This is a genomic window from Streptomyces sp. NPDC030183 (genome assembly GCF_055573455.1).
The window spans coordinates 1-57,671 of record NZ_JBVIBK010000031.1 but is presented as its reverse complement, the minus strand read 5'-3'; the positions used below and the strand labels follow the sequence as shown (position 1 = coordinate 57,671).

Annotated in this window: 36 protein-coding genes and 1 pseudogene (1 of these 37 running past the window's edge); 23 read left to right on the top strand and 14 right to left on the bottom strand. The window is 71.1% G+C overall.

The features are described 5' to 3' along the window. Nucleotides 1-367, bottom strand: partial view of a hypothetical protein gene (locus ACZ4Z2_RS31195; protein ID WP_468080574.1) — the start only. Its footprint begins 908 nt before the window's first position; 367 of the gene's 1,275 nt are visible here — the first part of the coding sequence; its start codon is at nt 365-367; the stop codon falls past the left edge of the window. Nucleotides 368-427: 60 nt separating this feature from the next. Then, nucleotides 428-2,113 carry an eCIS core domain-containing protein gene (locus ACZ4Z2_RS31190; RefSeq protein ID WP_468080573.1) on the bottom strand — a complete coding sequence of 562 codons (1,686 nt, stop codon included), beginning with the start codon at nt 2,111-2,113 and terminating at the stop codon, nt 428-430. 255 nt (nt 2,114-2,368) lie between these two features. Here ACZ4Z2_RS31190 and ACZ4Z2_RS31185 point away from each other — a divergent pair, with 255 nt between their 5' ends. The 4 genes from ACZ4Z2_RS31185 to ACZ4Z2_RS31170 all read left to right on the top strand — a co-directional run bounded on the left by ACZ4Z2_RS31185 (nt 2,369) and on the right by ACZ4Z2_RS31170 (nt 5,152). Then, a complete protein-coding gene (locus ACZ4Z2_RS31185) occupies nt 2,369-3,949 on the top strand; it encodes a phage tail sheath family protein (RefSeq protein WP_468080571.1) in 1,581 nt (526 codons plus the stop codon). Nucleotides 3,950-4,017: 68 nt separating this feature from the next. Then, nucleotides 4,018-4,461 (top strand): phage tail protein, encoded by a 444-nt coding sequence (locus ACZ4Z2_RS31180; protein WP_055522741.1) that lies wholly within the window; start codon nt 4,018-4,020, stop codon nt 4,459-4,461. Next, the gene (locus tag ACZ4Z2_RS31175) at nt 4,461-4,997 is read left to right on the top strand and encodes a hypothetical protein (RefSeq protein ID WP_468080569.1); all 537 of its coding nucleotides are present in this window, start codon (nt 4,461-4,463) and stop codon (nt 4,995-4,997) included. Before ACZ4Z2_RS31180 ends, ACZ4Z2_RS31175 begins: the two co-directional genes overlap by 1 nt. After that, nucleotides 4,994-5,152 carry a DUF6760 family protein gene (locus ACZ4Z2_RS31170; protein WP_099970623.1) on the top strand — a complete coding sequence of 53 codons (159 nt, stop codon included), beginning with the start codon at nt 4,994-4,996 and terminating at the stop codon, nt 5,150-5,152. The genes ACZ4Z2_RS31175 and ACZ4Z2_RS31170 overlap by 4 nt, the downstream gene beginning before the upstream one ends. Before the next feature lie 2,105 nt (nt 5,153-7,257). On the opposite strand, the gene ACZ4Z2_RS31165 is transcribed toward ACZ4Z2_RS31170, so the two are convergent. Further along, entirely contained in the window at nt 7,258-7,449 is a 192-nt protein-coding gene (locus ACZ4Z2_RS31165) for a hypothetical protein (RefSeq protein ID WP_468080567.1), read from the bottom strand. Nucleotides 7,450-8,818: 1,369 nt separating this feature from the next. Between ACZ4Z2_RS31165 and ACZ4Z2_RS31160 the strand changes: the two genes are divergently transcribed. The 8 genes from ACZ4Z2_RS31160 to ACZ4Z2_RS31125 all read left to right on the top strand — a co-directional run bounded on the left by ACZ4Z2_RS31160 (nt 8,819) and on the right by ACZ4Z2_RS31125 (nt 17,594). Then, nucleotides 8,819-9,244 carry a phage tail protein gene (locus ACZ4Z2_RS31160; protein ID WP_055521704.1) on the top strand — a complete coding sequence of 142 codons (426 nt, stop codon included), beginning with the start codon at nt 8,819-8,821 and terminating at the stop codon, nt 9,242-9,244. Between the two features lie 16 nt (nt 9,245-9,260). Next, nucleotides 9,261-9,986, top strand: a complete 726-nt coding sequence (locus tag ACZ4Z2_RS31155; protein ID WP_468080565.1) for a CIS tube protein — start codon at nt 9,261-9,263, stop codon at nt 9,984-9,986. Next, nucleotides 9,986-11,815 carry a VgrG-related protein gene (locus tag ACZ4Z2_RS31150; RefSeq protein WP_468080563.1) on the top strand — a complete coding sequence of 610 codons (1,830 nt, stop codon included), beginning with the start codon at nt 9,986-9,988 and terminating at the stop codon, nt 11,813-11,815. Before ACZ4Z2_RS31155 ends, ACZ4Z2_RS31150 begins: the two co-directional genes overlap by 1 nt. A 90-nt stretch (nt 11,816-11,905) precedes the next feature. Next, on the top strand, nt 11,906-12,340 hold the full coding sequence (locus ACZ4Z2_RS31145) for a GPW/gp25 family protein (protein WP_055539368.1): 435 nt from the start codon (nt 11,906-11,908) through the stop codon (nt 12,338-12,340). Further along, nucleotides 12,340-14,298, top strand: a complete 1,959-nt coding sequence (locus tag ACZ4Z2_RS31140; protein WP_468080562.1) for a putative baseplate assembly protein — start codon at nt 12,340-12,342, stop codon at nt 14,296-14,298. Before ACZ4Z2_RS31145 ends, ACZ4Z2_RS31140 begins: the two co-directional genes overlap by 1 nt. Nucleotides 14,299-14,560: 262 nt before the next feature. Further along, complete coding sequence (locus tag ACZ4Z2_RS31135; RefSeq protein WP_107464668.1) at nt 14,561-15,118, top strand: phage tail protein; 558 nt, start codon at nt 14,561-14,563, stop codon at nt 15,116-15,118. After that, nucleotides 15,115-16,746 carry an NADase-type glycan-binding domain-containing protein gene (locus ACZ4Z2_RS31130; protein WP_468080560.1) on the top strand — a complete coding sequence of 544 codons (1,632 nt, stop codon included), beginning with the start codon at nt 15,115-15,117 and terminating at the stop codon, nt 16,744-16,746. Before ACZ4Z2_RS31135 ends, ACZ4Z2_RS31130 begins: the two co-directional genes overlap by 4 nt. A gap of 290 nt (nt 16,747-17,036) precedes the next feature. Next, nucleotides 17,037-17,594 carry a glycoside hydrolase family 25 protein gene (locus tag ACZ4Z2_RS31125; protein ID WP_468080558.1) on the top strand — a complete coding sequence of 186 codons (558 nt, stop codon included), beginning with the start codon at nt 17,037-17,039 and terminating at the stop codon, nt 17,592-17,594. A 67-nt stretch (nt 17,595-17,661) separates the two neighbouring features. On the opposite strand, the gene ACZ4Z2_RS31120 is transcribed toward ACZ4Z2_RS31125, so the two are convergent. After that, entirely contained in the window at nt 17,662-17,874 is a 213-nt protein-coding gene (locus ACZ4Z2_RS31120) for an EF-hand domain-containing protein (RefSeq protein WP_468080557.1), read from the bottom strand. Between the two features lie 165 nt (nt 17,875-18,039). Between ACZ4Z2_RS31120 and ACZ4Z2_RS31115 the strand changes: the two genes are divergently transcribed. Beyond that, entirely contained in the window at nt 18,040-18,675 is a 636-nt protein-coding gene (locus ACZ4Z2_RS31115) for a GNAT family N-acetyltransferase (protein ID WP_468080555.1), read from the top strand. A 53-nt stretch (nt 18,676-18,728) separates the two neighbouring features. On the opposite strand, the gene ACZ4Z2_RS31110 is transcribed toward ACZ4Z2_RS31115, so the two are convergent. The 6 genes from ACZ4Z2_RS31110 to ACZ4Z2_RS31085 form a co-directional block, all read right to left on the bottom strand. After that, nucleotides 18,729-19,349, bottom strand: coding sequence for an ADP-ribosyltransferase (locus ACZ4Z2_RS31110; protein WP_468080553.1), 621 nt, complete (start codon nt 19,347-19,349; stop codon nt 18,729-18,731). A 75-nt stretch (nt 19,350-19,424) separates the two neighbouring features. Next, nucleotides 19,425-20,657, bottom strand: coding sequence for a YVTN family beta-propeller repeat protein (locus ACZ4Z2_RS31105; RefSeq protein ID WP_468080551.1), 1,233 nt, complete (start codon nt 20,655-20,657; stop codon nt 19,425-19,427). A gap of 96 nt (nt 20,658-20,753) precedes the next feature. Continuing rightward, entirely contained in the window at nt 20,754-21,257 is a 504-nt protein-coding gene (locus ACZ4Z2_RS31100) for an ATP-binding protein (RefSeq protein WP_468080550.1), read from the bottom strand. Nucleotides 21,258-21,552: 295 nt separating this feature from the next. Next, nucleotides 21,553-22,320: an enoyl-CoA hydratase/isomerase family protein gene (locus tag ACZ4Z2_RS31095; protein ID WP_468080548.1), complete on the bottom strand. Its 768-nt coding sequence runs from the start codon at nt 22,318-22,320 to the stop codon at nt 21,553-21,555. An 84-nt stretch (nt 22,321-22,404) separates the two neighbouring features. Beyond that, the gene (locus ACZ4Z2_RS31090) at nt 22,405-23,664 is read right to left on the bottom strand and encodes a L,D-transpeptidase (protein WP_468080547.1); all 1,260 of its coding nucleotides are present in this window, start codon (nt 23,662-23,664) and stop codon (nt 22,405-22,407) included. A 204-nt stretch (nt 23,665-23,868) separates the two neighbouring features. Beyond that, nucleotides 23,869-25,095, bottom strand: a complete 1,227-nt coding sequence (locus ACZ4Z2_RS31085) for a L,D-transpeptidase (protein WP_468080545.1) — start codon at nt 25,093-25,095, stop codon at nt 23,869-23,871. A gap of 184 nt (nt 25,096-25,279) precedes the next feature. Here ACZ4Z2_RS31085 and glgX point away from each other — a divergent pair, with 184 nt between their 5' ends. From glgX to ACZ4Z2_RS31045, 8 genes and pseudogenes are all read left to right on the top strand, one after another. Continuing rightward, on the top strand, nt 25,280-27,538 hold the full coding sequence (gene glgX / locus ACZ4Z2_RS31080) for a glycogen debranching protein GlgX (RefSeq protein WP_468080543.1): 2,259 nt from the start codon (nt 25,280-25,282) through the stop codon (nt 27,536-27,538). A 90-nt stretch (nt 27,539-27,628) separates the two neighbouring features. Beyond that, the gene (locus tag ACZ4Z2_RS31075) at nt 27,629-29,479 is read left to right on the top strand and encodes an ABC transporter ATP-binding protein (protein ID WP_468080541.1); all 1,851 of its coding nucleotides are present in this window, start codon (nt 27,629-27,631) and stop codon (nt 29,477-29,479) included. After that, nucleotides 29,476-31,338 carry an ABC transporter ATP-binding protein gene (locus tag ACZ4Z2_RS31070; RefSeq protein ID WP_468080539.1) on the top strand — a complete coding sequence of 621 codons (1,863 nt, stop codon included), beginning with the start codon at nt 29,476-29,478 and terminating at the stop codon, nt 31,336-31,338. The genes ACZ4Z2_RS31075 and ACZ4Z2_RS31070 overlap by 4 nt, the downstream gene beginning before the upstream one ends. A 106-nt stretch (nt 31,339-31,444) precedes the next feature. After that, nucleotides 31,445-33,285, top strand: a pseudogene (locus tag ACZ4Z2_RS31065) (ABC transporter ATP-binding protein). 179 nt (nt 33,286-33,464) lie between these two features. Next, the gene (locus ACZ4Z2_RS31060; RefSeq protein WP_468080617.1) at nt 33,465-35,195 is read left to right on the top strand and encodes an ABC transporter ATP-binding protein; all 1,731 of its coding nucleotides are present in this window, start codon (nt 33,465-33,467) and stop codon (nt 35,193-35,195) included. A 284-nt stretch (nt 35,196-35,479) separates the two neighbouring features. Further along, a complete protein-coding gene (locus tag ACZ4Z2_RS31055) occupies nt 35,480-37,549 on the top strand; it encodes a M4 family metallopeptidase (RefSeq protein ID WP_468080538.1) in 2,070 nt (689 codons plus the stop codon). Between the two features lie 307 nt (nt 37,550-37,856). Beyond that, nucleotides 37,857-39,518 (top strand): M4 family metallopeptidase, encoded by a 1,662-nt coding sequence (locus ACZ4Z2_RS31050; protein WP_468080536.1) that lies wholly within the window; start codon nt 37,857-37,859, stop codon nt 39,516-39,518. A gap of 72 nt (nt 39,519-39,590) precedes the next feature. Beyond that, complete coding sequence (locus ACZ4Z2_RS31045; RefSeq protein WP_468080534.1) at nt 39,591-40,127, top strand: DUF1990 family protein; 537 nt, start codon at nt 39,591-39,593, stop codon at nt 40,125-40,127. A 288-nt stretch (nt 40,128-40,415) separates the two neighbouring features. On the opposite strand, the gene ACZ4Z2_RS31040 is transcribed toward ACZ4Z2_RS31045, so the two are convergent. From ACZ4Z2_RS31040 to ACZ4Z2_RS31025, 4 genes are all read right to left on the bottom strand, one after another. Next, entirely contained in the window at nt 40,416-40,841 is a 426-nt protein-coding gene (locus tag ACZ4Z2_RS31040) for a hypothetical protein (protein ID WP_468080533.1), read from the bottom strand. Next, nucleotides 40,838-47,479 carry an RHS repeat-associated core domain-containing protein gene (locus tag ACZ4Z2_RS31035; RefSeq protein WP_468080531.1) on the bottom strand — a complete coding sequence of 2,214 codons (6,642 nt, stop codon included), beginning with the start codon at nt 47,477-47,479 and terminating at the stop codon, nt 40,838-40,840. Before ACZ4Z2_RS31035 ends, ACZ4Z2_RS31040 begins: the two co-directional genes overlap by 4 nt. A 109-nt stretch (nt 47,480-47,588) precedes the next feature. Continuing rightward, nucleotides 47,589-51,269 (bottom strand): laminin G domain-containing protein, encoded by a 3,681-nt coding sequence (locus ACZ4Z2_RS31030; RefSeq protein WP_468080615.1) that lies wholly within the window; start codon nt 51,267-51,269, stop codon nt 47,589-47,591. Between the two features lie 973 nt (nt 51,270-52,242). Further along, nucleotides 52,243-54,864: a glycosyltransferase family 1 protein gene (locus ACZ4Z2_RS31025; protein WP_468080529.1), complete on the bottom strand. Its 2,622-nt coding sequence runs from the start codon at nt 54,862-54,864 to the stop codon at nt 52,243-52,245. A 329-nt stretch (nt 54,865-55,193) separates the two neighbouring features. Here ACZ4Z2_RS31025 and ACZ4Z2_RS31020 point away from each other — a divergent pair, with 329 nt between their 5' ends. Both ACZ4Z2_RS31020 and ACZ4Z2_RS31015 read left to right on the top strand, forming a co-directional pair. After that, complete coding sequence (locus ACZ4Z2_RS31020; RefSeq protein WP_468080527.1) at nt 55,194-56,405, top strand: S8 family peptidase; 1,212 nt, start codon at nt 55,194-55,196, stop codon at nt 56,403-56,405. 239 nt (nt 56,406-56,644) lie between these two features. Continuing rightward, on the top strand, nt 56,645-57,671 hold a 1,027-nt coding region (locus tag ACZ4Z2_RS31015), incomplete at its 3' end, for a maltotransferase domain-containing protein (RefSeq protein ID WP_468080526.1).

Here is a 57,671-nt window from a genome sequence, read left to right as displayed (position 1 = left end):
AGGAGTCCATCTCGGCGAGGGCGCGGATGCCGTTGATCCGGCTCCACAGCTGCTGCTTGTCCTGGATGAACCGGATCTTGCGGGCGTCCGCCGGGGTCATCGACTTCGCGGAGCCGGACGATCTGTCGGAGCCTCGGGAGGACGGCCTGTCGGAGCCCTGGGAGGACGGCCGGGTCGGCGACCCGTCCTTCCCCGCCCGCTGCACCACCGGGCCGGAGGCCCCCTGCCGTAGCGCCTTCACGGTGGCCGCGTTGCCCGCCGACTGCTGGAGGGACGTCACCGACACGGCACGGGGCCCGGTGAGCGGGGCCCGGGGTGAGGGCGTCCGCGGCTGCCGGGCGGGGTCGTGGTCCTGGTGTGCTCGCATACGGCTGTCCCCTGGAGAACTGGAGAGGCGGAAGGGCGGATGAGTGGCCGGCCCGGCGGGTCAGGCGCTGGTGTCCATGCGCTCGGCGGGGTCCGGCTCGCGGTCGCTGGAGCTGGCCGGTGAGTCGGAGTCGGTGTTGTAGTCCCAGGTCGCCCCGACGGGTACCTGCGTCGTCTCCCCGTCGTGTTCCTCGCACCGCAGCAGGAGCGTGGCGAACGTGCCGCTCACGGTGTCGTCGATCCGCTTCGCCAGCTGGGCCGCCTTCTCGACGCTGAAGTCCGCGATGTCGGTGTTGGCGGCGCCGCTCACCCATGCCGGGCCGGGCCGGATCGTCGAGCCCGCGTACAGCTCGATGAAGCAGCTGACGCAGGGGCGTTTCACGCCGGCGATGTGGTCGTCCGAGATGCTGCCCGGCGCGGCGGCCCCGATGATGGTGCGCTCGGCGTGCTTGCCGTCCTTCGTGGGCACCGGCACCGTCATCGGCCCGGTGAGCGCCTGGAGGACGTCCCAGAACTCCGGGGGCGTGGACTCCGCCTCCTTGGCGAGCAGACTCCTCAGCTTCTTCATGTGCCGCGTCTCGCGGTCGGTCTGCCCCACGACCGTCTCCAGCAGCTCGACGATGTACTCCTTGGCGGCCTTCGTGCCCGCGCCCTCGCGCAGCACGTTGTTGACCTTGACGCGGTTGGTGGAGACGAACAGCTTGAACGCGGCCTCCACGTCCGGCGCCTCGGTCACCTCCATGCCCGCCTGCACCTCCTCGGGCCGTTCGTTCTTCTGCAGCATGGCCCGGTTGACGACGGTGGAGATCCAGCGCAGCACCTGCTTGGTGCGTTCACCGGCGTAGCTGCGGGGTGCCACGCCCTGCTCGGAGGGGATGTACATCTGCCCCTTCTTGCTGGTGCCCGCGGCGGCCGCCTTCTGCTCGTCGGTGGCCCGGGAGCGGTCCACCTTGTGCAGGGTCAGGCTCTGGTTCGCGCCGTGGGCCTCCCAGCCGAGGGCGATCAGCGCCTGCTTGACCGCGTCCGACGGGCTGACGGACGCCCCCTTGGCACCGGCCCGGCCCTTGGCCTTGGTGACCCGGCCGCCGCTGGTCCTGGAGGAGGAGCCGGCGGCCGGTGACCGCTGCACGGCCGGCCGGCCCGCGTCCCCGCCGTCCCGAGGCGCGGGGGCGGCCTCGGCCGTGGACCGCTGCACGGGAGCCGGTCCGTTCATCGCCTCCCGCGCGGTCTGCCGCGCCTCGACCTCGGCCCAGTCGCGGGGGTCGGAGATCATCAGGCCGTCGCCGTTGTCGGTGCCGGGCACGGGGCCGCGCTTCTGCTGGCCGATGTGGGCCAGCTCCTCGGCGAGGACCTCCTTGTCGCCGCCGTCCCACACCACGTGCGGGTACGAGGCGTACGCCTGCGCCTCGATCTGCGCGGCGGAGTCCAGGGCCGCCGCGTCGGTGTGGAGGCGTACGTCGCTGAAGTCCTGGCCGCCGAACCGGCCCTGCATCTCGTTCAGCAGCGGCTCGTCCATCCGCTGTCCCGGTGAGCGCAGCACCTCGTGCACCGCCGAACGCTGCACCGACGGGCCGTGACCGCAGTGGGCGTCGTGCTCGTGCCGCTGCTCCTCGACCGCCCGGGCCACGGCGGCGTTGCCGGCCGCCCGTTGCAGCGCGAGGAGTCCGGCGGCGGGGCCCGGCGCGGGGGTGCGGCCCGCGCCGGCCCGCCCCCGGGTCTGGTCGGTCTCCTTGTCCTGCGCGCGCACGGGGCTCCCTCGACGGCCTGGGTACGTACCGGACGTACGTGCTTCCCAGGGCTACCGGAGGGCGCCCGGCCGTGGCAGAGCCGCGAGGGCAGCCTCGCGGGCAGAGCGGGTGGGCCGAGGGTCACCCAGGCAGGGCGGGATGCCCCTGCGGGCAACGGGAATGCCCCCGGACAGGCACCGGAGGACGTTTCGGGGGACGCGCTTCGCGCGTGAGGGTGACAGACGAACTGTCTCGTACCCCGAGGAGCGCAGAGCATGCCGTCCTACCTGTCGCCCGGCGTCTACGTCGAGGAGGTGGCCAGCGGCTCGCGCCCCATCGAGGGGGTGGGCACCTCGGTGGCGGCCTTCGTCGGCCTGGCCCCGACCGGCCCGCTGAACGAGCCGACCCTGGTGACCAACTGGTCCCAGTACGTCGCCGCCTTCGGTGAGTTCACCGACGGGTACTACCTGGCGCACTCGGTGTACGGGTTCTTCAACAACGGCGGCAGCGCCGCGTATGTCGTCCGTGTCGGCGGCACGGACGGTGGGGCGGCCGGGGGCGGCACCCCGGCCGCCGTCACCGCTTCCGCCGCCCCGGCGGCCCTCCCGGCGGGCGAGCCGCAGCGGCTGGGCACCTTCACCGTGGCCGCCATCGCGGGCGGTTCGCTCAGCGTCGAGGTCACCGACCCGGAGGGCGAGGGCCCGGCGGAGCGGTTCCGGCTGGTCGTCAAGGACGGCGACAAGGCGGCGGAGACCTTCGACGTGACGGCCAAGAAGGGCGGCCGGAACTACGTCGTCACCCAGGTCAAGGAGCGCTCCAAGCTCATCTCCCTCCAGGAGGCGGCGCCCGCCGCGCAGCTGGTACGCCCCGACAACCAGACCGTGGCGCTGGCGGCCCCCGCGACCCCCGCCCCGGCGCCCGCCGCGACCGGCGCGGACGAGACGCACCCCGGCCCGCGCGAGTACCTCGGGGACTCCGCCGACCGCACCGGCTTCGGGGGCCTGGAGGCGGTCGACGAGATCTCCATGGTGGCCGTGCCCGACCTGATGGCCGCCTACCAGCGCGGCGCGATCGACCTTGAGGCCGTCAAGGCGGTCCAGCTGGGGCTCATCGCGCACTGCGAGCTGATGGGCGACCGGGTCGCCGTCATCGACCCGCCGCCCGACCTCAACGCCCGGCAGATCAGGGTCTGGCGGCAGGAGACCGCCGGCTACGACTCCAAGTACGCGGCCCTCTACTACCCGTGGATCAAGGTCTTCGACCCGGCGTCGGGCCAGTCCCGCACGGTCCCGCCGAGCGGCCACGTCGCCGGCGTGTGGGCCCGCAACGACTTCGAGCGCGGTGTGCACAAGGCGCCCGCCAACGAGGTCGTGCGCGGAGCGGTGGACCTCGAACTCCAGATCACCCGGGGCGAGCAGGACCTCCTCAACCCCGTCGGCGTCAACTGCATCCGCGCCTTCCCCGGCCGCGGCATCCGCGTCTGGGGCGCCCGCACGATGTCCTCCGACCCGGCCTGGCGCTATCTGAACATCCGCCGGTACTTCAACTACCTGGAGGAGTCGATCCTGATCGGCACCCAGTGGGTGGTGTTCGAGCCGAACGACCACGCCCTGTGGGCCCGGATCCGGCGCAACGTCTCGGCGTTCCTCGTCAACGAGTGGCGCGGTGGAGCCCTCTTCGGGCAGCGGCCCGAGGAGGCGTTCTACGTCAAGTGCGACGCGGAGACCAACCCGCCGGAGTCGGTCGACCTCGGCCGGGTCATCTGCGAGATCGGGATCGCCCCGGTGAAGCCCGCCGAGTTCGTGATCTTCCGGCTGGCCCAGTTCTCCAGCGGCAGCGGGGAGTTGGAGGAGTAGGCGCCGACCCTCCGTAGCAGTCCGCCCCCTTCCTCTCCCACGCGACTCCTCAGAAGGACAGCGAACCCATGAGTCTCATGCAGGCCGACAGCCTCACCTCACACAATTTCGGCCTCCAGATCGACGGGGTGATGGTCGAGTACCTCGCCGAGGTCAGCGGCCTCTCCCTGGAGCAGGACGTCATCACCTACCAGCAGAACTCCGCGCAGGGCCGCCCCGAGGTCAACCTGCTGCCCGGTGTGCAGCGGAGCGGTCAGTGCACCGTCGTGCGCGGCATGACGCAGTCCGCCTCGTTCACACAGTGGATCAACGACTCGATCGCCGGGCAGATGAGCTCGGCCCGCAAGAACGCGTCGATCATCATGATGGACTTCCAGAACAACCCGGTGAAGCGCTACAACATGCGCAACGCCTGGTGCAGCAAGGTCGACGCGAGCACCCTGAAGGCCGGCGAGGCGTCCGCGCTCACCGAGACCGTGACCATCGTCTTCGAAGAACTGGTCATCGAGTAATGCGGCGTACGGCAGGACGCACGGCCCTGGGGGCGCCGGCGACGGGCCCGGGGCCGGCCACCGTGGCGGACGCCCCGGCCTCTCCCGGTGGCTCCGCCCCCGGCTCCGCGCACGTCTCCGCCCCCGGGCCGGCATCCGTGCCGGAGCCGGTGGCGGTGCGGCAGCAGCTGCGAACAGAGTTCCCCTTCGAGCTGCCGCGCGGCTACGTCGACGAGTCCGGGACGGTCCACCGGGACGGCGTGATGCGTCTCGCGACCGCCCGGGACGAGCTGATCCCGCTGCGCGACGTCCGCGTCCAGGAGAACCCGGCGTACCTGTCGGTGGTGCTGCTGGGCCGGGTCATCACCCGGCTCGGCACGCTGCCGATGGTGCACGACGGGATCGTGGAGAACATGTTCGCCTCCGATCTGGCGTTCCTTCAGGACTTCTACCGCCAGGTCAACGCGGAGGGCCACACCCGTGCCGCCGTGGAGTGCCCGCACTGCTCCGAGCCCTTCGAGGTCGAGCTCGGCGGGAGCCGCCTGGGGGAATCGTGACGTACGCGACCGACCGGCTGCACGAGGAGATCGCGTACGTCGCCTACCACTTCCACTGGAGCCTGGAGGAGATCCTGGACCTCGAACACCCTGACCGCCGCCGTTTCACGGAACAGATCGCGTCCCTGGTGACCAGGGGCGGGGCGGAGGTCTGAGCGGTGGGCTTCTTCGACCGCCTCAGGGGTGGTGCGGGTCCCGCCGGTCGGGGCCCCAGAGGGCAGGCGACTGCCGGGCGCGGCCCCGTGGGGGGCGGGGCTGACGTCGGGGGGAGTTCTGCGGGGTCCGGGAGTTCGGTGGGTTCCGCGAGTTCGGGGTCTTCTGGTGACTCGGTGCCTGCGGGCGGTTCCGGTGTTCCGGTGGCGGGGTGGGTGCGGTTGGCGCCGATCCAGCGGGCCGCCGTGCGCGACGCCGCTGTCGCCGACGCCGGGTTCGGCGGGCGGCTGACCACCTGGCAGAACCCGTCCTTCACGGGGTCGCTGTCGCACGCCGTCCTGCCCGACGCCCCGAGCGGGCTGATCAAGGACGTCCTCACGGCTTCGGCACGGCCCACGTCCGGGCTGGAACTGCCCTCGCTCACCCTGCCGGTGGCGAGGGCGGACGCGGAACCCCTGGGCCAGGGGCCGGCCTTCGGCACGGCCGTGGAGGCTCCCGCCGAGGGCTACGACGACGCGTACGACCACACGTACGGCGCCCCGATCAGCGCCGCGCCCGATGAGGTTCGGCCGACCGGGGTTGAGCGGCCGACCGGGGGTGGGGGGCCGAGCGAGGGTGGGCGGCCGGCTGTGGGCAGGCGGGCGGCTGACGCTGGTCGGGCGGTGCAGCGTGCGGAGCGGTCGGTACAGCGTGCGGAGCGCGCCCATCCCGTCCGGGTGTCCCGGCCCGTGGGGCCCCGGGTCACTCCGGTGCCTCCGACTGCCCGTCCGACCGCGTCTCGGCCGCCTCTGCTGACGAAGGGCCCCGCCGCGCCCGCCGTGCAGCGGCGCGCGCTTCCGGCGGTACGACGCCAGGGGCCGGGGCCCGGTGGATCGGCGATCGGCCCCACTGCGGGCGCTGCGGGCGAGGGCTCCACGGCGGTCGGCGTGCTGGGCGACAGCTCCACCGCACCGGGCGTCGCGGGCAACGGCTCGACGGCGGATGCTCCGGACCACCGCTCCATGACCGAAGTTCCGGGTGACGGTTTCGGCACATCGGCTGGTCCTGCGGCAACTGGCGGGGCCTCGGTGGGCGACAGCGGAATGGTGTCGCCGAGCAGTTCGGGCGCCTTGCCGTCGGGACGCGGCACCGGAGCCGCCGTCAGCGGAGTGGCCTCGGCCGGTCCGGTGACCACTGGCAGCGCGGCGGCGGGCGTTGGAGGCACGGCGGGCCGTACCGGTGTCCAGCGGGCGGCGCTCGGTTCCGACAGGGCGCCGTCGAACCCCGGTGGCCCGGGTGCCGTGTTCCCCGGGCAGTCCGATGCCGGTCCCGACGACACGTCTGCCGCTGTTCCCGACCGTACGGTGACCGGCCTTGGCGGGCCCGTCGCCGAGGACAGTCGTACGGCGGCCACGGTTCAGCGGGCGACGCGCGAATCCACTCTGCCAGCGGCCGGCCACAGCGCTGCGCAGCCGCTGCGGAGCGAGGCCGTGGGCATGGCGCGCGGGCCGGCGGCGCCTGAGTCCGGCGGCGGGTCGGCGGGCGGGTCCCGCGCAGATACGCCGGTCCCGAACGCCCCGTACCCGGCACGAGAAGGCGACAGCGGCGTGGGGGCGGCTGAACCGAGTCCTCAGGCGGCTGAGCCGAGTCCTCAGGCGGCTGAGCCGAGTCCTCAGGCGGCTGAGCCGAGTCCTCAGGCGGCTGAGCCGAGCCTTCAGGCGGCCGACGTCCAGCGGGCGTCGAGCCACCCGATGGGTCAGCCGGCTGCGTCAGCCGACTCACCCCGCAGCGACGGCGACGGCAACGGCGTGCACGGCCCTCGCGTCGGGGCGAAGGGCCCCGTCGGCGGGCGGCTGGACGTCCAGCGAAGCGCGGCTCCCAGCAACCGGACGTTGACCGAATCCACCCCTGGCGCGCAGCTTCAGCGTGCTCGAACGGCAACCGGCCCCACGCCTTCGACGACCACCCCCGGCCGTCCGGCGCCGACGGACTCGTCCGGCCCGGTGGCCGCGACCGCCCCACAGGCACCGACAACACCGACAGCACCGACAGCACCGACCAACTCGAACGGGAAGGTGGACGCCCCGCGCCCTCACGTCCCGCCGACCACCGACGCCCCACTCGGCGTTCAGCGGTCGACGGTCACCCCGAGTACCTCGTCCAGCGCCCCCGCCGCCACTCCGGCAGCCTCCCGTGACATGACCGCCGGATCTGACGGCACCAAGTCGGACGTCCAGAGGTCCACACCCCAGCCGACCGGCGCCTCCTCGCGCGTCACCGGCCCGAGCACTCCGACGCCGAAGAACACCGTCGCGTCCACCCCCACCACACCCGAGAGCAAGACCCCTGCGCCCAGCACTCCTCCGTTCCCGGCCCCCCGCCCCCTACAGCGGAGCACCACCGGTCGGACCCGGCGCATGGGCCTCGGTGCCCCGACCTCCGTCGACGTGCCGTCGCCGCCCGCCACCCGGGCAACTCCCACGTCGTTCAAGCCGACGCCGACCCCGACGTCACCGTCCGCCCCGACCACCACCCCCACAACCACAGCAGCGGCCGGTGCCACAGCCAGTCACACCCCCGGAACACCCGCATCCGCACCCACACCCACACCCACCACCGCCTCCCCCACGCCCCCCGAGCACTCTCCGCCCCCCGCACCGGCCGTATCCGCACCCGCACCCCCCGCAGCAGGCACCCCCACAACCCCAGCCGCACCGACACCCGCACCGACAGCCCACCCCCCGGTCCAACGCGCGACCACACCACCCCCGGTCCGCCCCCTCACCCCCACTCGCGCCCTCACCTCGTCCATGCCCGCCGCGACACCCCCTACCGTCCAGCGCAGTGCCACCCCCGGCGCCGTGCCCCTGCGCCGCCCCGTCCCCCAGCGCGGCACCCCGCAGACACCGACCTCTGCCCCTGCCCCAGCCCCAGCCCCAGCCCTCACCGTCCAACGCCTCTCCGCTGCCGAGCCCGAGCACCCCCGCACCACTCCCGCACCACTCCCCGGCAGCCCTCCGGCACTCCCTCCCCCACCCCCCTCACGGCCGAGCGCACTGCCCCTCGCGCCGGTCATCCAGCGAAGCCCCCGCAGAGCCCACACCCCCACGCCCCCGCAACCGCAACCGCAACCGCAGTCCCAGTCGCAGTCGCAGTCGCAGTCGCAGTCGCCCAACCCGCCCAAACTCCCGACCAACAGCCCGCAGCCAGGCACCCCCGCACCCAAGCCCACCCCCCTCCAGCGCAACCCCCTCCACCCCACCCCCGCCCAGACCACCACCGCCGTCTCCCCGGTCACCGCGCACCGTTCCACGCCCGGCTCCACCACCCAAGCCGCAACCACCACCCAAGCCGCGACCACAACCACGGCCAAGGCAGCCGCCAGTACCTCCGAGGCCCCTCCCGAATACGTCGCCGTCCCCGAGGGACAGTTCGACCCCCGTGCGCTGAGCGACTTCCAGTTGGACGAGCTGACGCACCGCCTGATCGGCCGGATCACCCGGCTCGTCCGTACCGAACTCCGCCTCGACCGCGAACGCATCGGCAGACTCCGCGACCCCCGCCACTGACCCCCACCAGCCCGGCTCCCGAACGCCCGACGACCCGAACCCGCGACTCACGCCCCCGGCGGCCACCATCCGCACCCGGCACCGCACCACCCGCCCCGACCCCCAGAAAGGCCGCCCCCGATGTCCCGCGATCTCGACCCGGGCTCCACGATCTTCTTCACGCTGACCATCGACGGCGAGAGCCTCGGGTACTTCAACGGGTGCGAGGGACTCTCGTCGACGGTGGAGATCGAGCATCGTCAGGAGGGCGGGAACAACGGGTTCGTCTGGCAGTTGCCGTCCCGTGTCACCTTCTCCACCATCCGGTTGACCAGGCCGCTGACGCCGGACACGGCGAAGGTCGCGGCGTGGATCTCGTCCGTCGCCACCGGCGTGAAGCGGCCGACCGCCCAGATCGCCGCGCTGCGCGCGGACGGTTCGGAGGTCGCGCACTGGGGGCTGATCGACGTGCTGCCGGTGAGCTGGCAGGGCCCCACCCTGGACCCGGCCAACCCGAGCGTCGCCACGGAGGTCCTGGAGATCACCCACCACGGGTTCACGGACTGAGGGGGCGGGACAGACCATGGCAAGGGGCACCAAGGGCGGCGCCGGCAAGAGCCTCGTGCGCGCCACGCTCGCCATCCACGAGCCGCCGGTCGGCACCAGCACCAGCAAGGGCGCGCTGATCGAGACGTTCGCCTTCGACTTCAACCCGGCGCGGTTGCAGCTGAGCCGGCGCGCCCAGTGGAAGGTGACGCCGACGGCGGCGGTGCGCGACGGTTCCGTGCCGGAGTTCATGGGGCCGGAGCCCCGTGAGATGACCGTCGAGATCTTCCTGGACTCCTCCGCCAAGCCGGGCGCCACCACGGTGCTGAAGAAGGTGGAGTCGCTGATGGGGTGCTGTGAGGTGACGTCGAAGAGCATCGCCGCCAAGCAGCCCTCGCCGCCGTGGGTGGAGTTCCAGTGGGGGGCGTTCTCGACGGCCCGGTTCACGGCGTACGTCAGCTCCGTGGACGCCACGTACTCCCTGTTCGGGACGACGGGCGTGCCGATCCGGGCCACCTGTCAGGTCCGGCTGCACGAGATCCCCACCAAGACCAAGGGCCAGAACCCGACCTCGGGCGCGCTGACCGCGCGGAGCGTGCACCGGGTGGTGGCGGGCGACTCGCTGCAGTCGCTGGCGTGGCGGGAGTACGGGAACGCGGCGGCGTGGCGGGCGATCGCCGAGGCCAACGGGATCGACGACCCGACCCGGCTGACGAGCGGCGTGGTCCTCGTTCTCCCGGCCGCCGAGGAGGTGGGTCTCTGATGGTGAAGCCGTCCCACTCCAACGTCGTCCACGTCACCATCGACGGCAACAAGCTGCCGACCGAGTACGCCGATCTGCTCGTCGGCGGCTGGGTCGACCTGGGGGCCGGGGTGCCCGGCGCGTTCCGGCTGACGTTCCGCGACCCGCACGGGCTGCTGCTCGGCAAGCTGAACATCAGGTTCGGCTCGCTGGTGGTCATCGCGTCCGTCGCCGACGGCAAGGGCGCGGGTTCCCCGCTGCTCACCGGCGAGGTCACCGGGATGGAGACCGACTACGACGGCACCGGCACGTTCACCGTCGTCCGCGGCTACGACCCGGGGCACCGGCTGATGCGGGTGCGCAGGGTGGCCGCGTACCGCAACCAGACGGCCGCCGACATCGCCCGCAAGCTGGCCTCGGCGAACGGCATCCCGGTCGGGCGGATCCAGGGCACGAAGACGGTCTACGAGTTCATCAGCCAGTCGAACGTCACCGACTGGGACTTCCTGGCGCGGCTCGCCGACGAGAACGAGATGGTGATGTCGCTGGACTCCAAGGGGAAGTTCCAGTTCGTCGAGCCGAAGCCGGCGTCGGGGGCGCCCGCGACGAGCACCCCCGGCGAGAAGAGTCCCTTCGTGTTCCAGGCCGGTGTCGACGTGCTGCGCTGCCGGGCCGCCGTGACCGCCGCCGACCAGGTCGACAAGGTGGAGGCGCGCGGCTGGAACGTGACCACGAAGAAGAAGCTCACGGCGACGACGAGGGCGGCCTCCAGCCCCGGTGTCGCCATCGGCACCACCCCGCGGAAGGCCGCGAACCCGTTCAAGGCGGCGAAGCTCGTCGAGACCGACCACCCCTACGACCGCCAGGCCGAGGTCACGCACGCGGCGAGCTCCCTCGCCGACGACATCACCTCCGCGTTCGCCGAACTGGAGGTGACGGTGCGCGGCAACCCCGAGCTGCGGCCCGGGGTGCCGATCACGCTGACCGACGTGGGCACGCCCTTCGAGGGCAAGTACACGTGCACCGCCGTACGGCACACCTTCGGAGACGGCAGCCACTACGAGACGTTCGTGACGGTCAGCGGGCGCCAGTGGCGCTCCCTGTTCGGCCTGACCTCGGGGGGTTCCGCGGCGGCGCCGAGGCTGCCCAGTGTGGCCAACGCGCTGGTCACCGACGTCGCGGACCCGCTGAAGCAGGGGCGGGTGAAGCTCCAGTTCCCGTGGCTGGACGACGCGTACGTCAGCGACTGGACGCGGACGGTGCAGCTGGGCGGCAAGGGCGGCGGCGGGATCTTCCCGCTCGACGTCGGCGACGAGGTGCTGGTCGCCTTCGACCGGGGCACGCTGGACCACCCGTTCGTCATCGGCGGCCTCTACAACGGCGTCGACAAGCCGACGCCCGTCAAGGACGTGTGGCTGCACGACCCGGTCAAGAAGAAGGCGATCCGGCACACGCTGTCCGACCGGGACGGCAACCGGGTGGACCTGCTCAGCCAGCAGACCGGTCCGCGCAAGCAGGGTGTGCGGCTGGCCACCGGCAACGACCGGCTGATCGTCAACCTGGACCGGACCAAGACCGAGATCACCGTGGACAGCAAGGGTGCCGTTCGGATCAAGGGCGGCACCTCGGTGTCCGTGAACGCCGGTACGGATCTGACGCTGAGCGCGCGGCGGTCCGTGACCATCAGGAGCGGCGGGCCCCTCACCCTCCAGGGCAAGGGGCTGGTCGGTCTCCGCTCGCTGGCCGGGACCGTGCAGATCGACGCCGTGGGCCCGCTGGGCCTCAAGGCCGTCAAGGTCGACATCGTCGGCGGCTTCTTCGTCAACCAGATCAAGTACCCGTTCGGGTGAGGGCCGAGAACGGCGCCGGGACGTCACCCACGTCCGACACCGAAGCACCGCAGAGACACACGTACGTCAGGAAGGGAGGCCGGCCCGCAGATGGCCGAGCAGTTCGTCGGGTCCGGTTGGGCGTTCCCGCTGCGCATCGGGCCGACCGGAGGCATCGCCCTGGTCAGCGGGGAGCGCGAGATCGAGGAGGCGATCCGGCTGATCCTCGCCACCGCGCCCGGTGAGCGGCCGATGCGCCCCGAGTTCGGCTGCGCCATCCACGACCTGGTGTTCGCCCCGGTCAACGAGGCGACCGCCGGCCGGATCCAGCACGAGGTGTACGCGAGCCTCGACCGCTGGGAGCCGCGCATCGAGGTCAGCGAGGTGGAGGTGACCGCCGGCGCGGAGCAGGGCGTGCTCTTCATCGACGTCCGCTACGCGATCCGCGGCACCAACAACCCGCGCAGCCTGGTCTTCCCGTTCTATGTCATCCCCTCCCACGACGAGCCGGACGTGACGTCCGAGGCTCCCGAAAGCGACCGCTGATGGCCCTGCCCTCCCCCAATCTCGACGACCGCCGCTTCCAGCAGTTCGTCGACGACGCCAAGCGCTACATCCAGCAGCGCGCCCCGGAGTGGACCGACCACAACGTCTCCGACCCCGGTGTCACCCTCGTGGAGACGGTGGCCCACATGGCCGACCAGATCGTCTACCGGCTCAACCGGGTGCCGGAGAAGAACCACCTCGCGTTCCTGGACCTGGTGGGCATCACGCTGTTCCCGCCGTCCGCCGCCCGTACGGACGTCACGTTCTGGCTCTCCGCCCCGCAGGAGGAGCCGGTGCTGATGCCCGTCGGCACCGAGGTCGCCACCGTGCGCACCGAAAGCGAGGAGGCGGTGGTCTTCGCCACCGAACGCGAACTGGCCGTCGTGCCGTGCGAGTTGCGGCACCTGGTGGTGCAGCTGAGCGGTGAGCCGGTCACCGACCGGACCGCCGACCTCGCGGAGGGCAAGGACCTGATGTGCTTCGCGGAGGCACCCCGGCCCGGCGACTGCATGCTGCTCGGTCTGAGCGCGGCCGTCCCGTCGTGCGCGGTCGCGCTGGAACTCGACAGCCGCGTCGACGGTGTCGGCGTGGACCCCCGGCAGCCGCCGCTGGTGTGGGAGGCGTGGACGGAGGACGGCTGGGCCGCGTGCGAGATCGACCGGGACGGCACGGGCGGCCTGAACAGGCCCGGCGCGGTCGTCCTGCACGTCCCCGGCGGCCACACCCTGTCCCGCACCGGCGGCCAGGAGGCCGGCTGGCTGCGCTGCCGGGTCACCGAGTCCCTCCCCGACCAGCCCTTCTACACCACCTCCCCGACCGTGCGCGCCGCCGAGGCGTTCACCCTCGGCGGCACCACCACGGCCGTGCACGCGGAGACGGTGTACGACGAGGCACTCGGCGAGTCCACGGGCCTGCCGGGCCAGCGGCTGCGGCTGGCCCACGCGCCCGTCGTCGGCGACACCCCGCCGGTGCTGCTCCAGACCGCCGAGCACGAGGGATGGACAGACTGGGAGGTCGTGCCCTCCTTCGCCGCGTCCACCCCGCACGACCGGCACATCACCCTCGACGCCGCCACCGGTGAGATCGCCTTCGGCCCGGCGGTCCGCGAACCCGACGGCACCCTGCGCCAGTACGGGGCCGTGGCCCCCAAGGGTGCCGTCATCCGGGCCCGCCGCTACCGCACCGGCGGCGGCCGAGCGGGCAACGTCGCCCGGGGTGCCGTCCAGGTCCTGCGCACGTCCATCCCGTACGTCTCCGAGGTCGTCAACCGGGAGGCCGCGCGCGGCGGTGTCGACGGGGAGACGGTGGAGGAGGCGAAGGTCCGGGCGCCCATCACCCTGCGCGCCCAGGAACGCGCGGTGACCTTGCGCGACTACGAGGAGCTCGCGCGGCGCGCCGCCCCCGACACGGCCCGCATCACCTGTCTGGAGGGCGACGAGGGCGAGCACGGGGCGTACGCGGTACGGGTCCTCGTGGTGCCGCAGGCCGTACCCGACCCCGGCGGGCGGCTGCGCTTCGAGCAACTCGTGCCTGGAGACGGGCTGTTGCGGCGCATCACCCGCCACCTCGACGAACGGCGCCTGATCGGCACCCGGTTGGCGGTGGGTCCGCCGTTCTACCAGGGGATCACCGTCGTCGCCACGGTGCACGCCTTCCGGGGCGCCGACACCGACCGGGTCCGGCGGCAGGCCCACGACGCCCTCTACCGCCACCTCGACCCCCTGACGGGCGGCGCCGACGGCCGGGGCTGGCCGTTCGGCCGCCCCGTCCAGGCCGGGGAGGTCTTCGCCGTCCTGCAACGTGTGCCCGGCGTCGAACTCGTCGACGAGGTCCGGCTCCACCCCGCGGACCCGCTGACCGGCAAACGGGGCGACCCCACCGACCGCATAGACCTCAGCCCGCCGTCCCTGGTGTTCTCCTTCGACCACCGGGTCCGAGTGATCGGGGACAAGCAGTGAGCACCCCGCCCCGGCCTTCGTCGCCGCCCCGGCCGACGTCGCCCCTCCTGGCCGTGGCGCCGCTCCGGGCCACGTCAGCATTCCCGCCGCCCGCACCGCCGCTCCCGCCGCCGCTCCCGCCGCCGGCACTCCCGCCGGCGGCCCTTCCCGTGTCGGTCACCGCCGTGGGCAGTCGTTCCGCGGGGCGGAACGGGTGGGAGGCACAGCGGGCAGCGCCGGGCGCCGTGGAAGCATGCGGCACGTCAGGCGACGGAGCCACACCATGAGGGGCTCCATAGACGGCCTCGGGTCGTCCTCCCCCATCGGCCACATGCTCCCGGCCGTCTTCGCCGACGACGACCTCGCGCAGCGTTTCGTCGCCGGCCTGGACGAGGTCCTCGCCCCCGTCCTGGCCGTCCTCGACAACCTGGACTCCTACTTCACGCCCGCCCTCGCCCCGGTGGACTTCACGCGGTGGCTGGCCGGCTGGGTCGGCGCCGAGACCGACGGCACGGAACCGGAGGCCCGGCTGCGCGCGGCCGTCGCCGCCGCCGCGTATCTGCACCGGGTACGGGGCACCCGGCGCGGACTGTCCGAGGCCGTACGGCTGGTGTTCGGCGTCGAACCGGAGATCAGCGAGAGCGGCGGCGCCGACTGGGACGCCCGCCCGCTGGGCCCGGTCCCCGGCGACCGTCGCCCCCATCTGCGCGTGTCGCTGCGGCTGCCGAACCCGACCCGCGCGGACGAACACCGGCTGGACGCCCTCGTGGCCGCCGCCCGCCCCGCCCACATGCCCTACACGGTCCACGTGACCGCCGCCGAGAGGACGCCCGAGACATGACCAGCCAGACCCCCGGCACGGGCCGGGCCCGCAACTGCGCCGAGTGCGGCACCCGCGGGGAGCCCGGCCAGTCCTTCTGCGACGCCTGCGGCGCGGTACTCGGCTGGTCCACCCCCACGGACGAGCCCCCGGCCCCCCGGACCACCGCCCCCACTTCGGACCAGGTCCCGGCCCACCGGGACACGCACCGCACACCGGACCGCGATCCGGCCCGTCGGAACACCGACGACACCCCGGGCCCGGCCCCGGACGGCACGCACGGCGCCGCCGACACGGACGGCACGGACGGCACGGACGGCACGGACGGCACGGTCGGCGAACGCGGCACCGCCGCGGCGAGACCGGCCTGGGACGCGTTCGCCCACCCGGGCGCGGGCACGGGCACCGCCCGCACCGCCCGCGACGCTGGCCCGGCCCGCGCCGACGCCGGCCCGGCCGCCCGGCGCACCCCCCGGCGACCCGCGTCCCCCGGGTCCGCCCCCGCCGCCACGGCCGCCCCCGCGACCGCGCACACGGCGACCCCGGTGACGGAACCGGCGCGGGCACCCGCCCCGCCGGCCAGGACGGCCACGGCGGCCACCGACACCACGCCCACCCCGTCGTCCGCCGTCTCCACCCCCGGCACCGCACCCGACACCCCGCACCCCGCCGACGACGCCACCCCCCTGGCCACCCCCGACTCCCCCGCGGCCCCCTCGCCTTCACCGGCACCCTCCCCCGCTCAGGCCCCCACCGCCTCCGACCGAGCCCGCTCCCTGCTCGTCCCGGTGGCCGATCCGGAGCCCCGGCCCGACGCGGAGCCTGCCGTCGCGCCCGTGCTGCCGGGGCGGCCCGCCGCGCAGCGGCCCCAGGTGCGGGCCCCCGGCCCGGAGACCGGCACGGTGGGTGGTGTGCCATGCCCCTGGTGCGCGACCCCCAACCGGCCCGACCGGCACTTCTGCGGGCGTTGCGCCATGCCGATGGCGGGCCGCGCGGAGGTGCCTGGCCGGCAGCCCTGGTGGCGGCGGATGCTCAACCCCGGTGGCGCGGAGGCCCCCTGGGCGGGTGACCGGCCCCGGCTGCGGCGCGGCTTCGGCCGGCTCCTCAACTGGGTCGTCGGCGCCCTGGTGCTCGCCCTGATCGTCACCCTCGCGTTCCGCGCCGACGACGCCGTCCAGGCGACCCGGGACCACTTCGCCAAGCGCGCCCCGGTCGGCCCGGACCAGGTGAAGGCGTCCCGGTCGTACCCGGACCACGGCGCGCGGCTCGCCTTCGACCAGCTGAACAACACCTGGTGGGGGCCGGGTGTCACCCAGACCGGCGAAGGGGAGTGGCTGGAGGCCCGGTTCGACCATCCGACGCGGCTGCTGGACGTGGTCATCACGCCCGGCGTCTCGACCAAGGTGGACCAGTTGTCGCAGTCGGCCCGCCCGCACCGCATCGAGGCCGTGATCACCGCCGCCGACGGGTCGAAGAGCACCAGGATCATCAACCTGGACCAGGGGGCCGGCGGCCAGCGCCGCACGTTCCGCGTCGGCGACGTCACCGCCGTGCGCTTCGTCCTGCGCTCCGCCTACGGCGCCGACGCCAAGAAGCAGGTGTCGATCGCCGAGATCGAGTTCTTCGGCCGTTCCAACAGCAACACCTGATCCGCCGGCCGGGCGGCCCCGTATCCCGTCACGGGTGCCGCCCGGCTCGTGACCCCGCACAAGCGGCCTTCTACGCTGGACACTTCGAGCGCGCGGAGCGGGCGGCACAGGACGGCGCGGGACGGGGTGGGACCGTGGCGAGACGACGCCCACACCCCGAACCTCGACCGCCCGCCCGAAGCGCTCCTCGCCGACATCGCCGACCTGTCCCGGCGGATGACGGACCCGGCCCCCACTCCTGACCGCAGGACCGCACGACCGCACCCCCTCCCCCCACCACGGAGGCCCCCATGCTGCGCGGCATCGACGTCAGCTCCTACCAGCCCTCCTCCTACGACACCACCGGCCTGTCCTTCGTCTTCGTGAAGGCCACCGAGGGCCGCACCTACACCAACCCGCGGCTCACCGCCCAGACCAGGACCGCCCGGGACGCCGGCCTGGTCGTCGGCTTCTACCACTTCCTCTGGCCGGGCAACCTGACCGCGCAGGCCGAGTACTTCCTCGCCAAGGCCCCGGAGAGGGCCGGCGACATCCTCGCCGTCGACTGGGAGACCACCGGCGAGGGCACCCGCGCGAGCAACGCGGAGAAGGACCGCTTCCTCCGGAAACTGAAGGAACTCCGCCCGGCCCACCGGGTGGTCCTCTACTGCAACCGCGACTTCTGGCTCACCGTCGACACCACGTCCTACGCCGGCGACGCCCTCTGGATCGCCGACTACGTCACCGCCGGCAAGCCCCGCGTCAAGGCGAAGTGGCGCTTCCACCAGTACACCGACCGCCCCCTCGACAAGAACGTCGCCGCCTTCGACACCGAGGCCGCCCTCCGGGAGTGGGCCACGGGCGCGTGAGACGGCCAGAACGGCGAAGGGGGCGCCCGCCGCGGTGTGCGGTGGGCGCCCCCTTCGCCGGGGCACGTCACTTGTTGAGGTACGCCCAGAACTCGTCGAACGACAGGAGCTTGTCGCCGTCGAGGTCGCGGCTCTGGATGATGGCCTCGGCCACCGCCTCGGTGACGTTCCAGTCGCCCCCCTGGGCCAGGGCGGTCTTGAACTCGGCGGAGGTGATGAAACCGTCACCGTTCGTGTCGATCCGCTGGAACTGCTTGCGTGCTTCCTCGATGTCCGCCACCGGTCCGCCCCTTCGTCGTGCTCGTCATGCGATACAGCCATCGTTGGCGGGCTCAGATTAACCGGCACGCCGAACACGCGATGCGGCGCCCACCCGGGCCGGTGCGGTCGTCGATCATGTCTGTGAGTCCGGGCCCCGCGGTGGGTGGACAGCCAAGGAGCGGTGATGGAGACATTGCGGAACATCCTCGACGCGGCGGCGGGCGGTGTCTTCCCGCCTCCCGACGGCGGTACGACGGTCGTGCCGCAGCCGTCCTACCGGGACGCCGGGGTCTTCGCGTTCACCGCGCACACCGTCATAGCCACGGACGAGGACCCGGCGTGGGTGCACGAGACGCTGGCGGCCCTCGACTGCGACGCGCTGGCCGCGACCATGAACGCGCGGTTCCTGACCGCTCTGCTGGACCGCACGGGGCGCCGCGGCGACACGATCGACGTGATGACGGTGGGCGCGCCCCTGCCGGGTGTGCCGGAGCTGCCGCTGGAGGAGATCGCCGATCCCGGTCATCCGAGGGTGGTGAGTTCCCGCAGGCGGCGCGACGACGTCCGGGTGTGGAGGACGGAGGGCGGCCTGGTCGTCCTCGGGCGCGGGGTCGCCGGGCGGCTGGAGGTCGCGGTCGAGGTGGCCGAGGAGGGACGGCACCGGGGGCTCGGCCGGGCCCTGGTGCGGGCGGCGCGGCAGCTGAGCGGGGGTGAGCCGGTGTGGGCCCAGGTGTCGGCGGGGAACGCCCGCAGTCTGCGGGCGTTCCAGGCGGCCGGTTATCTGCCCGTGGGTTCGGAGGCCCTGCTGATCGCCCGCTAGTGCTGTGACCGGCCGGGTACCCGGGCGGGCACCGGCCGGGCGGCCCGGCGGGATTAGTGCCAGGGCTGGTAGTGCGGGTTGCTCTCGCACTCGCTCATCTTCTCGGTCCTGGTCTTCTTGTCGACCGGGCAGACGCCGATGACGAACTGCCGGGCGATCCCGCCGGGGAAGGCGACCTCGACCTGGTCGGCCCACTTGTGCTGGTCCCCGATGGTTCTGTTCACGTCGACGCCGCCGGGGGCGTCGATGTAGTAGTTCCAGCCCGACTTGTACCAGGTCTTGTACAGGTCGTGGTCGTAGGTGGTCGAGACGTACGGGGAGGGCTGGTTGACGAGGACGTACTGCTCGATGTCGTACTGCCCGTCGATGACGTCCTTGGGGTGGAAGCCCTGTTCGAAGACGACCGCCGGGCCGCGGCTGTCGCTGCGGTAGAGGGTGCCGCAGGTGGTGCGCCAGACCGGCTCGGGGGTGATGCGGTCGACGTCCACGCGGCGGTCGGCGGCGGCGTGGATCCGGTCCTCGAACTGGGGGCAGGCGGGGGCGGCGGCCCTGGCCGGGGCCGGCTTCCCGGGCTGGGCGGGGACGGTCGCGGCGGAGGTCGCGAGGACGGCGGAGAGCGACAGGACAACGGCGGCGGCCCGGCGCCGCAGACGAGTGGTGATCACGGTCAGCACCCTCTCGACCGGGGGGCGGCGGGCCGGGGACCGTCACCCGTTCGGCGGCGTGTCAGGCCGCCCGGTTGTCACGCGTCACCGGAAGATCCCGGTGTGGCCGAGGGAGTAGCGGCCGGGCTGCGGGTACACGGCGAGGCCGTGCGGGCCGCTGCCGACGGGGATGCGGGCGAGCTGCTTCCCGGTGCGGGTGTCGATGGCGTACACCTCGGAGTCGTAGCGGCCGGAGAGCCACAGGACCTTGCCGTCTGCGGAGACGCCGCCCATGTCGGGGCTGCCGCCCTCGGGGAGGTGCCACTTCTTGGTGAGCTCGTTCCTGGTGAAGTCGAAGACGGAGACGGTGCCCTCACCCCGGTTGGAGACGTACATCTCGCGGGAGTCGCGGCCGACGTACAGGCCGTGGGTGCCCTTGCCGGTGGGCAGCAGTTCCGGCTCGTCGAAGGTGTCGCCGTCGAGGACCCACATGCCGTGGGCCATCATGTCGGCGATGTAGAACCGCTTGCCGTCGGGGGAGATCTTCACGTCCTGCGGCATGGCGCCCTCGAAGGGCAGTTTCCGCTGGCCGACCACCTTCATCTTCTCGGTGTCGACCTTCAGCAGTTCGCCGCTGAACTCGCAGGAGACGATGAAGTACCTGCCGTCGAGCGAGAAGTCGGCGTGGTTGACGCCGTAGCAGCTGACCGGTTCGGTCCTGATGCGCTTCATGGTGTGCGGGTCGCGGAAGACGAGTTCGCGGTCGAGGGAGGCCATGACGACGGCGTACTTGCCGTTCGGGGTGAAGTACAGGTTGTACGGGTCGTGCACCTCGACGGGTTCGCCCGCCTTGCCCGTCGCGGGGTCGATGGGGGTGAGCGTGTGGCCCCGGTTGTTGTTGACCCACAGGGTCTTCAGGTCCCAGGACGGTACGACGTGCTGGGGCTGGCGGCCCACCGGGATGGTCTCGACGATCTCGTACGTCTTCGGGTCGATGACGGAGACCGTGTCGGACTCGCTGTTGGGGACGTAGACCCGGGACGGGAAGTCCTTCACGACCGGGGAGAGCCGGCCCGGGCGGTCCGCGGCGTAGACGTCCTCGGGGTCGAGGACGGGCGGCATGCCGGGCAGGCCCTCTGCCGCCGACCGCTGTTTCTTCTTCCGTTCGGCGGCTTCGGAGGCGGCGACCCGATCGGCCCGGTCGGCCCGGATCCGCTGTTCCTGCTCGTCGGTCCCGGTGGCGCTGCCGCACGCGGCCACGGCGGCGAGAACGGCCGCCGCGAGAAGGGCGCGCTGGAGGAGGTGGCGCTGGATGAGGGAGGTGCGGGGCGTGGTCACGCGCACCTTTATAGGGAGGCGGGCGGGGTTTTCCGGCGATTGGCCCGTTCGGCGGAGATCCGCGCTGCGGGGGCCCGCGCCGTGTCCTGACAGGACCTAGCGGTCGGCGACCCTCATCTCGAACCAGGTGGTCTTGCCGCGCGGCAGGAGGTCCACCCCCCACCGGTCCGACAGCTTGTCGACGAGGAAGAGGCCGCGTCCGCTGATGTCCATCTCCTGCACCGGCATCAGACAGGGCAGCCCCCGCGAGGGGTCGCGGACCTCGACGCGGATCCAGCCGCGCCGCCGCTTCATCCGCAGCCCGAAGACCCTGGCCCCGGTGTGCCGTACGGCGTTGCCGACGAGTTCGGATACGAGCAGGACGGCGTCCTCGGTCATCTTGGGCGAGAGCCGCCACTCACGGAGGACGACGACCTGGGCGAGCCGGCGGGCGGTGGCCGCGGACTCGGGGCGGGACGGCAGCGGAACCTCCGCCTCCGTGGGGTTGCCGAATAACTCCAGTGCCTTCAGCGCCCGTTCGTCCTCGATCGCAGGCGACCAACGCGCCGCGGTCGCACTCCCGTGCCGCCGCGGCTGTTCGATACCCTCCAGCCCCGCCATGCCCCCATCATGGCCGTCCGGAGCGCCCTCCGTGGCCGTTCCGGAGGAATACAACCCCCGGAACCAACCATTCCGGGGGTTTCGGATGTCATATGCCAAAGGCATCACATACCCCATGACACCCCTGCTGACCTGCACCGACCAGCTGAACTTCGGTCAGCGGCAGAAGCCTTGGCCGTAGCTCTTTTAAGGCTGTCTTAAGGCTCCGATAAACCGCCCCTTCGGGGGACGCGGGTAAGACATCGCGTCAACTGCAAGGGGATCAGCGGAACTCGGGGACGCGATTCCGGGGCGGTCAGACGAACTTCGCCTTGCCCGGCCCGTCCTCCACGAAGCTGCGCATGCCGATCTCACGGTCCTCCGTGGCGAACAGACCGGCGAACCAGTTCCGCTCGATCGCGAGCCCCGTCTCCAGGTCGGTCTCCAGGCCCGCGTCGATCGCCTCCTTGGCCGCCCGCAGCGCGATCGCCGGTCCCTGGGCGAGCTTCGCGGCCCACTCGTGCGCGGCCGTGTACACCTCGTCGGCCGGGACGACCCGGTCCACGAGGCCGAGCGCGAGGGCCTCGTCGGCCTTGACCATACGGCCGGTGAAGATGAGGTCCTTGGCCCTGGAGGGGCCGATGAGCCGGGACAGCCGCTGGGTGCCGCCCGCGCCCGGGATCACCCCGAGCAGGATCTCCGGCTGACCGAGCTTCGCGTTCTCCCCGGCGATGCGGTAGTCCGCGCACAGCGCCAGCTCGCAACCGCCGCCCAGGGCGTAGCCGGTGACGGCCGCGACGACCGGCTTGGGGATACGGGCCACCGCGCTGAAGGAGTCCTGCAGGGCGCGGGAGCGGACGACCATCGCCGCGTGGTCCATCGCCTGCATCTCCTTGATGTCCGCGCCCGCCGCGAACACCTTCTCCCCGCCGTAGAGGATGACGGCGCGGACGTCGTCCCGGCGTGCCGCCTCCTCGGCGAGCTCCTTGAGGCGGTCCTGGACGGCGATGTCCAGGGCGTTCATCGGGGGGCGGTCGAGGCGGATGGTGCCGACGCCTTCGGCGACTTCGAGATGCACAGTCATGCAGGCAGGTTAACGGGGACTAACGACAGCGGCCCCGGTGTGCTGCGTCACAGCACACCGGGGCCGTAGGTCCGACCGGAAGGGCTACGCCTTCCACTTGTCCCAGGACATGTTCCAGCCGTTGTAGCCGTTGTCCGGGTCGACGACACGGTCGTTGGAGTTCTTCACGACCACGACGTCACCCACCATCGAGTGGTCGAAGAACCAGCCGCCCGGGGCCTTGCGGTCGTAGCCGCCGCGGGTGTCGCGCAGACCGATGCAGCCGTGACTGGCGTTGTAGTTGCCGAAGGCGTCCCCGCCCCAGTAGTTGCCGTGGATGAAGGTGCCGCTGTTCGTCAGGCGCATGGCGTCCGGCACGTCCTTGATGTCGTACTCGCCGCCGTAGCCGACGGTCTCGCCGTTCATCCGGGTCACGCGCAGGCGCTCGCTGATGACCATCTGGCCGTTCCAGGTCTCCATGCCGGGCTTGCCGGTGGTGACGGGGATGGTCTTGATGAGCTTGCCGTCCCGCTTGACCTTCATCGTGAGCTTCTTGACGTCCACGACGGAGACCTGGCTGCGGCCGATGGTGAAGGAGACCTTCTTGTTCTGCTCGCCGTAGACGCCGTCGCGCCCCTCGACGCCGTCGAGGTTGAGGTCGACGGTGACCTTGGTGCCGGCCGCCCAGTACTTCTCCGGGCGGAAGTCGAGGCGGTCGTTGCCGAACCAGTGGCCGGCCACCTCGACGGGCGGCTCGGTCTTGATGGTGATGGCCTTCTCCACGTCCTCGGGGGCCGTGATGCCGCGGGTGAAGCGGATCGAGAACGGCATGCCGACGCCGACCTTCGAACCGTCCTCCGGGGTGAAGATGCCGACGAAGGTGTTCTTCGGGGTCAGCGTGGTGAAGGACGACTCCTCGGCCGCCTCCCGCCCCTCGGAGTCCTTGGCGACGGCGTGCACCTTGTACTCGGTGGCCGAGTTGAGGTGGATGGACGGCGTCCAGGTGGCGCCGCCGTCCGTGATCTCACCGGCGATCTTCCTGCCCTTGCCGTCCTCGACGGTGACCTCGGACAGCTTGCCCTTGGCGGCGGTGACCTTGAGGGCACCGCTGGTGGCCACGTCCTTGGCCTTGTTCTTCGGAGCGATGGAGACCACCGCTTGCGACGGCTCGGTGGCCGCCTTGCCGGAAGCGCTCTTGTCCGAGCCCTTGCCCTTGTCGCCGTCGGAGCCGGAGCCGGACCCCCCGCCTCCGCCCCCGCACGCGGTGACGGCGAGCATCAGCAGGCCCAGCAGAAGTGCCAGGGCCCCCTTGTTCCCCCGTGTCCGCGCGCCAACCGACGCCCCCGATATCGGTCGCCCGTTCAACTCTCTTGTCTCCCCTCGCACGGCCTTGAGCAGGCCCGCACCCCTCCGCGCAGCACGCGCGTCCGCACGTACATTAACCAGATGATCGGATGGGATTGGCCTCGGCGAATGTCACCGTTCAGTCCCAACTTGAACGGTCCCGGGCCCCGGCCACCGGTCCGGCTCCGCCCCCGGGCTTCCGCCGCGCGCGTACGGTTATGTCGGTTACCTCACCGCGGCACCCGCTTTCCATGCCTTCCACCCCATGTTCCACCCGCCGAGTCCGTTGTCGGGAGCGACCTTTTTGTCGTTGCTGTTGACCACCTCGACGACGTCCCCGACGAGGCTGCGGTCGAAGAACCAGCCCGCGGGAGTACGGGAACTGCCGCCCTTCACATCGCGCAGACCGACACAGCCGTGGCTGACGTTGGCCCGGCCGAAGGCGTCCGGGGCCCAGTAGTTGCCGTGCAGGAAGGTGCCGGAGGTGGTCAGGCGCATGGCGTGCGGGACGTCGGGGATGTCGTACTCCCCCTTGCCGTCCGCCTTCTTGAAGCCGACGGTGGCGCCGTTCATCCGGGTCACCTCCAGCATCTCGGTGACGACCATCCTCCCGTTGTACGTCGTCGTGCCGGGCGCCCCGGCCGTGACCGGCAGGGTGGCGAGCACACCGTCGCCGCGCTGGACGCGCATGGTGTGCCGGGCCGCGTCGACGACGCTGACCTGGTGGCGGCCGATGGTGAACGAGACCGTCTTGTACTGCCCGCCGTAGACGCCGGGCGCCCCCTCGACGTCACGCAGCCGCAGGGCGACGGTGACCTTCGTGCCGGGCTTCCAGTAGGTCCTGGGCCGGAAGTCGAGGCGGCCCCCGCCGAACCAGTGCGGGCGGATCTCGACGGCGGGCTCCGCCGTGACGCGGACGGCGCGTTCGACGGCCGCGCGGTCCTCGATCTCCCGGTTGAACTCCAGGGAGACGATCATCCCGGTGCCGACGGTGGAGCGGTTCTCCGGGGTGACGTACGCGATGAAGCGCTCGTCGGGGACGTACGTGCGGAACGTGACGTGCCGGGCGGAGCGGCGGCCGCGGGCGTCCAGCGCGACCGCGTCGACGGTGTACTTCGCGGCCAGCGCGAGCTTCCGTGAGCCGGTGGGGCGCCAGGTCAGTCCGTCGGCGGACACCCGGCCCGGTACGGGTGACTCCTGGGCGTCCTGTGACTTCACCACCTTGACGGACTCCAGGCGCCCGCTGGGCACCCGTACTTCGAAGCGCTGCTCCGGGCGCACGCCCTTGCTGCCGTCCTCGGGGGTGACCCGGATCGTGTCGTCCGGGGCTTTCTCACTGGTCGGCGGGGGTGTGGGGGTGCATCCGGCGGCTGCGGCCAACAGGCCGGCCGCGACCAGTACGGCGGCCGGTGCGGCACCGGGGCGGCGCGCGTGCGTCTGTGCGTGGTTCACGTGCGTCCCAACGACGGCGCACGCCCCCGGGAAACGTGAGTGCGAGGCGTGCTCTGGGCAGAACCTTGGGAGACAACTCGACGGGGAGCAGGGACCTGTCCCTTCGAAGCAGGGGAGGCAGGTCCCAGGGCTGGGACACCCGGCTCCGTTTTCGCGTCGGCCCACCGAGTCGCGGGAGGCCGTGGTGTCGAGCGCAGCCGAGCAGGAGGCAGTGGAGGAGACGCGCGGGGTGCCGGCCGCGCGTCGGGCCGCCGTGCTCAACGGCAGGCAGGTCGCGGCGGAGCCGCCCCCGCCGGTGTGGCCCGGCGCCCCGACACCGCTCGGGGCGCGCTTCCGGGTCGGGCCGGACGGGGTCGCCGGGACGAACTTCGCGCTGTGGGCGGGCGGGGCGGAGGCCGTCGAGCTGTGCCTCTTCTCCCCGGAGGGCGAGGAGACACGGCTGAGGCTCACCGAACTGACGCACGAGATCTGGCACGGCTTCGTGCCCGGTGTGCTGCCGGGCCGGCGGTACGGCTACCGGGTGCACGGCCGCTGGGACCCGTGGACCGGCGCCCGCTGGAACCCGGCGAAGCTGCTCCTCGACCCGTACGCCCGGGCCGTGGACGGCGAGTTCAGCCTGCCGCCAGAGGTGTACGGGCACGTCCGGGACTGGCCCGAGCAGCATGTCGCGGACACCGTGCGCGACGAGCGGGACTCGGCGCCGTATGTGCCCAAGGGCGTGGTCGTGCACGACGACAGCCCCGACGACGAGTGGATGGACGACCGGCGGCCGAAGACCCCGTGGGCGGACTCGGTCATCTACGAGCTGCACGTCAAGGGGTTCACGAAGCTGCATCCCGGTATCCCCGAGGAGCTGCGCGGCACCTACGCGGGGCTCGCGCACCCGGCGGCGATCGAGCACCTGGTGAAGCTGGGCGTGACGGCGGTGGAACTGCTGCCGGTGCACCAGTTCGCCCACGAGGACCATCTGCTGCGGCGGGGCATGCGGAACTACTGGGGCTACAACTCGATCGGCTACTTCGCCCCGCACGCGGGATACGCGGCGTCGGGGACCGCCGGGCAGCAGGTCGGGGAGTTCAAGCGGATGGTGCGGGCACTGCACGCCGCGGGCATCGAGGTCGTCCTCGACGTGGTCTACAACCACACGGCGGAGGCGGACCAGCGCGGCCCGACCCTGTCGCTGCGGGGCATCGACAACCGCGGCTACTACCGCCTCCAGGGCGACGCCCGTCACTACGCCGACTACACCGGCTGCGGGAACACGCTGCACGTGGTCCAGCCGCATGTGCTGCGGCTGATCACCGACTCGCTGCGGTACTGGGTGACGGAGATGGGGGTGGACGGCTTCCGCTTCGACCTGGCGGCGGCGCTGGCCCGTTCGATGCACGACGTCGACATGCTCTCCCCGTTCCTCGCCGTCATCGCCCAGGACCCGGTGCTGCGGCGGGTGAAGCTGATCGCCGAGCCGTGGGACGTGGGCTCGGGCGGCTACCAGGTGGGCGCGTTCCCGCCGCTGTGGACGGAGTGGAACGACCGCTACCGGGGCGCCGTGCGGGACTTCTGGCGGGGCGCGCTGCCCGATGTGCGCGACCTCGGCTACCGGCTGTCGGGCTCCAGCGACCTGTACGCGTGGGGCGGCCGGCGGCCGTACGCGTCGGTCAACTTCATCACCGCGCACGACGGTTTCACGCTGCGGGACCTCGTGTCGTACGAGCGCAAGCACAACGAGGCGAACGGGGAGGGCAACCGGGACGGCTCGGACGACAACCGGGCCTGGAACTGCGGCACCGAGGGCGAGACGGACGACGAGGGGGTGCGGGCGCTGCGGCGCCGGCAGCTGCGGAACCTGCTGACGACGCTGCTGCTGTCCACGGGTGTGCCGATGCTGGTCGCCGGGGACGAGCTGGGGCGGACCCAGCGGGGCAACAACAACGCCTACTGCCAGGACAACGAGATCAGCTGGCTGGACTGGGGGCTGCTGGAGGACCCCGGCTGGAAGGCGCTGTTCGACCTGACGGCCCGGCTGATCGCCCTGCGCCACGAGCACCCCGTGCTGCGCCGCCGTGCCTTCTTCTCGGGCCGGGCGCACTCGGCGGACGGGCTGCGCGACCTGGCGTGGTTCACCGCCCGCGGCAGTGAGATGACCGAGGGGGACTGGTACGCGCCGGCCTCGACCCTCGGGATGTACCTCTCGGGCCGCGACATCCCCGGGCGGGACGCCCGCGGCGCCGACATCCTGGACGACAGCTTCCTCGCGGTCCTGCATGCGGGCGACCGTCCCGTGGACTTCGTGCTGCCGGGGACGCCGTGGGCCGAACGGTACGAGGTCGTCGTCGACACGTCGCGGGAGGAACAGACGGAGGGGCCGGGGGTGGTGCACCGCGCGGGCACGGTGGTCGCCGTGCCCGCCCGGACGGTGCTGCTGCTGAGGGTGGTGGGGTAGGCGGGCACGGGTCGTAGGACCGATGACCGATACACGGTCCGGCCAAAACTCGGTGGGCGTCGTCAGCACCGATCCGTAGGCTCGCTGCTGATGGCCACGACAAGCAGCACCACCGAGGAAAACGAACAGACCGAGGGACCCGGGCCTTCGACCACCGCGCCGGCCGAGGGGCGTTCCGCCGTACGCGCCCTGCTGCGGCTGTGGCCGTACGTCAGGCCCGTGCGGGCGCGGCTGTCCGTCGCCGCGGTCGTCGCGATAGTCGCGTCGTGCGTGGGTCTCGTCATCCCGCTCGTCCTGAAGTGGATGGTGGACGGGCCGGTCGCGGACCGCGACCCGGCAGGCGTGTGGCTCGGCGCGCTGTACCTGCTGCTGCTCGGGCTCGCCGAGGCGCTGCTGTTCGGGCTGCGGCGCTGGCTCGTGGCACGGCCGCTCGCCGGGGTCGAGGCGTCGATGCGGGCCGACCTCTACCGGCATCTCCAGCGGCTGCCGGTCGCCTTCCACGACCGGTGGGCGTCCGGTCAGCTGCTGTCGCGCGCCACGACGGATCTGTCGCTGCTGCGGATGTTCCTCGCCTTCCCGCTGACGTTCCTGCTGGTCAACGGAGTGACGATCCTCGTCGGCGTGATCATCATGCTGGTGCAGGACTGGACGCTCGGCCTGGTGATCCTCGGGCCCGCCGTGCCGGTGGTGGTCACCTGTGTCGCCTTCGAGCGGAAGTACGCCCGGGTCGCGCGGCTCGCGCAGGACCAGGTGGGCGACCTGACGACGGTCGTCGAGGAGAGCGTCCTCGGCATCCGGATCATCAAGGGGTTCGGACGGCACCGCAGCCAGGCACGGGCGTTCCGGGACCTGTCCCGCACCCTGCGGGGCACGGAGCTGCGCAAGGCGCGGCTGCTCTCCGCGATCTGGGGCGTCATCATCACCCTGCCCGAGCTGGCGATCGGGGCGGCGCTCGTGGTGGGCGTGGCGCGGGTGGCGGACGGGGCGCTCTCCGCGGGGACGCTGGTGGCGTTCCTGTCGACGGCGCTGGCGCTGCGGTGGCCCGTGGACTCCATCGGCTTCCTGCTGGCGATGAGCCAGGAGGCGGCCACGGCGACCGAACGGTACTTCGAGGTGATGGACGCCGAGCCGGAGGGCGCCGACGACACCGGCGCGGCCCGGCGTCCCCACGGGGCGGAGGTCGTCCGGGGCGGCCTGGAGTTCCACGGCGTGCGGTTCCGCTACCCCGACGCCCCCGCCGACGCGCCCTGCGCCCTCGACCGGATCGACCTCCACATCCGGCCCGGCGAGTCCATGGCGCTCGTCGGGGCCACCGGCTCGGGCAAGACGACGCTCACCGCGCTCGTGCCCCGGCTGCACGAGGTGACCGGCGGGCGGATCACCCTGGACGGCGAGGACATCGCCGGGATGCCGCGGGAGGAGCTGCGGGCGAAGGTCTCCGTGGCCTTCGAGGAGCCGACGCTGTTCTCCGCGACCGTCGGCGAGAACGTCCTGATGGGCGCCGGCCCGGACGCCGGCCGGCCCGAGCTGGACCGGGCCCTCGCCATCGCGCAGGCCGACTTCGCGCACGCCCTCCCCGAGGGCACCGCCACCCAGGTGGGCGAGCAGGGCCTCAGTCTCTCCGGCGGCCAGCGGCAGCGGCTGGCGCTGGCGCGGGCGGTGGTCGGACGGCCCCGCTTCCTGGTGCTGGACGACCCGCTGTCGGCCCTGGACGTGCACACGGAGGCCGCGGTGGAGGCGGCGCTGCGCCGGGTGCTCGCGGAGACGACCGCGTTGATCGTGGCGCACCGCCCGTCGACGGTGCTGCTGGCCGACCGGGTGGCCCTGCTCTCCGGCGGCCGTATCGCCGCCGTCGGCACCCACCACGAGCTGCTGCGGACCAACGCCGAGTACGCCCATCTGATGTCGGGCACCGAGGAGACCGAGGGGGACGCGCGATGACGGCGCCCACGACCACCGCGCCGAACAGGGAACCGGACGACGACGAACGCCCCGTCGACCAGCCGGTCGCCGACGCCTTCGACCAGGACGACCTGCCCACGCCGCCGGGCGCCACCCTCGCGCTGCTGCGTTCCCTGCTCGCGCCGATGAAGGCGCGGGTCGTGCTGACCAGCGTGCTGCTCCTGCTCCAGCAGGCGGCGGTGCAGGCGGGCCCGCTGCTGGTGGCGTACGCCATCGACCGCGCCGTACCGGCGTTCCGGGACGGGCGGCACGGGCCCCTGATCACCGTGGGGGTCACCTATCTGGTGTGCGCGCTCGCGGCCGGCGGGCTGCAGTTCGCGTTCATCGGGGCGTCCGCGCGGGTCAACCAGGACGTACTGCTGGATCTTCGCGGCCGGATCTTCCGGCACGCGCAGGCGCTGAGCATCGACTTCCACGAGCGGTACACCTCGGGCCGGCTGATCTCGCGCTCCACCACGGACGTCGAGTCGCTGCGGGAACTGCTCGACGAGGGCCTCCAGGAACTCGTCACCGTGATCCTCGCCTTCGTCTACATCTCGGCGATGCTGCTCTGGCTGGACCTGGGCCTCGGCGCGGCGGCGCTGGCCTCGTTCGTGCCGCTGTACGGGCTCGTACGGCTGTACCAGCGGCGCGCGGCCGGGGTGTACGCGGCCCGGTCGACCGCGATCGCCGCCGTGATCGTGAAGTTCGCGGAGACGATGAACGGCATCCGGCCGGTGCGCGCGTTCCGCCGCGAGAAGGCGAACGACGCCGAGTTCCGGCGCCTGAACAGCCACCACGAGCGCACCAACGGCGATGCCATCCTGGAGATGGCCCGCTACGTCGTCGGCTCCCGAGTGGTCGCCAACATCACGGTCGCCGCGATCGTGCTGTGGGGCGCGTACCGGGTGGCGTCCGAGTCCCTCGCACTGGGTGTGCTGGCGGCGGCGGTGCTGTACCTGCGGCGGCTGTACGACCCGATCGACCGGCTCGGCATGTTCCTCAACTCGTACCAGTCGGCGGCCGCCTCGCTGGAGAAGATCGCCGGGCTGCTGGCCCAGCGGCCGTCGGTGCCCGAGCCGGAGCAGCCGAGGGAGCTGCCCGCCCCGGTCTCCGCGATGCCGGGCCGCGAGGTCGTCTTCGACGGCGTGCGGTTCGCGTACCGCACCGGCGGCGAGGTCCTGCCCCGTTTCGACCTCACCCTCGCGGCGGGCAGCACGGTCGCCGTGGTCGGCTCCACCGGCGCGGGCAAGTCGACGCTCGCCAAGCTGCTGGCCCGCTTCTACGACCCCTCGGACGGGCGGATCCTCCTCGACGGCGTCGACCTGCGCGACCTGGCGGTGCCCGAGCTGCGGCGGGGGGTCGTGATGGTCACCCAGGAGGCGTTCCTGTTCTCCGGCACGGTCGCCGAGAACATCGCCATCGGCCGCCCCGACGCCACCCGCGAGGAGATCGAGCGCGCCGCCAAGGCCATCGGCGCCCACGACTTCATCAGCGCGCTCCCCGACGGCTACGACACCGACGTACGCAAGCGGGGCGGGCGGATCTCCGCCGGTCAGCGCCAGCTCGTGGCGTTCGCCCGCGCGCTGCTCGCCGACCCGGCCGTCCTCATCCTCGACGAGGCCACCAGCTCCCTCGACATCCCCGGTGAGCGGGCCGTGCAGCGCGCCATGGACACGGTCCTGCGCGGCCGTACGGCCGTGGTGATCGCGCACCGGCTGTCCACGGTGGAGATCGCCGACCGTGTCCTGGTCATGGAGCACGGCCGGATCGTCGAGGACGGCACGCCCGCGGAACTCATCGAGGGCGAGGGACGCTTCGCGGACCTGCACCAGGCGTGGCGGGACAGCCTGGCCTAGCGCAGGCGGCGGTCGCCGTGCTCGCGACGCGGCGGCCGAGCGGCGGCCGGCCCGTGTCCGGCCGCCCACGAGGGACGAAACATCCGGGCAGGAGGATCGGGGGCCGATGATCGACGCGTACGAGGACCCGGGTGTCCCCGACCGGCGGGCGGGGCCCGCTACCTGTGGTGGCTGGTCAGGAAGCAGGCGGGCCGCTCCGCCCTCGGTTCGCTGATCTCCTGCGTGTGGATGGTGCTGCTCGCGGCGACCCCGTTCATGCTGTCGCGGGCGATCGACGAGGGCCTCCAGAACGGCGACCACCGCGCGCTGGCCGGCTGGTCGGCGGCCCTGTTCGGGGTGGGCGCGTTCAACGCCTGGCTGAGCGTCATGCGGCACCGCACGATGACCCGCGTCCGCATGGACGCCAACTTCCGCACGGTGAAGGTGGTGATGGCGCACGCGGTCCGGCTGGGCGCGGCGCTGCCGCGCCGGGTCGGTACCGGTGAGGTCGTCACGATCGGGGTGGGCGACGTCAACACGATCTCGTCCTCGCTGACGGTCATCGGTCCGGGCGCGGGCGCGCTCGCCGCGTATCTGGTGGTCGCGGGTCTGCTGTTCTCCGTCTCGGTCCCGATCGCGGCGGTGGTCCTGCTCGGGATGCCGCTGATGGCGGTCCTGGTGGGGCCGCTGCTGCGGCGGTTGCAGGGCACGGAGGCGGAGTACCGGGAACGGCAGGGGGTGCTGACCGCGCGGATCGCGGACCTCGCGAGCGGGCTGCGCGTCCTCAACGGGCTCGGCGGCAAGGGCCTGGTCGCGGACGCGTTCCACCGCGACTCGCGACGGCTGCGGGAGCAGGGCTACCGGGTGGGCGCGGTGACCAGCTGGCTCCAGGCGCTCGGGGTGGGGCTGCCGACCCTGTTCCTCGCGGTGGTGACCTGGCTGGCGGCCCGGCTGGCCGCCCAGGGGGCCATCACCGTGGGCGAGCTGGTGTCGGTGTACGGGTACGTGACCGTGCTGGTGCGGCCGGTGGCGTACTTCGTCGACTGGGGGTACCAGGTGAGCCGCGGGGTGGTGGCGGCGCGGCGCGTCATCCGGTTCCTGGACCTGGAGCCGCTGCCGGACCACGGCACGCGGGACGCGCCCGCGGAGCCGTCGGTGCTGCACGACCCCGAGTCGGGCGTCCGGGTGCTGCCGGGCCGGCTGACCGCGCTGGCCGGCGACCGGCCCGCCGACGCGGCGCTGGTGGTGGACCGGCTCGGGCGGTACGCGCCGACGGCCGTGACCTGGGGCGGGGTGCCCCTCGACGAGATCCCGCTGGCGCGGGTCCGGGAGCGGATCCTGGTCGCCGACCACGAGGCGGACCTGTTCGCGGGGCGGCTGCGGGACCTGCTCGGCGGCCGTGCGGAGCCGTCCGACGCGGAGATCGCGGAGGCGGTGCGCGCGGCCGTCGCCGAGGACGTCGTGCGGGGCCTGCCGGACGGGCTCGACTCGGCGGTCGACGCCCAGGGCCGCAATCTCTCCGGTGGCCAGCGGCAGCGGGTACGGCTGGCGCGGGCGCTGCTCGCCGACGCGGAGATCCTGCTGGCGGTCGAGCCGACGTCGGCGCTGGACGCGCACACGGAGGCCCGCGTCGCCCAACGCCTGCGGGCGGCCCGCGAGGGCCGTACGACGCTGCTCACCACCACGTCCCCCCTCGTCCTGGACCACGCGGACACCGTCATCTACCTGACCGAGGGCAAGGCGGCAGCCACCGGCACCCACCGCGACCTCCTCTCCACAGAACCGGGCTACCGAGCACTGGTGGCCCGGGACGCTGGGGAAGAGGGGGGAGAGGGTGACGGGGAGGGTGACGGGAACGGGGAGACGCGGGCGAGCGCCACCACGGCGAAGCCGGAAGCAGAGGCGGGGGCAGAGCCGGAGGCGAGCGCGGGCACGCACGAGGTGGCCGCAGAGGAGGCCGTACGGTGACGACGCGACCCCCGACGGAGCCCACGGACCCCGCCGCGCGCCCGACGTCCGACGAGGGCCCGGCCCCGGCCGACGCCCCCTCGGCCGCGCGCCGCACCTCCGACGGTTCCTCCACCCCCGCCGCCTCTCCCCCCGACTCCCCCGATTCCCCCGCCGGCGCCCCGGCCCCCCGGCTTCCCATCGCTCGGTCCGTGGATGTGCGGCGGGCCGCTGTGCGGCTCGTGCGAGGCGATGGGCGGGCGTTTCTCGCCGTGTTGGCGTTGAACGGGGCCGCGGCCGGCATGGGCCTCGCCGGGCCCTGGTTGCTGGGCCGGATCATCGACGAGGTGCGCGGCGGGGGCGGGGTCGACGCCGTGGACCGGCTGGCCCTGGCCATCCTGCTGTGCGCGGTGGCGCAACTGCTGCTGGCCCGCTGGGCCCGCTACGTGGGCCACCGGTTCGGCGAGCGCGTCCTCGCCCGGGTGCGGGAGGAGTTCGTGGACCGCGCCCTCGCCCTGCCCGCGTCGGCCGTGGAACGCGCCGGCACCGGCGATCTCACGGCGCGCGGCACCGCCGACGTGGACGCCGTCGGCAAGACCCTGCGCGACGCGGGCCCCGAGCTGCTCATCAACACCGTGGAGGCGCTGTTCCTGATCGGCGCGGTGTTCGCCCTGGACCCGCTGCTCGGGCTGTTCGGACTGCTCGGCCTCACCGGCATCTGGTTCGTGCTCCGCTGGTATCTGCGCCGGGCGCGGGCCGGCTATCTGGCGGAGGGCGCGGCCGGCTCCGAGGTGGCGGAGATCGTCGCGGCCACCGCGTCCGGCGCCCGTACGGTGGAGGCGCTGCGGCTGGAGCGGCGGCGGATCGCCGCGAGCCGGGACGCGCTGGAGGTCTCCCGTCGCCGGCGTCTGCACACCCTGTTCCTGCGGACGGTGTTCTTCCCGGGCGTCGAGGTCTCCTACCTCGTACCGGTGGTGACCGTCCTGCTGGTCGGCGGGGTGCTGCACGCGCGCGGCTCGATGAGCCTGGGCGCGGTGGTCGCGGCGGCACTGTATCTGCAGCAGTTGAGCGGGCCGCTCGACGAGATCCTCATGCGGATCGAGCAGTTGCAGTCCAGCGGCGCCTCGTTCGCCCGGGTCGAGGGGCTGGCCCGCGCTCCGCGGGCGACCCCGGTGCGCTCGCCGGAACCGGCGGACGACCGGATCGACGTGACCGGGGTGCGGTACGCCTACGGGCGGGGCGGCGAGGTGCTGCGCGGTGTCGACCTGACCGTACGGCCGGGTGAACGGCTGGCCGTGGTCGGCCCGTCCGGCGCCGGGAAGACCACCCTGAGCAGGCTGCTCGCCGGTATCGACGCGCCCACCGAGGGCTCGGTGACGGTCGGCGGGGTCCCCGTCGTCGGCCTCGGCCCGGAGCGGCTGCGCCGCCAGGTCGTCCTGGTCACCCAGGAGCACCATGTGTTCCTCGGGACGGTCCGCGACAACCTCCTCATCGCCGAACCCTCCGCAACGGACGAGGAGTTGTGGGCCGCGCTGACGGCGGTGGGCGCCGAGGGCTGGGTCCGCGACCTGCCCGAAGGGCTCGGCACCCGGCTCGGCGAGGGCGGCCGCCGTACGGACGGGCCCCAGGCCCAGCAGCTCGCCCTGGCCCGGGTGGTCCTCGCGGACCCGCACACGCTCATCCTCGACGAGGCGACCGCCCTGCTCGACCCCGCGACCGCGCGCCACACGGAACGCGCCCTCGCCGCCGTCCTCGAAGGCCGCACGGTCATCGCGATCGCCCACCGCCTCCACACCGCCCACGACGCCGACCGGGTCGCCGTCATGGAGGACGGCCGCCTCACCGAACTGGGCACCCATGACGAGCTGGTGAGGGCGGGCGGGGCGTACGCGGCGCTGTGGGAGAGGTGGCACGGAGAGGCCCCGGCGTGAGCGGACCTGGTCGACGGCTCAGCCAACAACCCGTATATCGAACATGACCATCCGGTCAACGGACGATTTCCGGCCAACTTGTTGACGCGCTCCTGACAGATGGCGCGATCTCCTGCCACGCTGCCCACAACCGCGTCACAGCAACCTCACAAGCTCCCCCCGCCGTGCCGCGGAGCACCTCCCACGCATGTGGTGTTCGCGTTCCACCCCTTGTTCTGCCCGGGCGGCCACCAACCGTCCGGTCTCCCCTGGCCGCGCGAACCGCGGCCACGCAGAAGGAGTCAGTGTTGAGACGCCAGTCCCACAGACGCACCTCCCACACGGGTGACATCCGTTCCCGCTCCACCCAGCGACGCGTCGCCACCGGCGCGCTCGTCGCCGTCAGCGCCCTGCTCGCCGCGGCCGTCCAGTCGGGCGCCGCCACCGCCGCCCCGGAGAAGGCACCGTCGGCAGCGGACAAGGCCGGCCAGGGCGCGGTCTCCATCAAGCTCAGCCCCTCCCAGCGGGCCGAGCTGATACGTGAGGCCGACGCCGGCAAGGCGGAGACGGCGACGGAGCTGAACCTCGGCGCCAAGGAGAGGCTCGTCGTCCGTGACGTGGTCAAGGACCGCGACGGCACCGTGCACACCCGGTACGAGCGGACCTACGACGGCCTCCCGGTCCTCGGCGGCGACCTGGTCGTCAAGACCTCGAAGGCGGGTCAGACCGAGGGCGTCGTCAAGGCCACCAAGGCCACCATCAAGGTCGCCTCGGTGAAGCCGACCCTCGCCTCCGCCAAGGCGGAGAAGCAGGCGCTCGGCGCGGCGAAGGCCGAGCACGCCAAGGACGCCGAGATCAACCGCGCCCCGCGCAAGGTGATCTGGGCCGCGAGCGGCAAGCCCGTCCTGGCGTACGAGACGGTCGTCGGCGGCTTCCAGCACGACGGCACCCCGCAGGAGCTGCACGTCGTCACGGACGCCCGGACCGGCGAGAAGCTGTTCGAGTGGGAGGCCGTCGAGACCGGCACCGGCAACACGGTGTACTCCGGCACGGTCGACCTCACCACCACGCAGTCGGGGTCGACGTACAACCTCACCGACGGCGCGCGCGGCGGCCACAAGACGTACAACCTGAACCGCGGTACGTCCGGCACCGGCACCCTGTTCTCCGGCCCGGACGACGTGTGGGGCAACGGCAGCCCGTCGAACCTGGAGTCGGCCGGCGCCGACGCCCACTACGGCGCGGCGCTGACCTGGGACTACTACAAGAACGTGCACGGCCGCAGCGGCATCCGCGGTGACGGCAAGGGCGCCTACTCCCGCGTGCACTACGGCAACAACTACGTCAACGCGTTCTGGCAGGACACCTGCTTCTGCATGACGTACGGCGACGGCTCGGGCAACGCCAACCCGCTGACGTCGATCGACGTGGCCGCGCACGAGATGACCCACGGCCTCACGTCGAACACGGCCGGCCTCAACTACTCGGGCGAGTCCGGCGGTCTGAACGAGGCCACCTCCGACATCTTCGGCTCGACGGTCGAGTTCTACGCGAACAACAGCTCCGACGTCGGTGACTACCTCATCGGCGAGGAGATCAACATCAACGGCGACGGCACGCCGCTGCGCTACATGGACAAGCCGAGCAAGGACGGCTCGTCGAAGGACGCGTGGTACTCGGGCATCGGCTCGATCGACGTGCACTACTCGTCGGGCCCGGCCAACCACTTCTTCTACCTCCTGTCGGAGGGCAGCGGCGCCAAGACCATCAACGGCGTCAGCTACAACTCCCCCACCTCGGACAACCTGCCGGTCACCGGCATCGGCCGGGACAAGGCGGAGAAGATCTGGTTCCGCGCGCTGACCACCAAGTTCACGTCGACCACCAACTACGCGGCGGCCCGCACCGGCACCCTCGCGGCGACCGGTGAGCTGTACGGCACCACGTCCGCCGAGTACACGGCGGTGCAGAACGCCTGGGCGGCCATCAACGTGGGCTCGCGTCCCGGTGGCGGCGGGGGCGGCGGTACGTCGTTCGAGAACACGGCCGACGTATCGATTCCGGACAACGGCGCGGCGGTCACCTCGCCGATCACCGTCTCCGGGCGGACGGGCAACGCGCCGTCGAACCTCGCGGTGGCGGTCGACATCGTCCACACCTACATCGGTGACCTCCAGGTGCAGCTGGTCGCCCCGGACGGCACGGCGTACACGCTGAAGGCGTACGGCACCGGCGGCAGCTCGGACAACATCAACACCACGTACACGGTGAACGCTTCCTCCGAAGTCGCCAACGGCGTCTGGCAGTTGAGGGTCCAGGACAACGCGGCCCGGGACACCGGCCACATCAACAGCTGGAAGCTGACGTTCCCGTAGGGAACGGGGCGGCCCTTCGTATACCGGGCATGAGCCGACCGGGCGCCGCCCCGGGGGGATCCAACCCCCCCGGGGCGGCGCTCGCTTTGCCGTTCTCCGGGGCGCGCTTGATCCGCCCTTTGCCGTGTTCGAAGCGGATTTACCTAGCGGCAACATTTCTGGACAGTTGACTTTCAGCCAACATCACTTGAACCTCCTGACATGTACGCGTCCGGCTGTCACTCTTCACTCAACCGCCGCACTCGCAACTTCAGTTCACCGGACGGCGACCCCACGCCGGGCCGGTCTCCCCCACCAAGGAGCATGAGTGACTCCGTTCTACGCGCGTCATAAGCAGACCACGCTGGCCATCGCGACCGCCGTCGCCGCCGGTGCGCTGCTGACCACCGGTCTGACCACCGGCGCCACCGCCCAGCCCGCGCCGACCGCCGGCAAGGCCACGTCGGCCGGCGCCCCGGTCCTGCTGACGCCGGCCGCGCGCACGGCCCTCATCAAGAAGGCGGACGCGGCCACCGCCGAGACCGCCGACGAGATAGGTCTCGGCGCCAAGGAGGAACTGGTCGTCCGCGACGTCCTGAAGGACGCCGACGGCACGGTCCACACCCGCTACGAGCGCACCTACGGCGGCCTCCCGGTCCTCGGCGGCGACCTGGTCGTCCACGAGACCAAGTCCGGCGCCGTCAAGAGCGTCACCAGAGCGACGAAGGCCACCGTGAAGGTCGCCGACCTCACCGCGGACGTGACGAAGGCCGCCGCCGAGAAGCAGGCGCTGAAGGCCGCCAAGGCCGAGGGCTCCAGCAAGAGCGCGGCCGACAAGGCGCCCCGCAAGGTCGTCTGGGCCGCGAGCGGCAAGCCCGCCCTCGCCTACGAGACGGTCGTCGGCGGCTTCCAGCACGACGGCACCCCGCAGGAGCTCCACGTCATCACCGACGCGGAGACCGGCAAGAAGCTGTACGAGTGGGAGGCCGTCCAGACCGGCACCGGCAACAGCCAGTACAACGGCCAGGTCACCCTCGGCACCACCAAGTCGGGCTCGACGTACAACCTGACCGACGCCGGGCGCGGCGGCCACAAGACGTACAACAAGGCCCGCTCCACCTCGTCCTCCGCCGGCACGCTCTTCACCGACGCGGACGACATCTGGGGCACCGGCAGCGCCTCCAGCTCCTCCACCGACCAGAACGCCGCGGTGGACGCCCACTACGGCGCGCAGGTCACCTGGGACTTCTACAAGAACGTCCTCGGCCGCAACGGCATCAAGAACAACGGCCAGGCCGCGTACTCCCGCGTCCACTACGGCAACGCGTACGTCAACGCCTTCTGGTCCGACAGCTGCTTCTGCATGACGTACGGCGACGGCTCGGGCAACATCAAGCCGCTGACCTCGCTGGACGTCGCCGGCCACGAGATGTCCCACGGTCTGACCTCCAACACCGCGGGCCTGAACTACTCCGGCGAGTCGGGCGGTCTGAACGAGGCCACCTCCGACATCTTCGGCACGGCGGTGGAGTTCTACGCGGCCAACAGCAAGGACCCGGGCGACTACCTCATCGGCGAGAAGGTCGACATCCGCGGCAACGGCACCCCGCTGCGGTACATGGACCAGCCCAGCAAGGACGGTTCCTCGGCCAACTACTGGTCGTCGTCCCTGGGCAGCCTCGACGTGCACTACTCGTCGGGCCCGGCCAACCACTTCTTCTTCCTGCTGTCGGAGGGCAGCGGCGCCAGGACCATCAACGGCGTCAGCTACAACTCCCCCACCTCCAACGGCGCCACGATCACCGGCATCGGCCGCGCCAAGGCCGTCCAGATCTGGTACAAGGCGCTGACCACGTACATGACCTCGACGACCAACTACAAGGGCGCGCGCACGGCGACCCTGAACGCGGCGCGTGACCTGTACGGCGCGGGCAGCGCCGAGTACAACGCGGTGAACGCCACGTGGGCGGCGGTCAACGTGACCGCGTAGCACATCGCGGCCTGTGTTGAGGCGGTACCCGGAGAGAAGGCGACTCCGGGTGCCGCCCTAGGCTGTGGCCCCATGTCCCACACCGACGGCTCACACCCTCTCCCGGACGGCTTCACCTACGAGGCCGTCGGCGCGACCCGCGAGGGCCGCTGCCCGCCCGGCTTCAACGAGCTGGAGGTCCGCACCCGCCTCGGCGAGGGCACGGCCCTCTTCGAACGGGCGGCGAACGCCGTCCTCACCTGGGAGATGCACCGCGCCCTCGGCGTGGGCCTCCACACGGACGCGCCCGAGGCCGCGCCGGGCGTCGACGTCACCGTCACCCTGGGCGGCGTCATCAAGGCCCCCTGCCGCGTCGTCTGGACGGTCGACGAGCCCCGCCGCAAGGGCTGGGCCTACGGCACGCTCCCCGGCCACCCCGAATCCGGCGAGGAGTCCTTCGTGGTGGCCCGCACGGGCGACGGCACGGTCTGGCTGACGGTGACGGCGTACAGCCGCCCGGCGAAGTGGTACGCACGGGCCGGCGGCGCGGCGACGAGGGGCCTGCAGCACGCGTACGCCCGCCGCTGCGGGGTGGTGCTGCGGAGGTTGGCGGAGGATCCGAAGGAGTAACTACACGGACGCCCCGCCCCTGTAGGCGTAGCCTCAGTCTGCCAGTGGGACGCCTGCTCCACTGGGTCTGCGCGGTGAGCGACCCTGTCAATCATCTGTAATTCTTTTCTGGACCGTCCTCCCCCACGACGACCAGTGCACACTGGCCGCCCTCAGGGGAAAAAGGGTGCCTCCACATACGGAGCTTCGTTGCGTGTGGTCGCGCAATCATCCAGAACGGAAATTCACCTGTGAGGTCACCGCGAATCTACAGTCACCCTGTGATTAATCCCCAACTCCGAAACTCGATCACCCTAGATTCAACCTCGGCAGTTTTTGCGGATTTCCGTACGTGAGGACGCGTTGGAGTCCGACCCTCAGCTCATTGAGGTCAACCCCCGATGCAATCCCCAGCGGAATAAGATTGGAGGGCAAGCTCAGCACCTCAACGGCTTCGTCATCAAATCTTAGAGTCAGGAGTCCAGGCAATAGAGATACTCCTTTAAGGCCGCCATAGTGAACCCCTCCACTCTCATTCACGACACAGTAGCTATCCGTTCCGTTCCTGACATTCTGCTCGTCCGGTTGCTCGTCCAGGAAACGTTGGAGATCAAAGTAATAACCGTTCTCCGCCGCGTCGTCCCCGTCACCTATGAAGACCGAGAAAGTCACACCGGGAACTTCTTCCCCGACCACCAGCGCAGCGATCTCCCAATAGGGGGAAATGTTACTCATCCACTCCAACTCCATTCCTTACCGCTGCTCTTGTACACAAAGGTCACCCCCATTTCCTGTGCCGCTTTCTGCATCCTTCCCTGACAGGAGGGGCATGGAGGGTTCAGTCCGTGAATGGTAACCGTGTCGCCTCGGTTGATGGGTGCCAGCTTCGAGTAGGGATCACCGTTGATATCCATGCTGGTGGCCCCAGACATCCGGATGACACGGGCTTCGGTGTGACTCGAAGACTGACTCTCCCCAGGGATCATACTGCCACTCCTTAGAGAGTAGGTCACGACCAACTGCCCGTCGCGTGTCACCTCAGCTCTCGCCCAGTGGGTTTTCGTAGTGGTCTTTCCAGTGAGGGAACCCGCACGATCCCTTGCGTTCCGATCACCGTAGGTAGGCTTGCCCGACCTGGTATTGGGCCTCGCAGCAAAGACCCCGTTCCTGCCGCTCCCGAAGATTGCTGCTAGGGCACTAGGGACTTGGTAGGAGTCGCTGGAAATATCATAGCCTTGACTCGCTATCCAGTTGTCGAACTGGGCACCATAGTCACATCCTGGCTCGCCGGGACCCCCGCCGTTTCGACAGTCACCGTCAAAGATCCATCCACCGTATTCCGCCATGTGGGGAACATTCGAAATGATCCCGTAAAACGTCTCTCCAACGCCGGAGCATAATCCGGATAGCGGGCCCCAGGAACCGCAGCCATCGTCTGGGTCACCAGGGCCTGGCTTCGCCCCGCCACCACCGCTACTGGCGTGCCCGCCACTGTTGGTGCTGGCCGTTCCACCACTATTCTTCGTGGTCGTCCCACCGCCGCCCCGCAGCACACCAGCGGGATTGTTCTTGATGTGCTTGGGCTCGCTGCCGACATTGCAGGTTCCTGTGAGACCGCAGTCGGCGCCACCAGGATCCATGAGTCCCGTGGGGTCGGAGGACGAGGCAGGGTTGTTTCTGACGTACGAGTAGCCATTGAGCGACTGATGCTGGTCCAAAGCGATGATCGGGTCCACGCTGATGAACTGGCCCGTCAGCGGGTCGTACTCGCGCGCCCCGATGTGGGTCAGGCCCGTGCCTGCGTCCGTCGGCTTGCCCAGGAACGCCTTGTCGTCCGGCCAGGTGACGCCCGGCTTCAGGTCGCGTGAGGCGCCGAACGGGCTCATGTACCTCTTCGTGACCGCGTACGTCGTCGCGTCCATGGCGAGGCTGGACGTGCCGTGGTGGTCGGAGGCCAGGAAGCTCAGCTTCGTACCCGACGTACCCGAGGCCGCCGTGCGGACCGCGATCGTCTGGCCGTTGGCCGTGTAGTAGCGGGTGCCGGAGAGGGTCTTGGTGGTGCCCTTCGCCGTCAGGCGGACCTCCATGCCGCCGAGGTAGAGGATCGTGTCGCCGTCACCCTTGGCACGGCGGATCAGCAACTCCCCGTCGGCGTCATAGAGGTAGTTCGTCTGCCCCGAGCCCTCGGTCGTCCTGACCAGCTTGCCCTCGCTGTTCCAGAGCAGGCTCTGCCGAGCGGCGGGTCCCGGACGGGACGTCGTGTTGCCGTGCACGTCGTAGTCGTACGTCGCGCTCCTGGCACCAGTCGTGTTGTCCAGGGTGTGGGGCTTCTTGTCGCCGGCGTCGGACGTGTCGTCGTACGTGTAAGTCGTGGTGCTGTCGCCGGTGCCGGAGTGCTTGGTCTCCGTCTTGCGCTGACCCGCCTCCGTGTACGTGTACGACGTCCAGTAGGGGGCCGCGCCATCGAGGTTCGAAACCGTACGGCCTGAGGCGGCACAGTCAGCCGTCTTGGGAGTCCAGGACTCGGTCAGGCGGCGGTGGCCGTCGTAGGTGAAGCACTGGTAGTCGGGCTTGGTCGTGCCGCCCTGGGTCGTAGCGTCGAAGATCGAGGTGACGTTGCCGGCGTCGTCCTGGGTGAACTTCAGTTCCTGCGGCATGTAGCCGTGGACGTCGTCGGTCACGTGGGCGCGGGTCAGACGGCGTGTGCCCGGCTCGTAGTCCCAGTTGAGGAACATCTTCTTCGCCGTGTCCGCCCCGCTCTTGCCCAAGGCGAGTTGTGTGAGGTCGCCCTGCGGCGAGAACGTCGCCCCCTGCAGGTAGCCACTCGTGCCCCTGGACGTGAGCTGATGGCCGGTCGCGTCGTAGGTGTACTCGACGGACTCCGAGGGGAGGCCGCCCGCCGCCGGCTGGGACGCCATGCTGATCGTGCCGTCCGGGCGGTACCCCGTGGCGAAGCTCAGGGTTTCCGGCACGCCCGCCGCGACCAGTTCGTCGGTCTTGGGCAGGAGAAGCTGGTTCTCCATGACCTGGTACATCGGGTCGTACTTGATGATCTTCTTCGTGTAGGCCTTGCCGCTGAGGCCGCCGTCGTAACGGACCGCGGTGTCGAGCTGTCCCTTGTACAGCGAGTCGAAGGTCCAGGCCGCGAGCTGATTCGCGTCCTTCTTCTCGCCCTGCCACAGGCCGGTCCTGCGGTTCAGCTCGTCGTATCCGTAGAGGAGCTTCTTGTCCGCGTCCTCGGTGTTGAAGGTGCTGTCGACGCGGTCGAGGGAGTCGTAGGTCGTCCTGCTCGTGCCCTTGTCGGGGTCCGTGGCGGTGACCTGGCGACCGAACAGGTCGTACGTGTAGGACCACTTGGCCTTGTCGGGGCCGGTGATGGTCTCCTGCTGTCCGGCGTCCGTGTACGTGTACCTGGTCGTGGTGTAGTCCGTGCCGGTCGGCTTGGGGCCGGCGTATTCACGACGCTCGGTCGTCTGGCCGAGCGCGTTGGTGACCACGGCGGTGGCCTGACCGCCGGAGGGAGCGGTCGCCATCACCGTGTCCCCGGTGTACGTAGTGTCGACGCTCCAGCGGGTCACTCCATGCGTCTTCGTGACCGTCTTCGTGGCGCGGCCGGCACCGTCGTACGTCGTGTCGGTCTGGATCGGAGCCTGGCTGCCCTCGGTCTGGACCGCGGAACCGGAAGGGGCCGACTTGTCGTCCCAGATGTCTCCCTGCGCGCTGGTCGCCAGGCCCCGGCTGTCGTACAGCGTCAGTGAGACGAGGCGGCCACCGACCGGAGTGGGAGTCTGGACCTGGCGCAGGCGCAGCAGGTTGTCGTAGAACTCGTAGGTGGTGTTGTAGCCGGTCCCGTCACCCCTCAGTGCGCCGGTCGACACCCACGACAGGTCCGAGTTCCTGATGTTGTAGGCGTAGACGAAGTTCGCTGTCTGCTTGCGGGCCTTCGATCGGTTGGGCAGCCAGACGCTCGTGACACGACCGAGGCTGTCGTACTCCGTCTCGGTGATCTTGTCGTTGGGGTCGCTCACAGTGACCGGGGCGCCGGTCGCGAACGCCACGCGGGTGGTGGTCTTGTGGCCCTTGATGTTGGTGGCGCTGCTGGACGTCAGCGGGCCGGTGCCGGCCGGGACGTAGGTCGTGTCCGACACCGTCTTGTCGTGGGTGTCCTTGACGGTACGTGGGCGGCCCAGGGCGTCGTACGTGGTGGTGGCCATCTTCTGCCAGGCCGGGGCGTCGTCACTGCCGTAGGACTTGGCGCGTCCTGTCCAGACGGCCTCGCCCTTCGTCGGCTTCTGGGACGCCGTCCATGCCGTGGCCGTCGCGTCGTCGTAGATCGTCGCCGCGTCCGCGACGACGTCACCGGGCCGGCTGCTGTCCGCCGGCAGGTCGAGGGCCGAGTCCGCGGTGGCACAGGTCCTGGCGACCGTGCGGGTGCGGGACACCAGGGAGTTGATGCCGTTGTCGGCATTGCGGGCGTACCAGGTGCGGGTGCACTTCTCGTCGCCGGTGACGGCCCCGTCGCCCTGGTCCTCCGTGGTGCTGACCATGCCGTGGTCGTCGTACGTGTAGGCGGTCGTACGGGAACGGTCGACGGCGGTGCCCGTGGTCGTCACGCGGGTGCGGTCGGTGGAGTCGGCGACCCTGACCATGTAGGCCTCGGTGTCGGCGTACGACTTGTGCTGGACCGCGGTCTTCCTGGACCACATGGTGTTGACGGTTCCTGAGACCTCCTCGGAGCCGTTGTAGGTGACCGTCTCGCGGACGGATCCGGCGTACTGGTCGCGGTCCGTGACCGCTACCGCCGAGATACCCGTCACCGACGCCGACTTGCGGTTGTCCGGGTGTGGCGTCCTGTTGTCGGAGCCGAGGACCCGGTCACCGTTCATGCCCTGCATGTACACCGTGGTCGTCTTCAGCTGATCGGTGCTGCTGGTGCCCGTCACGTGCGTGACGCGCTGGAAGCCTCTCCAGAGCGACCAGGTCCGTTCCTTCTCCGGGACGAACGGGTTTTCGTCGTAGTGCCAGGCCGGGGTGGAGTAGCGGTAGGTGTGCTGGACGGCTTCCTTGCCACCGTGGGGCGCCGAGGTGGTGACGGAGTTGACCGGGTACTTCTGGAACCAGTCGAGGATCGGGGTCTTCTCGCCGTTGGGCGCCCAGTACACCGGGTAGCACCGCTTGTCGTTGTCGTCGACCTTCGGCATGGCCTGCCCGTGGACGCAGTCGGCCTCCATGTACGACACGACCGTCTCGGCGCCGGCCTCGGACGTGATCTTCTTCAGGCGCGGCTTGTCGAAGGAGAGGATGTTGTCGTGCTGGCCGTCGACACGATTGGTGAGGAGCGTGTGCTCGAACGTCACCGGCGGCAGCGCCAGATCGGTGCCGCGCTTGCCGGTGTGCTGGATCTGCTTCAACCACAGGGACTGGTCGGCGGAGTCACCCGTGTCGCCCGGGTCCGGGTAGCTGTGCTGAAAGGACCAGGCGTCAACGGCTGCGTAGCCGGGAGTGGTGGCGGCCGCGTCCCAGGCATACGTGGTGACGCCGGTCAGCCGCTTGCGGGTGAAGAACGAGGGCCCGGTGTTGCCGGTGCACTTGTCGCCGCTCTTGCAGACCGCGTCGAAGGGTACGTCGGGCCAGTTGTCGCGGGTGTCCTCCGTGAGGGAGTCACAGCCCTTGCCGGTCGCGATGCACCGCTCGCTGTAGCCGAGGACGACCTTGTCGGAGGCGGCGGGGGTGGCGGAGAACAGCGCTCCCTTCCGCTGGCCGTAACGGATCTCCTTGAGGTATCCGCCGCGCACGTACTCGGTGCCGGTGGTGTCGTCGCCGAGCATGTCGTAGTGGTTGCGCTCGGCCTCGTACCAGTAGCTCATGGCGTTGCCGTGGGTGTCCTCGACGTAGTCGAGGTTCCATCGCCACGCCTGCTTCTTGTCCCGACCGGAGAAGCCACTGCCGCTGCTGTGGCCCGGTTCACCCGAGTCGTCCCCGAAGACCGGGACGGTCCAGACGGACTCCGTGCGGTCGTCCGCGCCCGCTCCGTCCAGCTTGTTCAAGCCGAAGACGTACTTGGTCCCGTCCCCGGTGATGACCGTCCAGAACTCGCCCTTGCCGTCACCCTTGCCGTCGTCGGTCACCGGGTCGCCGTCGGGGTCCGTGTTCGCATCGCCGTCGTCACCGTTGTCCGCGCCCCAGGAGTGAATGACCCTGGAGGCGTCGTCGTTCTTCAGACGCCATCTCTCGGTGGTGTCGTCCTTGACCAGCTCACTGGCCTTGCCGTTCAGGACCAGGGACGCGTTCTCGTACTTCCAGCACAGATCGAACTTGTCCTTCTGGCCGTCGTCGTCGCAGGAACCGTACTTGCGCTCGACGTAGGAGGAGGTGAGGTCGAAGCCCTCGCCGACCTGCGTGCCCTGGTTGTTCGAGTTCGCGGTACGGCCGTCGACGGCCCCGGAGTCGTACGAGATCGACAGGTCGGGCGCCGGGCCCGCCGCGGCAGGCGGGGTCCGCAGCGGGTAGGACCAGGTGAAGGTGCCCGACGAACCGCCCGCTTCCCAGGACGACGAGGACGACAAGGGGGTCGCCTTGTAGTCGCCGGCGCCGGACTGGGAGCCCGCGGCGACGGCCAGGACCATCGTTGGGGACTTGCCGTCGGTCCTCTTGAAGGTCAGCGTCGACGAAAGCTTCCCCGCATCACGGTCGTTCACCGCCGCGAGGGGCTGGGGCGCACGGCACGTGCCCTTGGCGCTCTCCCCGAGCAGGCAGTGGGGGAACTTGAGCAGATTCAGTCGGCCTGCCCAGTCACCGCCGTAGGCCGAGGCGAAAGCCGAGTAGTCGAGGCCGAGTTGGGCCCGCCCACCGGTCGGCGGTCCGGTGACCTTGAGGACCACACCCTTGACACCGAGTTTCCTCGCCGCCTTCTGGTCCAAGACCTCGACCTTGACCGCGTCGGCGGCACGTGGCTGCTTTCCGTCCTTGGCGGCCTTCGGCTCGGTCAAGGTCACGGGAAGTGAGCCAGGGGTGCCCTTGGCCTTGCCCCGGCCGGACAGGGAGAGTGTCACCGATCCGTGGTCGGGCCAGTCCACCGCGCGTGCGCGGTCCTTGTTCCCCCGCTTCACTGCGGCCCGGTTGGCTGCCTCGATCTCCTTGCCGAGCGCCGCGAGCTTCTTGTTCGTCTGCACGGTCCATGGGGAGACCTCGGCCGCCTTCGGGGCCTCCAGGTCCGGCCTGCCCAGCGGTTCGGTGTCCGCGGCGAAGACGACCGGAGTCATCAGGCTCGGGAGCATGGCGAAGCCGAGCAGAGCGGCGACGCGCCGCGTCCACACACGCCTGGCAGGTGTGGCGATCCCGCTTCCGGGCGGGCCCGCGATGAACTGGTTCATGACAAGTCTCCTGGCGGCGGCCGCGCCACGTGGGAGCGGCCGCACGCTGTTGTGAATCGGAGGCCGACGAGGCCGAAGAAGGCAGGGAGGGCGCGGAGCGCCGGAGCGGTCAGGTGGACTGATCAGTGATCTGGTTCTTCACCTGGTCGTTGGTCATCGCGCCGACCCACACGCGGACCTTCGCCACATCACCCGGCAGGTGATGCCCTGTGGTCCCGTTCGCCGTGCCCCGGCCGACCGACAGAGCGCCCGTGCCTTGCTGGTCGGCTTCGAGGCCGCCGTCTTCCGCGTTCTGCGGGAACTGACCGACGAACAGCTGAGACACCCCGAAACGCTGTGTTCCATCAGCAGCGCTGAACGACCTCGTCGTGTCGAAGACACCGGTCAGATCGACCCACGTGTCGAACTCGTGGTCGCCGATGGTCTCGTGAGCGACAGCAATCGCGGTCCCCACCACCTTGCCCGTCGAGTCGACGGCTGTCCGACCGAACCTCCACTCATAGGCGCCGCCCTCGATCTTCTCCACCCACAGCGCCCAGGAGGACTCCTTGCCCGCCCCGGTCGCCTGGCCGACGACCAGTCCGCGATAGCCGACCGGTTTGGCGTTCAGCAGCGCCCTGTCGAGACGCACGCGGGCGGACACGGTGAAGGATCCGGTCTCGTCGATCACCGGTCCCGTCGTCGACGCGTAGCCGGAGCTGCCGTCGAGCACGAGAGCCGTGGCGTCCTCACCCGTCAGCCGGGCGGTACCGGACAGCTTCAGACCGCCGCGGCGGTACGGGAACGACGTGCTGGCCGGGTCGTCGGGATCCTCGGGGCTCTCGGTGACCTGTGTGCCCGACGAGATCGTGGCGTCCCAGTGGGCGACCAGTTCATTGGTCGGCACCTCGTCCGTCGTGAGTTGGTGTTCCTCTCGGAGTTGCTCGGGCTCATGCGCCTCCTGCCACACCGCGACCTCGTCGACACGCCCCCGGAAGTACTCGCCGAAGGCACCGTCGACCTTGGAGACGCCCAGCATCAGGTTCCGGTCGGCGGCCCAGGGCGTGTACGTGGCGGCCGCCTTGGACAGGACGACGGGCTCGCCCTGCGGCTTGCCGTTGACGTAGAGCTGAATGGTGTCGTTGTTCTTGTCGACGTCCTGCTGGGTGTCGAAGACCGCGGCCAGATGAGTCCAGACCCGCAACGGGGGGTTCGCCTCATCCGCCACCGAGCGAATGTAGACGGGGTCCTTCTTGTCCTGGTCGGTCCGGTTGAAGACCCACTTCTTGTACGCGGACGAGTAGTACAGGGTGAACGCGGAGCCCTGGTCGCCAGGCGCGGACAGGACCGTCCTGTTCTCGGCTGCGTCCGTGAGATACGCCCACGCCGACACGGTGAACGAGTCCTGGGTGTTGACGGCAGCCCCATCCGTGGACGCGTAGCCCGTCTGTTTGGCAGGGTCGGTGCTGTCGTTGAGCCACAGTGAGTAGTCGCCTGCCCCACGGCGGCCCATCGTCGACCATCCGGTGCCCGCGTCGTCACGCAGAACGATGTTGTGGCGTGTGCCGGCTTCGCCGCTGTCCTTGGCCACCGTCACACCAGATCCCGGCTTGCCGTCGTCGAAGCGCCAGCGGCCGGACGGCCCCTCGGGCAGACCCACTTTGAGGACGAATTCCGCCGGCGGGCCCCACCGCACGCGGCCGTCCTTGTCCAGCTTCAGATCACTGGCCTCGACCGCCAATGTCTGCGTGCCGGACAGTCCGGGCGCGATGTCCTTGCGTGTCACCGGCGCATTGGTCGAGGCCGCATTCACCTGCTTGACCGCACTGGCGCCCGTGGACAGGAAGCGCCAGCGGTACGCCTTCACATCTTTGTCAGCCGTGTTCGGGCGGAAGGTGAACGTTCCGGGAGTGCCAGGAGCACCGTTGGAGGCGCAGTCATTGGCCGTGCATTCCCTGTAGGGCCCGCCCGACGCGATCGTCGGCGCCTTGGGAGCTGTCGAATCGATCCTCAAGTAGCACCAGGACGAGTATGGCGAGAACAGATCGCCGGATCTGTTGTCGTAGCTCCAGTGGGACTGGGTGCGGGCTCGGAATCGGTAGAGCCCTCCGTCCGCCCTCTTGCTCGTCGTGATCGTCTCGAGGGCCCCGTCAGTGGCCCAGCCGTCCTCCGGACGGTGCCCACTCCACACCTGGGACCAGGACCCCTTGCGCATGTCGTCGCTGGAACGCTGCATCACGAACTCGGCTTGCAAGGCCGGCGTCGTCTCGTCCCCGCCCGGCTGGACCAGCGTCTGCACCCTCGCGTGGATGGATGGCGTGTCCACAGTCACGGTCATGGGATCTGACGAGGGACGGCACGGCCCTGTCTTGCTGCCCGTGCCCGGAATCGCACCGACGGAGGTCGGCACCCCCGGCTTGTGCACGTACCGGACCTTGAGCTCGGCGTTGTTGTCGAACCTCTTCCATGCGCGCGGCTCGGTCTCGTCCTTGGCCCGCAGCATCACCGTCAGCCGGGGGAACTTGCCTGCCGCGAAGGCCCGCACCGTGGAGGTGAGGTTCTCGTCGGCCTCTCCGGGGTTGTCGTTGAACTCGATCCACTTGTTCGGCTGTTCGGGGTTGCACAGATCGCCGCGCCCAGCGGAGACGTACTTGTCCCCCAACTGGTCAAGTTGCCTGGGGCCGGGCCAGCGGGTGCCCTCCGAGATGTTGTCGGTGCGCTCCAGGTCCACCCAGTACGGCGTGCAGTTGAACGACCAGGTCTCCAATGCACGGAATGTCGCGTCCAGTACGTGCTTGCCGGCCAGCTTGCCGGCACCGAACTCGAAGTACATGCGATCCGTGTAGCCGGGACCGCAGGCATAGCCGTCCGCGACGCCGCAGCGGCCGACACCCTTGGGCTCGGTGAACTTCCAGAACCGGTCGCCGTCCGAGGACAGCTTCGTCCACTCGGACACACCCAGCCCCACCGGCGGGTCGATGAAGACCGGATAGACGGTCTTCGGGCCGCGGAGCAGTTCCAGGTCCGGCTTCACCGACACGGTGCCGTCGCCCACGGCCACGGGCAGCTCCGCCGTGGTGTCCCCCTCGCCCGGATGCGAGGAGTCGTCGGCTTCGGTCCGGGGCGCCTCCTGCTCGGTTGCCGTGGACATCAGTTGCGTTCGCGGTCCGGCCACCGCGTCGTCGCCCGCCGAGTCCCACATCTGCCCGGCCGGCCCTCGGAACACGGCGTTGCCGTCGGCGTCGACAGCACGGAGACCACCGCCTTCGCCGGGTACGACGCTGAGACCGTCGCCCGTCGCGGTGAGGCTGATTTGCTCCAGTTCCGAGCTGGTGGCGGCTTCGGCGGACCTCACCACCAGTACCTGGCGGTAACCCTCCGCCGTCGCCGTCATCTGAAGATCGACGCCTTCGACCGGGACGTTCGCGTACGTGGCGGTGGCGCCGTCCAGGGTGGGAGCCGGCAGAGAGGTGGGCCACGCCATCCTCAGCTCTTGGCCCTCGTGACCCAGCCGCAGCAGCTGGGAGCCGCTTTTGCCGCCCGAGAAAGCCACGTCCACCACAGCTGCCTTCGGCCCGACCATGCCGTCGGACCGCTTCTCCAACTCCAGGTCGATGTCCCGCCAAGTGCCGTTGTCAGCCCGCGCGCGCTGGGGTTGCGTCGATTGTGTGAGCGTGAAGGTGCCGTCCGGGTTCGCGACGGTCGTCGTGTATTCCGTCCGCTCGGAGAGCACTTCGACCGACTCGCCCGTGGCAGCGGCGCGTCCCGAGGCCGACTGCCCGGTCACCGACGCCGTCGGCGCATCCGCCATGGCCTCGCCGGATGTCGCGAAAGACACGGCAGGCAGAAGTGACAGCAATGTCACCGCCGCCGAAATACCGCCCGCGAAACGCCGAGACCGGCTTCTTCCCACCCGAAAATGACGGCGCCCCCGCACCAAACCCACAACCCCACCCCGTAGTCACAGAACCTTCATAGGTTCCGGCGAGTCAACGCTGCATCAGTTCCCGACGTCAATGTGAACTGCACCACGAACTACCTGAAGAGACGACCCTCGCCTGCGTCAACAGCAACCTCTCTCGGCCAGGAATGCGCGACGCGCGACCTTCAGAGACCTTCACGCTCTGCACACATTGTGCCGCCGAAGCGATCAGATCGCGCCATCTCCGAGCAGTGCTCCAGTGAAGGACGAGCCGCCGAAAGCGACTCGGATCAAGGTGATCACCTAGCGCATTAACGTTCAACTGTCGGCTCGACAAGTGGCGCCCACGTTCAAAATCCGCCACCCGCCGAACTTCTCGCCCTTGCCCTCCATTACCTGGAGTAATGATTCACAGGGGTGAGAGACGACCTTTCCGCCAGACGCCGATGCGCCGGTGGACCACGGCGACGACGGCGGCCATCCGGTGCGCGGCCCAGTCCGGCGAGGTGCGCTCGCAGGCGAACCTCACCAGACCGGCCCGTACGCCGCTGCCCGCGACGCCGGTGGTGATGTCGCTCAGCAGCGGCGGGTCGATCAGCGGGTCCTCGGCCTCGACGGCGGCGCCGGGGCCGCGGAACCGGGCGAAGAGGGGAATGCCTGGCGACGCTGTACCCGCCGGTGGCGAGCACGATGTTCACCAGGTGCGGTCGGTGACCGTGCTGATCAGCGCCATGTCCCGGCCCTGGCCGAGGACGCCGGGGACCCGGCGGCGACCAACGCCGCGACGCCCCGTACCGGTACCCGTACGGGGCGCGAAGGCGAACCGAACACCGGCCGGGACCCACCCGACCGGATGCCCCGGCTACCGCATCAGCACCCCCGCCCCCTCCCCCGTCTCCTCCGACGGCATCGCCAGCAGGCCCAGTTCGGCCGGGGAGGCGAGGAGGCGGTGGGACGGGAGGATGCGGACCGTGTAGCCGAAGGGGCCCGTGCGGTCCAGGGCCAGCGGGCCCTCGTAGATCCAGCGGCCCTCCTCGTCGGGCCCGCTGGTGGGCTTCAGCGGGACGCTCGCCGCGTCCGTGATCCGGTCCTCGGAGTCGACGCGGCCCGACACCGCCTGCACCTCGACGTCGTCGGGGGCGAGTTCCCCGAGGTCCACCCGGACGCGCAGCATCAGCGTGGCGCCCAGTTCGGCGGTGCTCGTCGGGGCCGCGGACGCCTCCACGTGGTCGACCTTGACGCGGTGCCAGGCGCCCCGCACCCGCGCCTTCCACCGCGCCGACTCCCGTGCCGTGTCCGGGTTCAGCGCGCGGTGGGCGCGGGCCGCGGGCGCGTACAGGCGGTCCACGTACTCGCGGACCATCCGGCCGGCCAGCACCTTCGGGCCGAGGTGGGTGAGGGTCTGGCGGACCATCTCGATCCAGCGGTCGGGCAGTCCGCCCTGGCCGCGTTCGTAGAAGCGGGGTGCCACCCGCTGTTCCAGCAGGTCGTACAGGGCGGCGGCCTCCAGGTCGTCCCGGCGGTCGTCGTCCGTCGCCGTGCCGTCGGCGGTGGGGATCGCCCAGCCGAAGTCCGGCCGGAACCATTCGTCCCACCAGCCGTCCAGCACCGACAGGTTGAGGCACCCGTTCAGCGCGGCCTTCATCCCGCTCGTGCCGCACGCCTCCAGCGGCCGCAGCGGGTTGTTCAGCCACACGTCGCAGCCCGGGTACAGCTTCTGTGCCATCGCCATGCCGTAGTCCGGCAGGAACACGATCCGGTGGCGCACCCGCGGGTCGTCGGCGAACCTGACCAGCTCCTGGATGAGGCGCTTGCCGCCGTCGTCCGCCGGGTGGGCCTTGCCCGCGACGACGATCTGGATCGGCCGCTCGGGGTGCAGCAGCAGCTCCATGAGGCGGTCCTGGTCCCGCAGCATCAGCGTCAGCCGCTTGTACGACGGGACGCGCCGCGCGAAGCCGATGGTGAGGACGTCCGGGTCGAGCACCCCGTCGATCCAGCCGAGTTCGGCGGTGCCCGCGCCGCGCTGGCGCCAGGAGGCGGCGAGGCGTTCCCGTACCTCCAGCACCAGTTGCTCGCGCAGGTTCCGGCGCAGCTCCCAGATGTCGGTGTCGGGGATGTCGGCCACGGAGTCCCAGCGGTCCGAGCCGCCGACCGTCATGGCGTCCTCAGTGCGTTCGGCGCCGATCTGCCGGGAGCCGAGGCGGAAGACCTCGGGCGCCACCCAGGTCGGGGCGTGCACGCCGTTGGTGACGGAGGTGATGGGGACCTCGTCCGCGTCGAAGCCCGGCCACAGGCCCGAGAACATCTCCCGGCTGACCTGGCCGTGCAGCAGCGACACCCCGTTGGCGCGCTGGGCGAGCCTGAGTCCCATCACCGCCATGTTGAAGACGTTCGGGTCGCCGCCCGAGTACGTCTCCATGCCCAGGCCGAGAATGCGTTCGACGTCGATCCGGGGCAGTTCGGCGTCGGGGCCGAAGTGCTGGGCCACGAGTTCCCGGTCGAAGCGGTCGATGCCGGCCGGGACCGGGGTGTGGGTGGTGAAGACGGTGCCGGCGCGGACCGCCTCCAGCCCGGCGTCGAAGTCGAGCCCCTGGTCGCACAGCTCGGCGATGCGCTCCAGGCCGAGGAAACCGGCGTGGCCCTCGTTGGTGTGGAAGACCTCGGGCTCGGCGTGGCCGGTGAGGCGGCAGTACGTACGGACCGCCCGGACACCTCCTATACCGAGCAGCATCTCCTGCAGCAGCCGGTGTTCGCTGCCGCCGCCGTAGAGCCGGTCGGTGACGCCCCGCTCCCCCAGGTCGTTCTCCTCGACGTCGGAGTCCAGCAGGAGCAGCGGTACGCGGCCCACCTGGGCCTGCCAGACACGGGCGTGCAGCCGGCGGCCGGCGGGGAGCACCAGGTCGACGCGGGCCTGGGAGCCGTCGTTCTCCTGCAGCGGCACCAGGGGCAACTCGTTCGGGTCGAGCACGGGATAGTGCTCCTGCTGCCAGCCGTCCCGGGACAGCGACTGCCGGAAGTAGCCGTGCCGGTAGAGCAGGCCGACGCCGATGAGCGGCACGCCCAGGTCGCTGGCGGCCTTCAGATGGTCGCCGGCGAGGATGCCGAGGCCGCCGGAGTACTGCGGCAGCGCGGCGGTGATGCCGAACTCGGGAGAGAAGTAGGCGACGGCGGCCGGTGGTTCCGAGGTCTGCGTCTGGTACCAGCGGTCGCCGCTGACGTAGTCGCGCAGGTCGTCGGCGACCACGGTGAGCCGGCGCAGGAAGCGGCGGTCCTCGGCGAGTTCGGCGAGGCGCCGGGGGGAGACGGAGCCCAGCAGGCGTACCGGGTCGCCGCCGGACGCGGCCCAGCACTCGGGATCGACCGACTGGAAGAGGTCACGGGTCTCCGCGTGCCAGGACCAGCGCAGATTGCGCGCCAGATCGCTGAGCGGGTGAAGGGCTTCGGGGAGGACGGGTCGGACGGTGAACCTGCGGATGGCCTTCACAGAGGATTCCACCTTCACGCCAGGACGTACGGGCCAGGGGGACGCACCTGTTGCGTGCGACCGTTCGTCACCACGACGGTAGCGGCGCGGGCGGGCGGGTCGGCAAGCACGGCGTGTCCCTCGGTATGCAATTACGGCGCATCCGTACCCCGGCCCCCCGGCCGCGCAGTCCGGTCGGGGGTGTTCAGTCCGGAATTCGTCGCGGCCCACCCATGTCCCCCTCGGGCGGTATGGCCGATTCCGCCCCTCTGTGCGGCCTTGTGGCGCTTCACCCCGCACGAGAGGCTGCCGGGTGGCGTACCGGCCGACCGAGGAGGGGGTCCGCATCCATGCAGCATCGGGCAGAGGCGAGAAACAGGCGTCCGCGCTGGATGGGGGGCCTCGCGGCGGTGGTCACGGCCGTGGCGCTATCGGCCGTTCCCGCCCCGGCGCACGCCGCTCCGGAGGGGCGGGTCCTGGGGGCCGGGGGCGCGGATTCCGTCAGCGGCAGTTACCTCGTGACCCTCAGGGCGGGGACGGAGGCCCCGTCGAAGGAGGGGAAGGGCATCGCCCGGAAGTACGGGGCGAAAATACGCCACATGTACAGCTCGGTCCTCAACGGCTATGCCGTGAGCGCCGGTGAGAAACAGGCCAGACTGCTCGCGGCGGATCCGCGGGTTGCCTCCGTCGTCCAGGACACGGCGGTCCGGTACGACGGCGGCCGGCGGAACCCGCCGTCCTGGGGCCTGGACCGTCTGGATCAGGCCGGACTGCCGCTCGACAAGAGCTACACCTGGCCGGACAGGGGCGGCGAGGGCACCACCGTGTATGTGATCGACACCGGCGTCCGCATCACCCACGAGGACTTCGGCGGCCGGGCGGCCTACGGTTGGGACTTCGTGCAGGACGACCGGAGGGCGCAGGACGGCAACGGACACGGCACCCATGTCGCGGGGACGGTCGCGGGCACCAGGTACGGGGTGGCCAAGCGGGCGAAGGTGGTCGCGGTGCGGGTCCTCGACGACGCCGGGGCGGGGACGACGGCCCAGGTCATCGCCGGGATCGACTGGGTCACCCGGAACGCGCGGAAGCCCGCGGTGGCGAATCTGAGCCTGGGCGGCCGCGGCAACGCCCAGCTCGACGCGGCCGTACGCGCCTCCATAGCGTCGGGGGTCACCTACACGGTCGCCGCGGGCAATGACGGCCTCGCCGCGGGGCTCTACTCACCCGCCCGGGTGAAACAGGCGATCACGGTGGGGGCCACCGGAAAGAAGGACAACCGGGCCCGATTCTCCAACTGGGGCCCGGGCCTGGACCTGTTCGCGCCGGGTGTGTCCATCACCTCCGCGTCGCACCGGAGCGACACCGGGGAGGCCACCTACTCGGGTACGTCGATGGCGGCGCCGCACGCCGCGGGCGCTGCGGCCCTGTATCTGTCCGACCATCCCCGGGCGACACCGGCGCAGGTGGCCGGATCGCTGGTGCGGGGTGCGGTTTCGGGCAAGGTCAAGGACAGATTTCCGGGCTCTCCGGACCGGATCCTCCAGGTCGCCGTCCCCTAGGTACCCGTAATCCCCTGTAACACCACAGGTGAACGCCCCTTTACCCAAAGCGACTAGAGTGACCGGCCTCGACCCCCTCGGACGAGGCCGGTCTTGTGTGTAGACATACGCCTGAGTAGTTAACAAAGTGCCGGAATGCTCACCCGCACTGTGTGGGAAGGCTCCACCGGTACATCCCGCTGGCCCCACCTCCCCACACCCTCATCCGCCCACCCACGTTGACGCGGACAGGAGCGGTCATGCCCGCCACGCACCACTCGTCAGCACCCCCGACGACCAGTACCACCACAGCGCACACCAGCACCCCCGCGGCGGCGACCGCGAGCGGCGCCGCGCGCCCCGCACGCCGGGCGCACACGGGTCCGCCCGCGCCGTCGGCCTCACCCCCGGACACGGCGACCGTCGGCCGGATACCGGTTCTGGACGTACGGCCCACCGTCCATCACGGCCGCCGACCGGCGAAGGCCGTCGTGGGCGAGGAGTTCGAGATCTCGGCGGTCGTCTTCCGCGAGGGCCACGACGCGGTCGCCGCCAATGTCGTCCTGACCGACCCCGAGGGCCGTCCGGGCCCGTGGACGCCGATGCGGGAACTCGCCCCCGGCACGGACCGCTGGGGCGCCACGGTCTCCGCGCCGAGCGAGGGCCGGTGGACGTACGCGGTGGAGGCGTGGGGCGACCCGGTCACCACCTGGCGCCATCACGCCCGGATCAAGGTCCCGGCGGGTATCGACACGGAGTTGGTCCTGGAGGAGGGCGCGCGGTTGTACGAGCGGGCCGCCGCCGGGGTCCCGGAGGGCGGACGCGACCGTGGTGTCGTCCTGGCCGCCGTGGAGGCGCTCCGCGACACCGAGCAGCCCGCCGCGTCCCGTCTGGCGGCGGCGTTGGCGCCGGAGGTGGACGAGGTCCTGGCCCGGCATCCGCTGCGGGAGCTGGTGACCTCCTCCGATCCGCTGCCGCTGCTGGTGGAACGCGAACGGGCCCTGTTCGGCTCCTGGTACGAGTTCTTCCCCCGTTCCGAGGGCACCGCGGAACAACCCCACGGCACGTTCCGTACCGCGGCCAGGCGGCTGCCGGCGATCGCCGCGATGGGCTTCGACGTGGTCTACCTCCCGCCGATCCACCCGATCGGCACCACCCACCGCAAGGGCCGCAACAACACCCTCTCCCCCACCCCCGACGACGTCGGTGTGCCCTGGGCCATCGGCTCGCCCGAGGGCGGCCACGACGCCGTCCACCCCGACCTCGGCACCCTCGACGACTTCGACC

What these genes read in the sequence shown, in the direction of transcription:
- ACZ4Z2_RS31040 (WP_468080533.1), bottom strand. Translation starts at nt 40,841, where the DNA reads ATGAGTAACATTTCCCCCTATTGGGAGATCGCTGCGCTGGTGGTCGGG.
- ACZ4Z2_RS31150 (WP_468080563.1), top strand. Translation starts at nt 9,986, where the DNA reads ATGGTGAAGCCGTCCCACTCCAACGTCGTCCACGTCACCATCGACGGC.
- ACZ4Z2_RS31030 (WP_468080615.1), bottom strand. Translation starts at nt 51,269, where the DNA reads ATGGCGGATGCGCCGACGGCGTCGGTGACCGGGCAGTCGGCCTCGGGA.
- ACZ4Z2_RS31115 (WP_468080555.1), top strand. Translation starts at nt 18,040, where the DNA reads ATGGAGACATTGCGGAACATCCTCGACGCGGCGGCGGGCGGTGTCTTC.
- ACZ4Z2_RS31155 (WP_468080565.1), top strand. Translation starts at nt 9,261, where the DNA reads ATGGCAAGGGGCACCAAGGGCGGCGCCGGCAAGAGCCTCGTGCGCGCC.
- ACZ4Z2_RS31125 (WP_468080558.1), top strand. Translation starts at nt 17,037, where the DNA reads ATGCTGCGCGGCATCGACGTCAGCTCCTACCAGCCCTCCTCCTACGAC.
- ACZ4Z2_RS31135 (WP_107464668.1), top strand. Translation starts at nt 14,561, where the DNA reads ATGAGGGGCTCCATAGACGGCCTCGGGTCGTCCTCCCCCATCGGCCAC.
- ACZ4Z2_RS31045 (WP_468080534.1), top strand. Translation starts at nt 39,591, where the DNA reads ATGTCCCACACCGACGGCTCACACCCTCTCCCGGACGGCTTCACCTAC.
- ACZ4Z2_RS31070 (WP_468080539.1), top strand. Translation starts at nt 29,476, where the DNA reads ATGACGGCGCCCACGACCACCGCGCCGAACAGGGAACCGGACGACGAC.
- ACZ4Z2_RS31145 (WP_055539368.1), top strand. Translation starts at nt 11,906, where the DNA reads ATGGCCGAGCAGTTCGTCGGGTCCGGTTGGGCGTTCCCGCTGCGCATC.
- ACZ4Z2_RS31185 (WP_468080571.1), top strand. Translation starts at nt 2,369, where the DNA reads ATGCCGTCCTACCTGTCGCCCGGCGTCTACGTCGAGGAGGTGGCCAGC.
- ACZ4Z2_RS31130 (WP_468080560.1), top strand. Translation starts at nt 15,115, where the DNA reads ATGACCAGCCAGACCCCCGGCACGGGCCGGGCCCGCAACTGCGCCGAG.
- ACZ4Z2_RS31160 (WP_055521704.1), top strand. Translation starts at nt 8,819, where the DNA reads ATGTCCCGCGATCTCGACCCGGGCTCCACGATCTTCTTCACGCTGACC.
- ACZ4Z2_RS31035 (WP_468080531.1), bottom strand. Translation starts at nt 47,479, where the DNA reads ATGAACCAGTTCATCGCGGGCCCGCCCGGAAGCGGGATCGCCACACCT.
- ACZ4Z2_RS31180 (WP_055522741.1), top strand. Translation starts at nt 4,018, where the DNA reads ATGAGTCTCATGCAGGCCGACAGCCTCACCTCACACAATTTCGGCCTC.
- ACZ4Z2_RS31095 (WP_468080548.1), bottom strand. Translation starts at nt 22,320, where the DNA reads ATGACTGTGCATCTCGAAGTCGCCGAAGGCGTCGGCACCATCCGCCTC.
- ACZ4Z2_RS31020 (WP_468080527.1), top strand. Translation starts at nt 55,194, where the DNA reads ATGCAGCATCGGGCAGAGGCGAGAAACAGGCGTCCGCGCTGGATGGGG.
- ACZ4Z2_RS31140 (WP_468080562.1), top strand. Translation starts at nt 12,340, where the DNA reads ATGGCCCTGCCCTCCCCCAATCTCGACGACCGCCGCTTCCAGCAGTTC.
- ACZ4Z2_RS31075 (WP_468080541.1), top strand. Translation starts at nt 27,629, where the DNA reads ATGGCCACGACAAGCAGCACCACCGAGGAAAACGAACAGACCGAGGGA.
- ACZ4Z2_RS31100 (WP_468080550.1), bottom strand. Translation starts at nt 21,257, where the DNA reads ATGGCGGGGCTGGAGGGTATCGAACAGCCGCGGCGGCACGGGAGTGCG.
- ACZ4Z2_RS31175 (WP_468080569.1), top strand. Translation starts at nt 4,461, where the DNA reads ATGCGGCGTACGGCAGGACGCACGGCCCTGGGGGCGCCGGCGACGGGC.